This window comes from Erwinia sp. L03-1, from assembly GCF_058686115.1.
Genome location: NZ_CM178762.1, coordinates 2,012,423 through 2,067,249, shown reverse-complemented (window position 1 = coordinate 2,067,249; position 54,827 = coordinate 2,012,423). Strand labels below are relative to the sequence as shown.

Annotated in this window: 59 protein-coding genes and 10 pseudogenes (2 of these 69 running past the window's edge); 31 read left to right on the top strand and 38 right to left on the bottom strand. The window is 51.9% G+C overall.

The features are described 5' to 3' along the window. From rlmA to AC4PCC_RS09585, 5 genes are all read right to left on the bottom strand, one after another. Positions 1 to 585, bottom strand: partial view of a 23S rRNA (guanine(745)-N(1))-methyltransferase gene (gene rlmA, locus AC4PCC_RS09605; RefSeq protein ID WP_492127223.1) — the 5' portion only. It extends 249 nt beyond the left edge of the window; the window shows 585 of its 834 coding nt (coding positions 1–585); it begins with the start codon at positions 583 to 585; its stop codon lies off the left edge, out of view. Between the two features lie 169 nt (positions 586 to 754). Next, entirely contained in the window at positions 755 to 964 is a 210-nt protein-coding gene (cspE, locus tag AC4PCC_RS09600) for a transcription antiterminator/RNA stability regulator CspE (RefSeq protein WP_001062678.1), read from the bottom strand. 81 nt (positions 965 to 1,045) lie between these two features. Then, positions 1,046 to 1,114 (bottom strand): DUF2627 domain-containing protein, encoded by a 69-nt coding sequence (locus tag AC4PCC_RS09595; protein WP_231877563.1) that lies wholly within the window; start codon positions 1,112 to 1,114, stop codon positions 1,046 to 1,048. A 553-nt stretch (positions 1,115 to 1,667) separates the two neighbouring features. Next, on the bottom strand, positions 1,668 to 2,678 hold the full coding sequence (locus tag AC4PCC_RS09590; RefSeq protein WP_492127222.1) for an MBL fold metallo-hydrolase: 1,011 nt from the start codon (positions 2,676 to 2,678) through the stop codon (positions 1,668 to 1,670). An 18-nt stretch (positions 2,679 to 2,696) separates the two neighbouring features. After that, complete coding sequence (locus tag AC4PCC_RS09585; RefSeq protein ID WP_067701243.1) at positions 2,697 to 2,969, bottom strand: YebO family protein; 273 nt, start codon at positions 2,967 to 2,969, stop codon at positions 2,697 to 2,699. 245 nt (positions 2,970 to 3,214) lie between these two features. Here AC4PCC_RS09585 and AC4PCC_RS09580 point away from each other — a divergent pair, with 245 nt between their 5' ends. Then, entirely contained in the window at positions 3,215 to 3,451 is a 237-nt protein-coding gene (locus tag AC4PCC_RS09580) for a YobH family protein (protein ID WP_067701240.1), read from the top strand. 103 nt (positions 3,452 to 3,554) lie between these two features. Beyond that, on the top strand, positions 3,555 to 4,931 hold the full coding sequence (locus AC4PCC_RS09575) for an MFS transporter (RefSeq protein WP_492127221.1): 1,377 nt from the start codon (positions 3,555 to 3,557) through the stop codon (positions 4,929 to 4,931). Between the two features lie 97 nt (positions 4,932 to 5,028). Here the strand turns inward: AC4PCC_RS09575 and htpX are convergent, their stop codons facing one another. The 4 genes from htpX to AC4PCC_RS09555 all read right to left on the bottom strand — a co-directional run bounded on the left by htpX (position 5,029) and on the right by AC4PCC_RS09555 (position 9,482). Continuing rightward, positions 5,029 to 5,910: a protease HtpX gene (htpX, locus tag AC4PCC_RS09570; protein WP_067701234.1), complete on the bottom strand. Its 882-nt coding sequence runs from the start codon at positions 5,908 to 5,910 to the stop codon at positions 5,029 to 5,031. A 241-nt stretch (positions 5,911 to 6,151) separates the two neighbouring features. Further along, entirely contained in the window at positions 6,152 to 8,191 is a 2,040-nt protein-coding gene (gene prc, locus AC4PCC_RS09565) for a carboxy terminal-processing peptidase (protein WP_492127220.1), read from the bottom strand. 19 nt (positions 8,192 to 8,210) lie between these two features. Continuing rightward, the gene (gene proQ / locus AC4PCC_RS09560; protein ID WP_067701228.1) at positions 8,211 to 8,885 is read right to left on the bottom strand and encodes an RNA chaperone ProQ; all 675 of its coding nucleotides are present in this window, start codon (positions 8,883 to 8,885) and stop codon (positions 8,211 to 8,213) included. Between the two features lie 96 nt (positions 8,886 to 8,981). Then, positions 8,982 to 9,482, bottom strand: coding sequence for a GAF domain-containing protein (locus AC4PCC_RS09555; RefSeq protein WP_492127219.1), 501 nt, complete (start codon positions 9,480 to 9,482; stop codon positions 8,982 to 8,984). A gap of 227 nt (positions 9,483 to 9,709) precedes the next feature. On the opposite strand from AC4PCC_RS09555, the gene yebS reads away from it, so the two are divergent. From yebS to rsmF, 3 genes are all read left to right on the top strand, one after another. Next, positions 9,710 to 10,954, top strand: a complete 1,245-nt coding sequence (yebS, locus tag AC4PCC_RS09550) for a membrane integrity lipid transport subunit YebS (protein WP_492127218.1) — start codon at positions 9,710 to 9,712, stop codon at positions 10,952 to 10,954. Beyond that, the gene (locus AC4PCC_RS09545; protein ID WP_492127217.1) at positions 10,923 to 13,559 is read left to right on the top strand and encodes a PqiB family protein; all 2,637 of its coding nucleotides are present in this window, start codon (positions 10,923 to 10,925) and stop codon (positions 13,557 to 13,559) included. Before yebS ends, AC4PCC_RS09545 begins: the two co-directional genes overlap by 32 nt. Positions 13,560 to 13,694: 135 nt before the next feature. Beyond that, positions 13,695 to 15,086, top strand: coding sequence for a 16S rRNA (cytosine(1407)-C(5))-methyltransferase RsmF (rsmF, locus tag AC4PCC_RS09540; RefSeq protein WP_492127484.1), 1,392 nt, complete (start codon positions 13,695 to 13,697; stop codon positions 15,084 to 15,086). A gap of 4 nt (positions 15,087 to 15,090) precedes the next feature. On the opposite strand, the gene AC4PCC_RS09535 is transcribed toward rsmF, so the two are convergent. The 3 genes and pseudogenes from AC4PCC_RS09535 to AC4PCC_RS09525 form a co-directional block, all read right to left on the bottom strand. Continuing rightward, positions 15,091 to 15,738: a metallophosphoesterase gene (locus AC4PCC_RS09535; protein WP_492127216.1), complete on the bottom strand. Its 648-nt coding sequence runs from the start codon at positions 15,736 to 15,738 to the stop codon at positions 15,091 to 15,093. A 267-nt stretch (positions 15,739 to 16,005) separates the two neighbouring features. Beyond that, positions 16,006 to 16,305 (bottom strand): DUF3811 domain-containing protein, encoded by a 300-nt coding sequence (gene yjbD, locus AC4PCC_RS09530; RefSeq protein ID WP_067701214.1) that lies wholly within the window; start codon positions 16,303 to 16,305, stop codon positions 16,006 to 16,008. 270 nt (positions 16,306 to 16,575) lie between these two features. Beyond that, a pseudogene (locus AC4PCC_RS09525) lies at positions 16,576 to 17,122 on the bottom strand (IS6 family transposase). Between the two features lie 505 nt (positions 17,123 to 17,627). Between AC4PCC_RS09525 and mchS3 the strand changes: the two are divergent. After that, entirely contained in the window at positions 17,628 to 18,035 is a 408-nt protein-coding gene (gene mchS3, locus AC4PCC_RS09520) for an MchS3 family protein (protein ID WP_492127215.1), read from the top strand. Positions 18,036 to 18,048: 13 nt separating this feature from the next. Beyond that, positions 18,049 to 18,252 carry a hypothetical protein gene (locus AC4PCC_RS09515; protein ID WP_492127214.1) on the top strand — a complete coding sequence of 68 codons (204 nt, stop codon included), beginning with the start codon at positions 18,049 to 18,051 and terminating at the stop codon, positions 18,250 to 18,252. Positions 18,253 to 18,468: 216 nt separating this feature from the next. Here the strand turns inward: AC4PCC_RS09515 and AC4PCC_RS09510 are convergent. Continuing rightward, positions 18,469 to 18,669: pseudogene (locus AC4PCC_RS09510) on the bottom strand (integrase core domain-containing protein); the annotation flags it as partial. 110 nt (positions 18,670 to 18,779) lie between these two features. Continuing rightward, positions 18,780 to 18,863: pseudogene (locus AC4PCC_RS09505) on the bottom strand (IS6 family transposase); the annotation flags it as partial. 235 nt (positions 18,864 to 19,098) lie between these two features. Here AC4PCC_RS09505 and AC4PCC_RS09500 point away from each other — a divergent pair. Then, a complete protein-coding gene (locus tag AC4PCC_RS09500; RefSeq protein ID WP_492127213.1) occupies positions 19,099 to 19,617 on the top strand; it encodes a DUF2778 domain-containing protein in 519 nt (172 codons plus the stop codon). 247 nt (positions 19,618 to 19,864) lie between these two features. Here AC4PCC_RS09500 and AC4PCC_RS09495 read toward each other — a convergent pair whose 3' ends face one another. Then, positions 19,865 to 20,353: an Hcp family type VI secretion system effector gene (locus tag AC4PCC_RS09495; protein WP_492127212.1), complete on the bottom strand. Its 489-nt coding sequence runs from the start codon at positions 20,351 to 20,353 to the stop codon at positions 19,865 to 19,867. 161 nt (positions 20,354 to 20,514) lie between these two features. On the opposite strand from AC4PCC_RS09495, the pseudogene AC4PCC_RS09490 reads away from it, so the two are divergent. The 8 genes and pseudogenes from AC4PCC_RS09490 to AC4PCC_RS09455 form a co-directional block, all read left to right on the top strand. Then, positions 20,515 to 20,733 (top strand): annotated as a pseudogene (locus tag AC4PCC_RS09490) (DUF2931 family protein); the annotation flags it as partial. Positions 20,734 to 20,807: 74 nt separating this feature from the next. Beyond that, the gene (locus AC4PCC_RS09485; RefSeq protein WP_492127211.1) at positions 20,808 to 21,299 is read left to right on the top strand and encodes a DDE-type integrase/transposase/recombinase; all 492 of its coding nucleotides are present in this window, start codon (positions 20,808 to 20,810) and stop codon (positions 21,297 to 21,299) included. A gap of 32 nt (positions 21,300 to 21,331) precedes the next feature. Continuing rightward, on the top strand, positions 21,332 to 23,212 hold the full coding sequence (locus AC4PCC_RS09480; RefSeq protein ID WP_492127210.1) for a replication endonuclease: 1,881 nt from the start codon (positions 21,332 to 21,334) through the stop codon (positions 23,210 to 23,212). Positions 23,213 to 23,400: 188 nt separating this feature from the next. Then, entirely contained in the window at positions 23,401 to 23,586 is a 186-nt protein-coding gene (locus AC4PCC_RS09475) for a hypothetical protein (protein ID WP_416250440.1), read from the top strand. Positions 23,587 to 23,603: 17 nt separating this feature from the next. After that, positions 23,604 to 23,834: a DinI-like family protein gene (locus AC4PCC_RS09470; RefSeq protein ID WP_492127209.1), complete on the top strand. Its 231-nt coding sequence runs from the start codon at positions 23,604 to 23,606 to the stop codon at positions 23,832 to 23,834. A 1-nt stretch (position 23,835) separates the two neighbouring features. Then, positions 23,836 to 24,060, top strand: a complete 225-nt coding sequence (locus AC4PCC_RS09465; protein WP_492127208.1) for a hypothetical protein — start codon at positions 23,836 to 23,838, stop codon at positions 24,058 to 24,060. A 392-nt stretch (positions 24,061 to 24,452) separates the two neighbouring features. After that, positions 24,453 to 25,754 (top strand): AAA family ATPase, encoded by a 1,302-nt coding sequence (locus tag AC4PCC_RS09460; protein ID WP_492127207.1) that lies wholly within the window; start codon positions 24,453 to 24,455, stop codon positions 25,752 to 25,754. Between the two features lie 8 nt (positions 25,755 to 25,762). After that, a complete protein-coding gene (locus AC4PCC_RS09455) occupies positions 25,763 to 26,200 on the top strand; it encodes a hypothetical protein (RefSeq protein WP_492127206.1) in 438 nt (145 codons plus the stop codon). 38 nt (positions 26,201 to 26,238) lie between these two features. On the opposite strand, the gene AC4PCC_RS09450 is transcribed toward AC4PCC_RS09455, so the two are convergent. Both AC4PCC_RS09450 and AC4PCC_RS09445 read right to left on the bottom strand, forming a co-directional pair. Continuing rightward, positions 26,239 to 27,258 carry a phage portal protein gene (locus AC4PCC_RS09450; protein ID WP_492127205.1) on the bottom strand — a complete coding sequence of 340 codons (1,020 nt, stop codon included), beginning with the start codon at positions 27,256 to 27,258 and terminating at the stop codon, positions 26,239 to 26,241. Then, positions 27,258 to 29,015: pseudogene (locus AC4PCC_RS09445) on the bottom strand (terminase ATPase subunit family protein). The gene AC4PCC_RS09450 and the pseudogene AC4PCC_RS09445 overlap by 1 nt, the downstream one beginning before the upstream one ends. 144 nt (positions 29,016 to 29,159) lie before the next feature. Here AC4PCC_RS09445 and AC4PCC_RS09440 point away from each other — a divergent pair. Continuing rightward, positions 29,160 to 29,615: pseudogene (locus AC4PCC_RS09440) on the top strand (GPO family capsid scaffolding protein); the annotation flags it as partial. A gap of 125 nt (positions 29,616 to 29,740) precedes the next feature. Next, positions 29,741 to 30,187, top strand: coding sequence for a phage virion morphogenesis protein (locus AC4PCC_RS09435; RefSeq protein ID WP_492127204.1), 447 nt, complete (start codon positions 29,741 to 29,743; stop codon positions 30,185 to 30,187). A 24-nt stretch (positions 30,188 to 30,211) separates the two neighbouring features. On the opposite strand, the gene AC4PCC_RS09430 is transcribed toward AC4PCC_RS09435, so the two are convergent. Together AC4PCC_RS09430 and AC4PCC_RS09425 are read right to left on the bottom strand one after the other, a co-directional pair. Then, positions 30,212 to 31,228 (bottom strand): DUF4917 family protein, encoded by a 1,017-nt coding sequence (locus tag AC4PCC_RS09430; protein ID WP_492127203.1) that lies wholly within the window; start codon positions 31,226 to 31,228, stop codon positions 30,212 to 30,214. A 63-nt stretch (positions 31,229 to 31,291) separates the two neighbouring features. Next, the gene (locus AC4PCC_RS09425) at positions 31,292 to 31,666 is read right to left on the bottom strand and encodes a DUF6232 family protein (RefSeq protein ID WP_492127202.1); all 375 of its coding nucleotides are present in this window, start codon (positions 31,664 to 31,666) and stop codon (positions 31,292 to 31,294) included. Positions 31,667 to 31,825: 159 nt separating this feature from the next. Between AC4PCC_RS09425 and AC4PCC_RS09420 the strand changes: the two are divergent. From AC4PCC_RS09420 to AC4PCC_RS09395, 6 genes and pseudogenes are all read left to right on the top strand, one after another. Continuing rightward, positions 31,826 to 32,417 (top strand): annotated as a pseudogene (locus AC4PCC_RS09420) (phage baseplate assembly protein V). A gap of 257 nt (positions 32,418 to 32,674) precedes the next feature. Further along, on the top strand, positions 32,675 to 32,956 hold the full coding sequence (locus AC4PCC_RS09415) for a hypothetical protein (protein ID WP_492127201.1): 282 nt from the start codon (positions 32,675 to 32,677) through the stop codon (positions 32,954 to 32,956). Continuing rightward, positions 32,895 to 33,056 carry a tail fiber assembly protein gene (locus AC4PCC_RS09410; RefSeq protein WP_492127483.1) on the top strand — a complete coding sequence of 54 codons (162 nt, stop codon included), beginning with the start codon at positions 32,895 to 32,897 and terminating at the stop codon, positions 33,054 to 33,056. The genes AC4PCC_RS09415 and AC4PCC_RS09410 overlap by 62 nt, the downstream gene beginning before the upstream one ends. Positions 33,057 to 33,224: 168 nt before the next feature. Next, positions 33,225 to 33,623, top strand: a complete 399-nt coding sequence (locus AC4PCC_RS09405; protein WP_492127200.1) for an STM2901 family protein — start codon at positions 33,225 to 33,227, stop codon at positions 33,621 to 33,623. 7 nt (positions 33,624 to 33,630) lie between these two features. Beyond that, the gene (locus AC4PCC_RS09400; protein WP_067701203.1) at positions 33,631 to 33,945 is read left to right on the top strand and encodes a DUF1493 family protein; all 315 of its coding nucleotides are present in this window, start codon (positions 33,631 to 33,633) and stop codon (positions 33,943 to 33,945) included. Between the two features lie 223 nt (positions 33,946 to 34,168). Beyond that, positions 34,169 to 35,377: an IS256 family transposase gene (locus AC4PCC_RS09395; protein ID WP_492126739.1), complete on the top strand. Its 1,209-nt coding sequence runs from the start codon at positions 34,169 to 34,171 to the stop codon at positions 35,375 to 35,377. A gap of 152 nt (positions 35,378 to 35,529) precedes the next feature. Here the strand turns inward: AC4PCC_RS09395 and AC4PCC_RS09390 are convergent, their stop codons facing one another. From AC4PCC_RS09390 to AC4PCC_RS09380, 3 genes and pseudogenes are all read right to left on the bottom strand, one after another. After that, positions 35,530 to 35,958: a hypothetical protein gene (locus tag AC4PCC_RS09390; RefSeq protein ID WP_492127199.1), complete on the bottom strand. Its 429-nt coding sequence runs from the start codon at positions 35,956 to 35,958 to the stop codon at positions 35,530 to 35,532. Further along, a complete protein-coding gene (locus AC4PCC_RS09385) occupies positions 35,955 to 36,656 on the bottom strand; it encodes a hypothetical protein (protein ID WP_492127198.1) in 702 nt (233 codons plus the stop codon). Before AC4PCC_RS09385 ends, AC4PCC_RS09390 begins: the two co-directional genes overlap by 4 nt. A 134-nt stretch (positions 36,657 to 36,790) precedes the next feature. Then, positions 36,791 to 37,114, bottom strand: a pseudogene (locus tag AC4PCC_RS09380) (recombinase family protein); the annotation flags it as partial. 100 nt (positions 37,115 to 37,214) lie between these two features. On the opposite strand from AC4PCC_RS09380, the pseudogene AC4PCC_RS09375 reads away from it, so the two are divergent. Beyond that, positions 37,215 to 37,334, top strand: a pseudogene (locus AC4PCC_RS09375) (IS6 family transposase); the annotation flags it as partial. 597 nt (positions 37,335 to 37,931) lie between these two features. On the opposite strand, the gene AC4PCC_RS09370 reads toward AC4PCC_RS09375, so the two are convergent. Genes AC4PCC_RS09370 through yobA form a run of 3 tightly spaced genes read right to left on the bottom strand, consistent with a single transcriptional unit; the run spans position 37,932 to position 39,566 of the window. After that, positions 37,932 to 38,270: a YebY family protein gene (locus tag AC4PCC_RS09370; RefSeq protein ID WP_492127197.1), complete on the bottom strand. Its 339-nt coding sequence runs from the start codon at positions 38,268 to 38,270 to the stop codon at positions 37,932 to 37,934. Positions 38,271 to 38,326: 56 nt separating this feature from the next. Continuing rightward, positions 38,327 to 39,202 (bottom strand): copper homeostasis membrane protein CopD, encoded by an 876-nt coding sequence (gene copD / locus AC4PCC_RS09365; protein WP_492127196.1) that lies wholly within the window; start codon positions 39,200 to 39,202, stop codon positions 38,327 to 38,329. Position 39,203: 1 nt separating this feature from the next. Further along, positions 39,204 to 39,566 (bottom strand): CopC domain-containing protein YobA, encoded by a 363-nt coding sequence (yobA, locus tag AC4PCC_RS09360; protein ID WP_345827802.1) that lies wholly within the window; start codon positions 39,564 to 39,566, stop codon positions 39,204 to 39,206. Positions 39,567 to 39,729: 163 nt separating this feature from the next. On the opposite strand from yobA, the gene AC4PCC_RS09355 reads away from it, so the two are divergent. The 3 genes from AC4PCC_RS09355 to exoX all read left to right on the top strand — a co-directional run bounded on the left by AC4PCC_RS09355 (position 39,730) and on the right by exoX (position 41,478). Further along, on the top strand, positions 39,730 to 39,960 hold the full coding sequence (locus tag AC4PCC_RS09355; protein ID WP_067701181.1) for a DNA polymerase III subunit theta: 231 nt from the start codon (positions 39,730 to 39,732) through the stop codon (positions 39,958 to 39,960). A gap of 84 nt (positions 39,961 to 40,044) precedes the next feature. Next, positions 40,045 to 40,788 carry a carbon-nitrogen hydrolase family protein gene (locus AC4PCC_RS09350; protein WP_492127195.1) on the top strand — a complete coding sequence of 248 codons (744 nt, stop codon included), beginning with the start codon at positions 40,045 to 40,047 and terminating at the stop codon, positions 40,786 to 40,788. A 27-nt stretch (positions 40,789 to 40,815) separates the two neighbouring features. Further along, the gene (exoX, locus tag AC4PCC_RS09345) at positions 40,816 to 41,478 is read left to right on the top strand and encodes an exodeoxyribonuclease X (RefSeq protein WP_492127194.1); all 663 of its coding nucleotides are present in this window, start codon (positions 40,816 to 40,818) and stop codon (positions 41,476 to 41,478) included. Here the strand turns inward: exoX and AC4PCC_RS09340 are convergent. Next, complete coding sequence (locus AC4PCC_RS09340) at positions 41,475 to 43,541, bottom strand: prolyl oligopeptidase family serine peptidase (RefSeq protein ID WP_492127193.1); 2,067 nt, start codon at positions 43,539 to 43,541, stop codon at positions 41,475 to 41,477. The genes exoX and AC4PCC_RS09340 overlap by 4 nt on opposite strands. A 219-nt stretch (positions 43,542 to 43,760) precedes the next feature. Between AC4PCC_RS09340 and AC4PCC_RS09335 the strand changes: the two genes are divergently transcribed. Next, entirely contained in the window at positions 43,761 to 44,588 is an 828-nt protein-coding gene (locus tag AC4PCC_RS09335) for a sugar phosphate isomerase/epimerase family protein (RefSeq protein WP_492127192.1), read from the top strand. Positions 44,589 to 44,722: 134 nt separating this feature from the next. On the opposite strand, the gene AC4PCC_RS09330 is transcribed toward AC4PCC_RS09335, so the two are convergent. Beyond that, complete coding sequence (locus AC4PCC_RS09330; protein WP_492127191.1) at positions 44,723 to 45,148, bottom strand: YebG family protein; 426 nt, start codon at positions 45,146 to 45,148, stop codon at positions 44,723 to 44,725. A 138-nt stretch (positions 45,149 to 45,286) separates the two neighbouring features. Here AC4PCC_RS09330 and purT point away from each other — a divergent pair, with 138 nt between their 5' ends. Then, complete coding sequence (gene purT / locus AC4PCC_RS09325) at positions 45,287 to 46,465, top strand: formate-dependent phosphoribosylglycinamide formyltransferase (RefSeq protein ID WP_492127190.1); 1,179 nt, start codon at positions 45,287 to 45,289, stop codon at positions 46,463 to 46,465. Positions 46,466 to 46,594: 129 nt separating this feature from the next. Here purT and AC4PCC_RS09320 read toward each other — a convergent pair whose 3' ends face one another. The 10 genes from AC4PCC_RS09320 to AC4PCC_RS09275 form a co-directional block, all read right to left on the bottom strand. Next, positions 46,595 to 46,819: a hypothetical protein gene (locus AC4PCC_RS09320; RefSeq protein ID WP_492127189.1), complete on the bottom strand. Its 225-nt coding sequence runs from the start codon at positions 46,817 to 46,819 to the stop codon at positions 46,595 to 46,597. Positions 46,820 to 47,025: 206 nt separating this feature from the next. Then, the gene (gene galE / locus AC4PCC_RS09315; RefSeq protein ID WP_492127188.1) at positions 47,026 to 48,045 is read right to left on the bottom strand and encodes a UDP-glucose 4-epimerase GalE; all 1,020 of its coding nucleotides are present in this window, start codon (positions 48,043 to 48,045) and stop codon (positions 47,026 to 47,028) included. A 10-nt stretch (positions 48,046 to 48,055) separates the two neighbouring features. Then, entirely contained in the window at positions 48,056 to 49,240 is a 1,185-nt protein-coding gene (locus AC4PCC_RS09310) for an MFS transporter (protein WP_492127187.1), read from the bottom strand. A 23-nt stretch (positions 49,241 to 49,263) separates the two neighbouring features. Then, entirely contained in the window at positions 49,264 to 49,869 is a 606-nt protein-coding gene (locus AC4PCC_RS09305; RefSeq protein WP_492127186.1) for an NUDIX domain-containing protein, read from the bottom strand. Next, positions 49,866 to 50,771, bottom strand: coding sequence for an ABC transporter substrate-binding protein (locus AC4PCC_RS09300; protein WP_492127185.1), 906 nt, complete (start codon positions 50,769 to 50,771; stop codon positions 49,866 to 49,868). The genes AC4PCC_RS09305 and AC4PCC_RS09300 overlap by 4 nt, the downstream gene beginning before the upstream one ends. A gap of 13 nt (positions 50,772 to 50,784) precedes the next feature. Continuing rightward, complete coding sequence (locus AC4PCC_RS09295) at positions 50,785 to 51,450, bottom strand: HAD family hydrolase (protein ID WP_492127184.1); 666 nt, start codon at positions 51,448 to 51,450, stop codon at positions 50,785 to 50,787. Between the two features lie 33 nt (positions 51,451 to 51,483). Further along, positions 51,484 to 52,368, bottom strand: a complete 885-nt coding sequence (locus AC4PCC_RS09290) for an MTAP family purine nucleoside phosphorylase (protein ID WP_492127183.1) — start codon at positions 52,366 to 52,368, stop codon at positions 51,484 to 51,486. After that, the gene (locus tag AC4PCC_RS09285; protein ID WP_492127182.1) at positions 52,361 to 52,783 is read right to left on the bottom strand and encodes a fatty acid desaturase; all 423 of its coding nucleotides are present in this window, start codon (positions 52,781 to 52,783) and stop codon (positions 52,361 to 52,363) included. Before AC4PCC_RS09285 ends, AC4PCC_RS09290 begins: the two co-directional genes overlap by 8 nt. Next, positions 52,759 to 53,493 carry a hypothetical protein gene (locus tag AC4PCC_RS09280; protein ID WP_492127181.1) on the bottom strand — a complete coding sequence of 245 codons (735 nt, stop codon included), beginning with the start codon at positions 53,491 to 53,493 and terminating at the stop codon, positions 52,759 to 52,761. The genes AC4PCC_RS09285 and AC4PCC_RS09280 overlap by 25 nt, the downstream gene beginning before the upstream one ends. After that, complete coding sequence (locus AC4PCC_RS09275; protein WP_492127180.1) at positions 53,487 to 53,876, bottom strand: HAD family hydrolase; 390 nt, start codon at positions 53,874 to 53,876, stop codon at positions 53,487 to 53,489. The genes AC4PCC_RS09280 and AC4PCC_RS09275 overlap by 7 nt, the downstream gene beginning before the upstream one ends. A 101-nt stretch (positions 53,877 to 53,977) precedes the next feature. On the opposite strand from AC4PCC_RS09275, the pseudogene AC4PCC_RS09270 reads away from it, so the two are divergent. Beyond that, positions 53,978 to 54,327, top strand: a pseudogene (locus AC4PCC_RS09270) (transposase); the annotation flags it as partial. Positions 54,328 to 54,552: 225 nt separating this feature from the next. On the opposite strand, the gene zwf reads toward AC4PCC_RS09270, so the two are convergent. Further along, positions 54,553 to 54,827 carry the 3' end of a glucose-6-phosphate dehydrogenase gene (zwf, locus tag AC4PCC_RS09265; RefSeq protein ID WP_492127179.1) on the bottom strand. 1,201 nt of this gene lie beyond the right edge of the window, so only the last 275 of its 1,476 coding nucleotides appear in the window; its start codon lies off the right edge, out of view; its stop codon occupies positions 54,553 to 54,555.

Sequence of the window (54,827 nt, the reverse complement as noted above, 5' to 3'; positions counted from 1 at the left end):
GTAGATCAGCGCCTTAAACTGAATTAAGTGACGCGGACCGGGCGTGACCGTCAACACGTATCCCTGCTCTTTCACCACCCGGGCCAGCTCCTGGGCTTTACAGGGCGCATAGATGCGTAATACGGCATCAAAGGTGGCTTCGGCAAAGGGCAGACGATGGCTTGATGCCACGCAGAATGAGACGTCACGGTAGCGCTTAGCGCCGATCCTTACCGCCACCCGGGAAACATCAAGGCCGTGTATGTCCGCCTCGCCCTGGGCCGCCATACGAAGCGCCACGGCGTGGGTGTAATACCCCTCTCCGCAGCCGATATCCAGAACCCTGACCGGCCCTCCAGGCAGAACACGCGCAATCATGTCACAGACCTTGTGCTGGAGCGGGTGATAATGTCCGGCATCAAGGAATTCGCGTCTTGCCTGCATCATCTCTGCGCTGTCACCGGGCTGCTTCGAGCGCTTATGCTGCACGGGCAGCAGGTTAACGTAGCCCTCTTTTGCCCGATCAAACTGGTGCCTGTTCTCGCAGCGCCAGCCAGACGCATCAGGCAGCAGAAGCTGGTGGCAAAGTGGGCATTGGTAGGACATAACGACTCTCCGGATAGTATTGACGGCGGCAGTTTACCGGAAACGGGAAGCGAGGGCAGAATTTATTGGCATGCATGAAAAAGCCCTGCCGGTGCTGGCAGGGCTTTAGCATTAAGATTTTGGCCTGAAAGACTCACCGCGCACGGCGAGTCAGAGGCTAAGATCGAAATTAGATAGCGGTGACGTTCACAGCAGCAGGGCCTTTCTGGCCGTCCTGAATTTCGAACTCAACGTTCTGGCCTTCAGCCAGAGTTTTGAAGCCATTGCCCTGGATTGCAGAGAAGTGAACGAACACATCTTTGCTGCCGTCTGCAGGGGTGATGAAACCAAAACCTTTAGACTCGTTGAACCACTTAACCTGACCTTTAATCTTTGCCATTTTGCAAATTCCTTAGAGTGTTTATTCGCCCGAGGGCTTAACGTACAGAAAAACCAGAGACATTACTGCATGAGGCACGGATTAAGGCTCGGCAAGGAAGCGGTATTCAACGTCTTTACTCGAAACTTCTTTACTGAAGATGCCATACATAAACAGAACTGTACCTCGTTTTAACTAAAAGCGTTATCACATATTCGTTTATTAATGGCAAGTCATTTTTAAACGGTATATGAGATATCGCTCAGGATTGAAACAGAACAAGGAGCGAGTGCACATTTCTGCGAAGTGCGCACGCTATGTCAGACAGGTTTTACGCCGGACGAGGGATTAACACTTGTACAGACAGCCTGTTACTGATTTCCGTATCCTGAAACCAAGCTTATCCTGCCGTCGTGCTTAAGTCTATTACCTGTTAAAACATTAAGTGAATACTAATCATTGATATTGCACTTTTATGGCAAAGCTTACTCAAAAAAATTCATTTAAACCTGGGTGAGTAAGTGATTACCCTGCTGTCCGTCTGGTACAAAAAAAAGTCAGATTTAAAAGAAGCAATTTAAATTGCACCAAAATCAGGAGACTATATTTCTCACTGCCCCATTAGCAGGCAGTGAGAGACAACAATTAATAATGGTCGTACCATCAGTGATTTTGTTTTATTTGGAATATCAGGCTTTCCCTGCCTGTTCGGCCACACGGCGTTTTAGGAATTTTCCTGGCTGATATTATTCAGCGAGCATTTTCCGCCTATTTTCCACGCCTGAAAGCGCGCAGCATCCAGGCCAGCAGCCTGCATAGCCGCTGCCAGCACGGCTGGCGGCTCGTCCAGCGATTCATCTGCCAGTTCAAATACGCCCCAGTGAATAGGAATGCTTAGCGGCTGTCCCAGCGCAGCATGCAGTGAAACTGCCTGTTCGGGATCCATATGCTGCCCGCGCATGAACCACGTTGGTGCATAGGCGCCCACCGGCAGCGCCGCCAGATTAAAAGGTCCCAGCCGACGATTAATCTCCAGCAGGTTATCGCTGTACCCGCTGTCGCCGGTAAACCAAAAATTCACTGCCGATGATTTAACGGTCCAGCCGCACCAGAGCGCACGATTCCGGTCAAAGGGCGTGCGCATGCTCCAGTGGCGTGCAGGAACCGCATGCACCGTGATACCCATGGTCTCGGTGCTTTCCCACCAGTCAAGCTGGGTTACCTTCACCGCCCCGCGCTTGCGGAACCAGGGTTCGAGCCCAAGCGGAACAACAAACTCTGCGTCAGGGAAACGCCGCAGGATCTGTCTGATGGTCTTGCGGTCAAGATGATCATAGTGGCTGTGAGAGATCAGCACACAGTCCAGCGCGGGTAAGTCCTCGATGCTCAACGCGGCCGGGGTCTTTCGCTTCGGCCCATAAAAGCTGAGGGGCGACGCGCGCGGCGAGAGAACGGGATCTATGAGGATGTATTTCCCCTCCAGCCGCAGCAGCAGACAGGCATGGCCCAGCCACCAGACGGCATCTTCACTGCCACCCAGCTCCGCCCGGCGCCACCACTGCCCAATAAATCCGTCGTAACCCTGCGCGGGCGGAAAGGGTAGTCCGGCGGCTTTGCGCTCTTTTCGCCAGCGCCTGAGATCGCCATTCTGGCGCAGGTCAGGTTCGGGATTGCGAAAGCCTTCAGGCGTATGATGCGCCTTGGCAGGATCGTACCAGGGATTTTTCCAGGCCATGCGTTTCCTTTGGAATAATTAACGTTCAGGAATGAGGCGAATAAATTCTTTGTTCTGGCTGTCGGAGGCGGGATCGCCCTTCTCATTACCGGCCAATGCGTCATTCAGGCGGCGAAGCAGCAGGGTTTGCCGTTTTTGCTCCTCCAGCAGCGACTCAAGCAGGCGGATATGCTGACTGGCCTTCACGCTGGCCCGATTGACAAAAAACCAGACTATCAGCCCGAGGATAACCAGCGCGAGCATAAAGCCTGTGGAAGCGAGCCCTGCCGCGCCATTTGCTAATTCATTCATAAAGGCCTCTGAAAGCTAATGTAATACATTATCTGCCAATGCAGACTTAGCCGAATTCTACCCGCTCCGCCTGGAAATGATAGCGTCATCACAGTTATTTAAGAACCTTCGCGAAGGCGTGTGGCGACCCTTTGTGTATGCTTCATTACGAAATGCGGGCCGCGCCGCAGTATGCTGCTATGATGAGTGCCAGCAGCGAGGCGGTAACGTCAGGATTGCTGTTATAACAATCTTAAGGAGAAAACATGAGATTTTTAGTTCGACTCGTTGCGCTGTTAATCATCATTTGGCTGGCCCTGCTGGTGACCGGCTATGGCGTACTGGCTGGCAGCACGAAAAATGTTGCGGGCATGGGCCTTCAGTGTCAGTACCTCACCGCAAGGGGGATGATAACGGCTCAGTACCTCCACACCGATAGCGGTATTGTGGGCGTAACCGACTGTCCGTTGCTGAAAAAAAGCGCCGAAGTAGTCGATAACTGATACAAAGCGGGTCTGCGCCATGCAGATCCGCGCGGTTAAGATGGATAGATCGCCAAAAAATCATTAGCATGGTGATATTCACCCCTCCTGCACAGTAAGGTCGATGCCGAAAACTTCCCCAATGGACGGACTGCCCGTTCCCCAGCGCTATGGCGCTATCCTGGCCATTGCGCTCGGCCTTACCGTTGCGGTGATGGACGGGGCTATCGCCAACGTCGCCCTGCCGACCATCGCCCGCGATTTGCTGGCCAGTCCGGCTGAATCTATCTGGATTGTTAACGCCTATCAGATGGCGATAATAGTCTCGCTACTCTCCCTCTCCTTCCTCGGCGATATTATCGGCTACCGGCGCATTTATCAGGCAGGACTGGTCATTTTCACCTGTACATCGCTGTTTTGCGCCTTCTCCAGTACGCTGGGCATGCTTACCCTGGCGCGCGTGCTACAGGGCTTCGGCGGCGCGGCGCTGATGAGCGTGAATACGGCGCTGATCAGGATTATCTATCCGCAGCGGTTTCTCGGGCGCGGGATGGGCATCAATTCGCTTATCGTCGCCGTGTCCACCGCCGCCGGTCCAACCGTCGCGGCGGCTGTGCTTTCGGTCGCCTCATGGAAATGGCTGTTTCTGATTAATGTACCAATAGGAATCGCGGCGCTGGGCCTGGCTCTACGTTTTTTGCCGGATAATGCGCAGAAAGCCCAGGGGCAGCGCTTTGACGTTATCAGTGCGATGATGAATGCGCTGACCTTCGGCCTGTTAATCTCAGCCCTCAGCGGCTTTGCGCAGGGGCAGAACACCCGGCTGATTCTGGCTGAAGTGGCTGCGCTGGTGGTTATCGGCTTTTTCTTTATCCGTCGCCAGCTGCGTTTACCCTTCCCACTGCTGCCGGTTGATCTCTTCCGTATACCGATTTTTTCCCTCTCCATTGGGACATCGGTCTGCTCTTTCTGTGCCCAGATGCTGGCCATGGTTTCACTGCCGTTCTTTCTGCAATCGGTACTGATGCGGGGTGAGGTCGCCACCGGCCTGCTGCTGACGCCGTGGCCGCTGGCAACAATGATCGTGGCACCCATCGCGGGCAGACTGATTGAGCGCTACCACGCCGGTCTGCTGGGCGCTATTGGGCTTGCCCTGTTTGCCTCCGGCCTGTTTGCGCTGGCGCTGCTGCCCGCCTCACCGGGTGATATGGATATTATCTGGCGCATGGCGCTGTGCGGCGCGGGTTTCGGGCTGTTTCAGTCGCCAAATAACCATACAATCATCTCGTCGGCTCCGCGTCAGCGAAGCGGCGGGGCCAGCGGTATGCTGGGAACCGCGCGTCTGCTGGGCCAGACCAGCGGTGCGGCGCTGGTGGCGCTGATGTTCAATCTGTTTGGCGATCGCGGCACGCACGCTTCGCTGGTGCTGGCAGGCAGTTTCGCCGTCGCGGCGGCGGTGGTTAGCGCGATGCGCATCCGCCAGCCCGACCCCGGCGCCTGATACCTTCTGCGGCATAAAAAAACGGGCCTGCGCTGATGTCTGTCACTCAAAGGTGCTCAGCATCAGGCACAGGCCCGGTTTTGACGCAAAGCGACCGCTATTTCAGATATTGCCCGCTGCGCAGCGCCTCGATGCGCTTATCCAGCGGTGGGTGGGACATAAACAGCTCGCTGAGCGATTTCGACTTACCGTTGATGCAGAACGCCTGCATGGTGCTGGCCTCCTGCGGCTCATAGCTGGTCTTCAGACGCTGTAGCGCGGCAATCATCTTCTCACGCCCCACCAGCTTAGCCGATCCGGCGTCGGCGTGAAATTCGCGGTGACGCGAAAACCACATGGTAATAATACTGGCAGCAATACCAAAGACCAGTTCCAGCACCATCGAAACGACGAAGTAGACCATCGGGTTGCCGTTATTGCTCTCCCCTTCATCCCGATCGCCGGAGAGGAAACCTGCGGCCAGCTGGGCCAGTATGCGTGAAATAAAGATAACAAAGGTGTTCACGATACCCTGGATAAGCGTCATGGTGACCATGTCACCGTTAGCAATATGGCTGATTTCATGTGCCAGCACCGCTTCAGCTTCATCCCGGCTCATATTCTGGAGCAGCCCGGTGGATACCGCGACCAGTGACGCGTCACGACGCGCGCCGGTGGCGAACGCGTTAATATCCGGTGCGTGATAAATGGCCACCTGCGGCATGGCGATGCCCGCACGCTGAGCCTGTTGCGATATGGTCTGCATCAGCCAGCGCTCAGTTTCATTACGCGGCTGCTCAATCACTTCGCCACCAACGGATTTCAGGGCCATCCATTTAGACATCAGCAGTGAAACGAACGCACCGCCGAAGCCAAACAGACCCGCCATAATCATCAGGCCATAAACACTGCTCGACTGGATCCCCGTCAGGCTGAGTATCAGCCCGAAAACCAACATTACACCCAGGTTGGTCAGCAGGAAAAGCGCAATACGCATCATATAATTTCATCTTCCTCAGTTAACGGATTCGCACAACGCGGATAGCTATCGTATGGGTTCCGGAAAACATTTCAAGCGCTCTTAATCGTTAAGTACCTAAAAAAACATAACTTTACACTGTGAATAAACCCGATAGCCGATCGGTAAGAGACGCACTTTGGTGGTACTGAGGAGGGTTGGAATACGCTGGAGGGGGCTGGCAGTAAAAACAAGGGCACAGACTGTGCTGTGCCCTGGGACGTTATTTTGCTGAGGAATCTGACGGTTGAGCTTTCTCAAGCTGCGCCATGTCATTCGCAATATTCACCGTCTCATCCAGATAAGGATCGGGTTCCTTATAGTCCTTCGGCAGATCGTCGAGCTTAGCCAGCGGCTTCTTACCCTCCTGCTTCAGACGCGCGTTGATGCGCTCCAGACGCAGTGCATCATCTTCATGATTCTCTTTCTCGCGCTCGGCCAGATTGAGAGAGATAATGTTGCGCTTCTCCTTCATCGCGTTGAAGCGTGCGATATCCTTGAGGATGTACTGGAACTCCTGATCCTTCGCGATACGTTCCTGATGATCCTTCAGCAGCTGCGGTACCAGCGCTTTAACGTCGCCGGTTTTGGTATAGTTCGCGGCCGTCACGCTATCCCATGGCAGCGCGTTATCCTCAAACTTCTCACCGGTTTCAATCGCTTCCACCCCGGTAGGCATCATTAGATCCGGCGTTACGCCTTTACGCTGCGTACTGCCGCCGTTGATGCGGTAGAACTTCTGAATGGTGTACTGGACGGAGCCCAGTGCAGGCCATTCAGGGCGCAGCATCTGATCGTAAATGCGGTTCAGCGAGCGATACTGCTGCACCGTCCCTTTCCCGAAGGTCGGCTCACCCACAATCAGTGCCCGGCCATAATCCTGCATGGCAGCGGCAAAGATTTCCGAGGCTGAGGCGCTGAAGCGATCGACCAGTACCACCAGCGGACCTTTATAATAAACGATCCCGTCGTTGTCGCTGTCCTGACGCACCTTGCCGATGTTGTCACGCACCTGAACTACGGGACCGCCTGGAATAAACAGGCCAGAGAGCGAAACCGCCTCGGTCAGTGCCCCGCCGCCGTTGGTGCGCAGATCGATGACAATACTGTCAACGTTTTGCTTTTGCAGCTTCTGCAACTGAACCTTAACATCGTCGGTCAACCCAACGTAAAAGCCGGGAATATCCAGTACGCCGACTTTCTGCTTGCCCACGTTATGCACGGTCATTTTCACCGCGCGATCCTCAAGACGGATCTTTTCACGCGTCAGCGTAACCAGGCGGGTTTTGGTGCCCTTACCTGCCGGCAGCACTTCAAGGCGCACCTTGCTACCTTTAGGGCCTTTGATCTGCGCAACCACGTCATCAAGTCGCCAGCCAATCACATCCACGATTGGCTTGCCCGGCTGGCCTACGCCGACAATTCTGTCGCCGACAGTGATTGATTTACTTTTCGCCGCCGGTCCGCCTGCCACCATAGAGTTGATGACGGTGTAATCGTCATCCATTTGCAGCACCGCACCAATCCCTTCAAGCGACAGGCTCATTTCGGTATTGAACTGCTCGGTGTTGCGTGGTGAAAGGTAGTTGGTATGGGGGTCGATCTCGTGAGCAAACGCGGTCATTGCCAGCTGGAACACATCTTCGCTGTTGCTCTGGGCCAGACGACGAATGGCAAACTGGTAGCGTTTGGTCAGGACATCGCGGATCTCTTTATCCGTTTTACCGGCCAGCTTGAGGCTGAGCTCGTCATATTTGACTTTCGCATCCCACAGCGGGTTCAGTTCATCCGTCGTTTTCGGCCACGGCGCTTTGCTGCGGTCGATATCAACGGTGTCATGACCATTAAAATTCATCGGCTTATTGAGTACCGACAGCGCATATTGATAGCGCTCAAAACGACGCTTCTGCGCCAGATTGTATAAATCGTAAAACACGTCCAGCTGACCGGATTTTAGCTCGTCACCCAGGGTGCTCTTCTTGCTGTCATACTGCTGGATATCAGAGGTCAGCAGCACGTTATGGCTGTAGTCGAGCAGATTAAGATAGCGTTCAAAAATCTTAACCGAAAAATCTTTATTAAGATCAAACTGGCGATAATGAGATCGCGTAAAGCGAGAAGCTACGCGCTCACTCACTGTGGCATGCTGCGGCTCCTGATGAAGCTGAGGGATCTGGTCTGCGCGCACGATGGTATCGGCGGCAAAAACCTGCCCTGCCAGAAGCAGTCCCGCAAGTGCGGTCGTTTTAAAAAAGTTGTTCATGCCCTGATTGGCCTCCGTATCAGAACTGCAAGTGTTCTGCGCGTACTATCATTGCCATGCCGGAAGCTAACTGTACACGGACGCCATCTTTGGTAATTTCAAGAATGGTGGCATCCATCGCACTTTTGCCTGCGGTGACTTTGATGTTCTGGCCGACTTGCAGTGCTGTGGTATCGGTAACGGGTTTGCTGCGCGGTGGTTGACGCTCTGCGGAAGGTGCGCGCTCGGCGGCAGGTTTGCTGCGGACTTTACGCGGCTGCTCACCTTCAGCGCCAGGTTTACGCACCGGCTTACGGGGACGGCGTGGAGCACCTTCTTCACCCGCTTCGCGTTTTTTTGCCTGCTGCTGTTCGCGCTGGGCCTGTACGCGGGCTTTCGCCTCTTCGAGCTGCTTACGGGCATGCTCAACATGCTGCTCTTCAAGGACGCCACACGCATTGCCGTCAAGATCAACGCGCGTTGCGCCTGCCTTGATGCCGTACAAATAACGCCAGCTTGACGTGTAAAGACGCAAAGCAGAACGAAGCTGAGTTTTACTCAGGTTCATTTCGCCCTGAACACGATCAACTAAATCCTGAAAGATGCCGATCTTAAGGGGTTTTGCTTCACCTTCAGCGCTAAAGCATTCGGGAAAACGCTCTGCCAGAAAGGCGATAACTTCTTTACTGCTATTCAACTTAGGTTGATTTTCCATGAAATTTCCTGATTACAACGGGTTTGCCAATCAGCGCAGGCATGAACAGGCGTCATTATAATGACACCGTCAGCAAATGCTACGTGATCCAGCGCTTTAGCTGCGTTTGATGTGAATAAATTTTTCCACATCCGATCCGGCCAGCACTTCACACAGCCCGTCGGTCAATGTTTTCAGTCCGACTTCATCATCATTGTCGAAGCGGTTATATTCCACGCTGTCGATATCCAGAACGCCGATTGTCTGGCCATTCACCACCAGCGGCAGGACGATTTCAGCATTGCTGGTCGCATCACAGGCTATATGGCCCGGGAAGGCGTGAACGTCCGCAACGCGCTGGATCGTGCATTCGGCTACCGCCGTACCGCACACCCCTTTACCCACAGGAATACGTACGCAGGCAATTTTGCCCTGAAACGGCCCCAATACCAGCGTGTCTGGCTCGGTCAGAAGATAAAACCCTGCCCAGTTGACGCCTTCAAGACGCTCGAATAAAAGCGCGCTACAATTACCCATTGCGGCCAGGAAGCTGGTTTCACCGGCGATAAGCGCGCGCAAATCGCGGTTGAGGTCCGAATAAAATTCTTTTTTTGTCATTTTTTAACCATTGAGGAAACTTGTCGCGCGGTGGATGATGACCGCACCTGAAAAAATAAGCATGATATGTTCAGATCGATAAGGTGAATCATCCCGGAAGTTAATATACCCTTAGTACCGTCTGGACCTTAAGCATGACCCGATGTGTTATCTGACATCATGGTGTACGACCAGGCCTAACCCTGCCCTGCATACGCACTGCCGGGTCAATCAGCATAGTCAGGATTATGAAAATACTCACCATTAGTCATGCTCTGCCTCAGGCACGTTATCAGCGTTGTCCACAATGCGATACCCTTTTTTCCTTGCCGGATGTGAAATCAAACGAGTCTGCGCACTGCCCGCGCTGCAATGCGCGCATCCTGAACGGTCGCGACTGGTCAATGACCCGTCTGACCGCCATGGCCGTCACCATGCTCCTGCTTATGCCGTTCGCCTTTAGTGAGTCGCTGGTTTCAATTCGCCTGCTCGGCACCAATATCAGTGCAACCCTGATAGGGGGCATTTATCAGATGGCCCAGCAGGGCAACGTGATCACCGCCTCTATGGTGGCGTTCTGCACCATTGGTGCGCCGGCGACGCTGGTGGCGTCAATTGCTTACCTCTATTTCGGCAAAAAGCTGGGGATGAATCTTCGCCCGGTACTCTTAATGCTCGAACGGCTGAAAGAGTGGGTCATGCTGGATATCTACCTGGTGGGTATCGCCGTCGCCTCGATTAAAGTGCAGGACTACGCCAGCATCACACCCGGCCCCGGACTGGTGGCCTTTATCTCGCTGGCGGTGCTCAGCCTGGTAACCCTGATTCATATGAACATTGAGCAGCTGTGGCACCGTTTTTATCCACAGCCGCAGCCGCAGGTATCATCCGATAAGCTCAGGGTGTGCCTGAGCTGCCACCATACCGGGCTACCTGACGAACGCGGACGCTGTCCCCGCTGTCATACTCCGCTGCGCCACCGTCGCCGCTTTAGCCTGCAAAAATCCTGGGCGGCGCTAATAGCGGCGATAGTTCTGCTCATTCCGGCCAACCTGCTGCCCATTTCTGTTATCTATCTGAATGGTGCCCGTAAAGAGGACACCATACTGTCAGGGATACTCTCGCTGGGATCGGGGAATGTGCCCGTCGCGGCAGTGGTTTTTATTGCCAGTATTTTAGTCCCCTTTACTAAAGTGATTGTCCTGCTGACGTTGTTGATCAGCATACATTTTAACTGTGAACAGGGTCTTAAAACCCGTATCCGGCTCCTGCGCGTGGTTACCTGGGTTGGACGCTGGTCTATGCTGGACCTGTTTGTCATCTCGTTAACCATGTCTCTGGTCAATCGCGATCAGCTTCTGGCTTTTACTATGGGACCGGCGGCCTTCTATTTTGGCTCATCGGTCATACTTACTATCCTTGCCGTTGAGTGGCTGGATAGCCGTTTACTTTGGGATGCTCATGCAACAGGAAACGCCGACTACACCGACTGACGCACGCATAAAGAGACGGCGCAGAATTTCACCGTTCTGGCTGCTGCCTTTTATTGCGCTGCTTATTGCGGGCTGGCTCGTCTGGACGAATTACCAGGAGCGCGGCACCACGGTCACTATTGATTTTGCCACGGCTGACGGCATCGTCCCGGGCCGTACGCCGGTGCGCTATCAGGGCGTAGAGGTCGGGCTTGTGCAGGGCATCAGCATGACTGACGATCTGCGCACCATCAAAATCAAGGCCAGTATCAAAAGCGATATGCGCGATGCGCTGCGCGACGAGACGCAGTTCTGGCTGGTGACGCCCAAAGCGTCACTGGCAGGCGTATCGGGTCTGGACGCGCTGGTGGGCGGCAACTACATCGGTATGATGCCGGGCAAGGGCAAACCGCGTGAGAATTTCGTCGCGCTGGATACGCAGCCTAAATACCGCGTTAACACCGGCGAAATGCTTATTCATCTGCATACGGCCGACCTGGGATCGCTGAACAGCGGCTCGCTGGTCTATTTCCGTAAAATTCCCGTTGGCCGCGTTTACGACTACAGCATTAATGCGGGTAATCGGGGCGTTACTGTCGATGTGCTGATTGAGCGACGCTTCACTAATCTGGTGAAAAAGGACAGCCGCTTCTGGAATGTCTCCGGGCTTAAGGCAGATGTTGGGTTAAGCGGGGCGAAAGTGCAGCTGGAGAGTCTGGCGGCGCTGGTGAATGGTGCCATCGCCTTTGACTCGCCGGATGCCTCACCCCAGGCAAAAACGGATGATAACTACGATCTCTATCCCGACCTGGCGCACAGCCATCGTGGGGTGGTGATTGCGCTCGATCTGCCTGACGGTAAAAATCTGCGCGCCAACAGTACGCCGCTGATGTATCAGGGGTTGGAAGTAGGCACCCTGACTGCACTCAATTTGCAGCCGGGCGGCAAGGTAACCGGGGAACTGACGCTGGATCCATCCGTTACCGGACTGATGCGTACGGGTACGCGTATTGAAATGCGCAGCCCTAAAATCAGCCTGACCGACAGCAGCCTCAGCAGCCTGCTGACCGGCAACACGCTGGAGCTGATCCCCGGCGACGGTGAGCCGCAGGACCACTTTACCGTTTTGCAAAGCAACGCTGCGCTACTCCAGCAGCCGGACGCCATTGCGGTGAAGCTGACCGCCCCCGAAAGCTACGGCATTGATGCAGGTCAACCCCTGATGCTGCACGGTATGCAGATTGGCCAGGTTGTCAGCCGCGATCTTACCGACAAAGGGGTTAATTTCAGCGTGGCCATCGCGGCTAAATACCGCCATCTGGTGCACGGCGACAGTAAGTTTATCATCAACAGCCGGCTGGACGTGAAGCTGGGACTGGACGGGATGGAAGTGCTGGGTGCCAGCGCCAGTGAATGGGTCAACGGCGGCATACGGCTGGAGCCTGGTAACAAGGGTGAAGTGAAATCCAGCTACCCGCTCTATGCCAATGCGGAGAAGGCGGCGGAGGGTATTACCACCAATCAGCTGCCCACCACCCTCACCCTGACGGCCAACAGCCTGCCCGATATTCAGGCCGGTTCCGTGGTGCTCTACCGCAAGTTCCAGGTGGGCGAGATCGTAGATGTCATTCCGAAAGCCAGCCAGTTTGACGTGCGCGTGCATATCAAGCCGGAGTATCGCAATCTGCTCACGGCAAACAGCGTATTCTGGGCTGAGGGCGGCGCGCGCGTGCAGCTTAACGGCGGCGGACTGACGGTGCAGGCTTCACCGCTTAACCGTGCGATAAAAGGAGCGATCAGCTTTGATAACCTGACCGGCGCGGGCATCGGCCTGACCAGTAAAGACAAACGCGTGCTCTACGCCTCTGAGACGATGGCGCGTGCGGTAGGCAGCCAGATTATGCTGCACACCTTTGATGCCAGTAAGCTTTCACCCGGTATGCCGATTCGCTACCTTGGCATAACCATTGGGCAGCTTGAATCGCTGGCGCTGAATCAGGATAAAAATCAGGTGATCGCAAAAGCCGTGCTTTACCCTGAATACGTGAATGATTTTGCGCGCTATGGCAGCCGCTTCTCGGTGGTCTCGCCGGTTATCTCCGCGGCCGGGGTTAATCATCTTGATACGCTGCTGCAGCCCTATATCAATGTCGATCCGGGTAAAGGCCAGGCGCAGCGCACCTTTGAACTGCAGGAGTCCACCATCACCGACGCGCGCTATCTTGATGGCCTGAACGTGGTAATGGATGCGCCTGAGGGCGGTTCGCTTTCCGTGGGTACACCGGTGCTGTTCCGCGGAATTGAAGTGGGTACCGTGACCGGCACCTCTCTGGGCGCAATGGCTGACCGGGTGCAGATAACCCTGCGGATCAGTAAAAAGTACCAGCATTTGGTGCGTAATAACTCGGTCTTCTGGCTGGCCTCGGGCTATAACCTGAAATTCGGTCTGATCGGCGGGGTGGTGAAAACCGGCACCTTCCAGCAGTTCATTCAGGGCGGCATTGCGTTTGCCACGCCGCCAACGATCCCGCTGGCGCCGCAGGCCACCTCTGGCAAGCACTATCTGCTGGAGGACGAAGAGCCGAAAGACTGGCGTAAATGGGGGACTGCGGTTCCCGCTAAATAAGTCATAACGGGCAGCCTGGCTGCTCGTTTTTTTTACGTCCTCCGCCTGTGGTAAACTCCCTGCACTTTATCCCAGCGGAATTTTTCAGTGTCCCAATCCTCCCGAGTCTATTTCCCCGAGTCATTTCTCGACCAGATGCGCACCCTGCTGCCCGATGCAGCGGATTATGAGCGCTTTATCGCTATCAGCCAGCAGCCGCTGCGTCGTAGCATTCGCGTCAATACGTTAAAAATCACCGTCGAGGCATTTCTGCTGCTGGTTGAACCGTACCGCTGGGCACTGACGCCCATTCCCTGGTGTAAAGAAGGTTTTTGGATCGCACGGGAAGACGCCGATGCCCTGCCGCTGGGCAGCACGGCGGAACATCTCGCTGGCCTGTTCTACATTCAGGAAGCCAGCTCAATGTTGCCGGTCACCGCGCTGTTTGACGGCATGCCGGAGCCCGAGCGGGTGATGGACGTTGCCGCTGCGCCCGGCTCCAAAACCACGCAGATTGCCGCCCGCATGGGTAACCGGGGTGCCGTGCTGGCCAACGAGTACTCTGCCAGCCGGGTGAAGGTGCTGCATGCCAACCTCAGCCGCTGCGGCGTCAGCAATACCGCGATTGCCCATTTTGACGGTCGCGTATACGGCCCGGCCCTGCCTGAAAGCTTCGACGCGGTACTGCTGGACGCGCCCTGCTCGGGTGAAGGTGTTATCCGTAAGGATGCAGATGCGCTGCGCAACTGGTCGCCCGAAAGCACGGCTGACATTGCTGCCACCCAGTACGATTTAATCGACAGCGCTTTCCATACGCTGCGTCCGGGCGGCACGCTGGTCTATTCCACCTGCACATTGAACCAGAGTGAAAACCAGCAGGTCATCGCCTGGCTGATGGCCAGATATCCTGACGCGGTGGCGATTGAGCCGCTCAACGGGCTGTTCGCGGGCGCAGAGCGCGCCGCTACGCCGGAGGGTTTTCTGCACGTCTTCCCACAGCTTTTCGACAGTGAAGGCTTTTTTGTGGCGCGCCTGCGCAAGCTGCAAAGCGTTCCGCCAATGCCCGCGCCGGGCTATAAAGTTGGCAAACTCCCCTTCTCCCCGGTCAAAAACCGGGAGCAGCAGGAGATCAGCGCGGCAGCAGCAAAAGCGGGACTGGTATGGAACAGTGCGACACACAGCCTGTGGCAGCGCGATAAGGAGCTGTGGCTCTTTCCGCAGGCAATAGAATCTCTGCTGGGCAAAGTGCGGTTTTCACGTATCGGCATCAGGCTGGCAGAAACCTTCCCTAAAGGCTGGCGCTGGCAGCATGAAGCCGTGATTGCGCTGGCGGACCCGCAGGCTACCAACCGCTTCGAACTGACGCTTGCCGAGGCCGAAGAGTGGTACAGAGGACGGGATATCTACCCGGAACGGGACCTGCCGGGAAGTGAAATTCTGGTCACCTGCCAGCATCAGCCTGTCGGCATAGCTAAAAAGGTGGGAAGCCGGATAAAAAATAATTATCCGCGCGATCTGGTGCGCGACGGAAAACTTTTCTCATCCTGATGGCTTACTGTATCTGCGCCAGCGTCAGCGAGTGACCAAAAACAGCACCGGTATCTATATAGTGCTGATTGAAAGCGTGAAGCGGCGTATCAAGGGGCGTATGACCAAAATAAAAGGCATCCGCCCCACGGATCTCCGCACCCGTTCCGTTTTGCAGGCGTTCAAGACGGGTCCTGCTCCAGACCACGTCGGTGGTATCCACCGCGGCCCCCCAGGCGTAAACGGCGGCGGGGTAATCGGCATGAGCGACCACGACAATGCGGCTGCCCTGCACGATATGCAGGATCAGCGGCAGCAGGCGGCACTGGCTCAGCGCATGCTTTGCCTCGATCATGCCCGGCCCGCTCAGCTCATAAAACCAGTCGCCACCGTTTCGAATCCACGAACTGTGCTGTCCGACGGTCAGCGCAGCGATCGCCATTTCTTCATGATTACCCCTTACGCTGCGAAACCACGGCTCAGTCAACAGCGTCAGGCAGCCGAGACTGTCCGGCCCCCGGTCGATCAGATCGCCGACGGCGACCAGCAGGTCCTGAGAATAATCAAAATTCACCTCACGCAACCTTTGATCCAGCAGTTGCCGACAGCCGTGCAGGTCGCCGACGATATAGATATGTCGCCAGCTTTCACCGTTAAGAGACTGATAGATCATAATGAGACCGCCCAAACATTTCCGGAAATTATTGACTGTATGTTTAAGATTAACCTCCTACAGTGTAGGCAGTTTACCGACGAGGGTAGTATGAGCTTATGAGCAGCCGTAAACAGTTTTATTGCCTGCTGGCGGTCATTACCGTGGGGAGCGTGCTGGTGATTGAGGGGCTGGCGAGACTGGTGCACCTGATTATTGTGGGATAAAGCCAGGGGCAGCGTCAGCGGTGAATCAATATGATTCACGCCTGACGCAACGATAACGGGATTACCTGGCTTTCAGGGCCCGCGGGTTTTTGCGCAGCGACGCCGACCAGTTATACTCTTTAATCTCACTCTCTTTCGCAGAGGCAGGCTTGCGAGGCTTGCTGGCGATAACCGCTTTGGTTGTCTCCTTCACTACGCGATCTTTCATCACCAAACGCTTAGCTTCCTTCAGGATCTCTTTTTCCTCTTTCTTGCTGGCGATATGCGCCAGTTTAAGCGTCAGATGCTTCACTTTGGCTTGAACCAGCTCTTTCTCGGCATCGGTAAACTGGTCAATCGAAATTTCTTTGTCACTTTTCATCAGGTTGGCTCCAGGCCATTACGTACGGACGCAATTGTCGTGTATCGGTCTTGCCTCCTGAGGGTAGAGCCTTGACGCACGATTAACAAGAGAAAGCGCATATTTCGTGCGGAATAATCGGAAATTCGTTGACTATAGTCTTAAATCTGAGGTAAATGCGGCGGATTGTGCTGACATGTTAGCTGGGTGGGTAAATGATCATCGCCTGCAAAAGCAGGGGCACTGTTGCAAAGTTCACGATGAGGTGGCCTATTGTATTATTGAAAGACCCTACGTTTCAAAGACCCGGCTCACCAGACGCATCTCACCCAGGGGAGCACCATAATAAAATGTTGAGGCCTGACCTTTACGCAGTGCACGCATAACCTCGATACCTTTGATTGTGGCGTAAGCCGTCTTCATGGATTTAAATCCCAGCGTGGCGCTGATTATTCTTTTCAGCTTCCCGCGATCGCATTCAATGACGTTATTCCGGTACTTAATCCGTCGGTGTTCAACGTCAGGCGGACACCGCCCTTCACGTTTAAACAGAGCGAGGGCCCGGTAAAGATAAGCCCAGCGACCATTGAGCTTCACGTACGTTTAATCAATGTGCCACGGGTTGACATCGGAAGGGTACGCCAGTACCAGCGCAGTCGTTTTTCCATTTCAGGCGCATAACGCTGAACCCAGCGGTAAATAGTGCAGTGATCGGCATTCACACCACGCTCAGCCAGCATCTCCTGCAGCTCAGGGTGGCTGATGCCGTATTTGCAGTACCAGCGTACCCCCACAGAATGATGTCACGCTGAAAATGCCGGCCTTTGAATGGGTTCATGCGCTGCTCCGTCAGCAAAAGGTGGCCATAATTTTATCACCTCCAGATTTTTGCAACAGTGCCGTTCGCTGCAAGCTGGACTGTATGCACGCCCCCCCGTTCAGTTCGACTACCGCGCCATTTAAGGTAACTATCGTCTTGAGTCCAACCCTTACAGGCACATCAAATCGCCATTGGCTGTAGCCATTGGTAACTGAGGTATACGAGAGAGATATTTAGAAGGTCTTGAAGTAGAGCCTGACTGCGGCGACACTGGCAGAAGAGTTTTGGTATCTGCGGTCTCGTATACCCAGTTACCTTCGGAACTAAGAGTTGGTAGCTCTGAATTCCGGCAAACAGACCACCGTTGGTAGCGGTGGTTTTTTTGTTTGCAGCCCAAGAGACTAGTGTTACCTTTCCGCCATATCAAGAAAAAACTCATTGAAGTTAAAAAAATTATTGTGACCAATTTCACAAATGGCGACCATTAAAGCTGTTATATTCAACGTAAAAGTTGGAGTATTAAATGAAATGGAAAACACTATTTTTATTTTTTCTTGGGATCGCTTGGTCAACAAAAGCATCAGTTCAAAACGATACAGAAATAGAAAAGGAATTATCAACCGTTAATTTTTTTTCTATTGGACTTAATGGATTTGTGGCAAAAAAAATGCCACAACAAATAATATACGAAAAAGTACTGAAAAATACCAATTCAGTATCAATTTTTAAAAACGTCATGGAAAGCCCTGAATCCACACCAGAAGGTAAGGCATATTCCGCATGTGGCCTTTGGGAAAATAAAGAACCAGAAAAAATAAAATTAAAAGATGAATACGGTGACCTAAATGTAACAATATTAAGTGGTGACATCCTTAGGCAAGAATCCTTAGGGAAGTTTATTGGTAACATCAAGAAGCATGGTTGTAAATAAAGGAGATTAATAAATGGAACTGTTAGAAAAGAAAGAAGCTGAATGCGTTTCTGGTGCAATGAATCTAAATGGATTTGGGGGATCAACAAATATCATAGACCTTCGCGGAAAGGATATGGGTTCGTGGATAGATGCAGCAAATACCTGCTGGAAGCCAGGGACACCATCAAATATTATGTATCCTGGTGGATTTTTCATACCTAACATCCGCTTTTAATGTTGATCAAAAGCCCATCCCATGTGGGCTTTTACTTACAAATCGAAAGATAGTCCCGGACATTTCCTCTCTTTGAGCAGTTCCTTCTGGCACTGCTCCTGCACCACCCGGACACGCGCTGTCGTCACCTCTTACTCTTGCTGCTGCACTACCGGCTCAAGCGACTTAATTGCTCGCTCAAACTCTGTACCTGCCTGCTTGTAGTCCCTCCGGTTTTTAGTACCACCGACAATGAGGATCTCCGGCCAGTTTTTCCCTCGCATAGATAACAGGTGGTATATCACCCAGTGAGCTATGCGGGCGTTCTTCGTTATATTCTGTACGCCATTCTTCTGTTAGCACGCGGACTTCTGACAGCGTTCTGAACAGATACATATCAAGTATTTCTGTTCGTAGTGTTTTATTAAATTGCTCAATTGAACAGCGTGATCCGTCTGGCAATAAAGAAACGCAAGGTGTTCCCGACGGATGACTCGGTGCGGAAAGTCATTTATCTGGCGATCGGGGATGCTTCAAAAAAATGGAAGGTAGCTGATGCCGTATTTGCAGTACCAGCGTACCGCCCACAAAATGATGTCACGCTGAAAATGCCGGCCTTTGAATAGGTTCATGCCCTGCTCCGTCAGCAAAAGGTGGCCATAATTTTATCACCTCCAGATTTTTGCAACAGTGCCGAAAACGGGTATATTCCGCGCCACGTATTTTCGGCTGAAAAAAAGGTATGTTCTTCTGCCATAAGGCTCTTTCGAGCAAGCAGAATAATGAAAAATTCCTTGCTGTAGTTCAATCTATTGTTTCGTAGTTGGCGCTACCATAGGCGAATATAAAAAATATCAAGGAACTTCAGTGGCTTTAAATGGAAAGTTTTTACTCAACGGAGCAGATATAGCGCCATTATCTTTTCCCGGCGTAGGTACATTCATGGCATTCTCCGGCAATGGTGCTTATAAAAACCGGGGCGGTTGTGGGAAACATCCGGGAGATGGTCCAATCCCCGAGGGGCGATATTGGATCGTAGGACGAGGCAGCGGTGGCCCCGTTTCGAAAATAATTGCTTTTTTTAAAGACACTTACAACAAATACCATAGCGGCGCGGAGTTCGCCCGTTCAGAATGGTTCGCGCTTTACCCTAATGACTGGAGTATTGATGATTCTACATGGATAGAAGGAGTCAAACGCGAGCATTTCAGGCTACATCCGGGCGTTTTATCAGACGGCTGTATAACACTTGTTAGTAACGCTGATTTCCGCACACTCCGCAATGCCCTGATCAATACCCCGCAGATTCATGTCCCGTGCATAAAAGACCTTATGGCCTACGGCATGATCGAGGTTTTCTGTAATGGCTATAACATTTGCTCGTAGAATTGCCCATCTGGTTTGGTTTGTGCTGTTGTGCTACATCGGGGCGAGATTAATAGATCCTGCTAAGTTTATCAGCCTCGAAACTACACAACATTTTGCAGAGTGGCTGGATGGGAATGTAAGCCAGGAAAACTTTGATGATTTATGGGTGCTGGCTTGGGTTATTTGCTCGCTAGCATTCGCCATGGTCGGCTACATAGCCACAATTCGAATAATCGGAAAAATACGCCGATAGCTGCATGTTTTTTCATACAGTTTTTCGCTCGTTCCACGCATCGGCAAATTTCACGTTACCGTCTACGTAGTGCCAAGTGATTTTTTCGTAATTGAGGCTGATGTGTTCTACATGGTTTAGCTGTGAACTGGATAGCTTCGTGTTAGGAATAGAGGTGTTTACACTCGTTACCTTAACGTTTTCCAGAAGTATAATGTAATAGCAAACCTCTTGCCCCGCATCATTGATTTTATAAAAACGGATTTCAGCGCTTTGCAGCGCCTGCCCTGTAGCAGCTGCACGATTGATATATGGAGAAGAACTATCAATTTCTTTTTCCAGCATCATAGATGAATGCTGGCGGGTACCGGTGATTTTACCGCTCGCAGCATCAACTGGCTGCGTTAAGCCGTGGGATAAACCGATAATTTCAATGCTGCCTTCACGATCCTGAACATCAACAGACCCTTTAATGTCTGCACCTCCGTCGTCCTTGAGCCACATGTTAGCAGGGATTGGCATCTATATATCCTTTTGTTTGATAAAGATCGTATTTTATTCTGATTAAGTGAACCTGACGTTGGCTTAGATCATTCAAACCGTCAAAACAAAAGGAAATTTTTATATATCAGTAATTTAATTCACTAGCGTGGTTTTTTACATGATTGGACCTCAAGCCCTGAGTGCAAATTAGTCTGGCCCCGGAGGGGAAAGTGGCCGTCTGGTCACAGGGAAGTGGTTCTGAGCCTAATTACCGCGTAACCCCGTCAGTCCTGAAAACCGTATCAGGGGATAAATTAGATACTTGCAAAGGAATAATGCGGTTTTCTAACGGCTATGAGTACGGAAAAGATACCGAGGATTTTATCAAAGGGAAAAAATATCCTTACGGTAGTTGGTAAGCAACCTATTGGGCACTGTTGCAAAAATCTGGAGGTGATGAAATTATGGCCACCTTTTGCTGGCGGAGCAGCGCATGAACCTATTCAAAGGCCGGCATTTTCAGCGTGACATCATTCTGTGGGGGGCTTATCTTTACCGAGCCGTCGACAGCAGGGGACGCACCATCGATTTTTATCTTTCACCACGGCGTAACAGCAAAGCCGCCTGTCGGTTCCTGGGGAAAATCCTCAACAACGTGAAGAAGTGGCAGATCCCGCGATTCATCAACACGGATAAAGCGCCCACCTATGGCCGGGCCCTCGCTCTGCTTAAACGTGAAGGCCGGTGTCCGCCTGACGTTGAACACCGACAGATTAAGTACCGGAATGACGTGATTGAATGCGATCGCGGGAAGCTGAAAAGAATAATCGGCGCCACGCTGGGGTTTAAATCCATGAAGACGGCTTACGCCACAATCAAAGGTATTGAGGTTATACGTGCACTGCGTAAAGGTCAGGCCCCAACATTTTATTATGGTGCTCCCCTGGGCGAGATGCGTCTGGTGAGCCGGGTCTTTGAAATGTAAGGTCTTTTAATAATACAAAAGGCCACATCATCGTGAACTTTGCAACAGTGCCTAACCGCCTGCCTGAAATGGCCCGCGCGGACGTCGATTTGCTGGCCGGTGATATCGCCAGCTTTATCCTGGCTGAAATGGTGCAGGCGCACGCCCAGGCCAGCGATGAATCAGATTACCGGTACACGCACCGCATCTATATGACAGCGGCCACCATCACCCGTGAACTGAACCAGACCCCGCCCCTGTGGGAGAAAGTCACCTCACGCCTGTTCTGCCCGGAGGATGTTACTCCGGCGATTATGCGTATGCAGACTGAGAAATGGTGGAAAGGCCGTTTGCGCCGCGTGGCTGCATCATGGCGCGAACATCTTCAGATCGCTCTCGCCAACGTCAGCAAAAAACACTCTCCCTATGCCAGCAAAATGACGGTGATCGAATGGCGCGAGCAGAAGCGCCGTACACGTGAGTTTCTCAAAAGCATGGAGCTGGAAGACGAGGAAGGTAACCGCATCAGCCTGATTGAAAAGTATGACAGCAGCGTGGCTAATCCGGCGATCCGTCGCTGTGAGCTGATGGCCCGCATCCGTGGCTTTGAAAATATCTGTAATGAACTGGGCTATGTCGGGGATTTTCTGACGCTGACCGCCCCGTCCCGCTACCACGCCACCATTAAAACTGGCTATCGCAACCGCAAATGGTCAGGGGCCAGCCCGGCAGAGACGCAGCGCTATCTCTGTAATGTCTGGCAGAAAGTCCGGGCCAAACTGCACCGGGAAGATATCCGCATTTTTGGTATTCGCGTTGCCGAGCCTCATCATGACGGGACGCCTCACTGGCATATGCTGATGTTCATGCGCCCGGAGGACGTGCAGCGCGTACGCCAGATTATGCGGGATTACGCTTACCAGCAGGACAGCCATGAGCTGACCACCGATAAAGCCAGAAAGGCAAGGTTTCATGCCGAGGCGATTGATCCAGACAAGGGAAGTGCCACCGGCTATGTGGCCAAGTACATTTCTAAAAACATCGACGGCTACGCGCTCGACGGTGAGCTGGACGATGAAAGCGGCAAAGAGCTGAAAGAAACCGCGCCCGCCGTTTCAGCCTGGGCGGCGCGGTGGCATATCCGCCAGTTCCAGTTTGTCGGCGGTGCGCCGGTGACGGTCTATCGCGAGCTGCGCCGTATGGCGGACAGTGAAACGGCTCACGGGCTTAGCGTGGAGTTTGCCGCTGCGCACGATGCAGCAGACGCGGGCAACTGGGCTGAATATGTCAACGCCCAGGGTGGCCCGTTCGTACGTCGTGACGAGCTGGCCGTACGCACCTGGTACCAGCCGGGCGAAGACTACAACGAATACGGCGAGGAAACGCTACGCATCAAAGGCGTTTACGCCACGACCGTGGGTGAAGACACCCCAATTTTGACACGTCTCGCACAGTGGAAGATTGTGCCGAAGCGCGCCGTTGACCTGGCCATTGATTTTCAGGACGCGTCTGCGTCCTCTCGGAGTTCTGTCAATAACTGTACGGGGAGATCGGGATCTGAGGATCCGCTGGTGCCGGAAAGTTTCCCTGATTATGCTTCTGGCGGCATGACCCGGAAGGAACGGCGACGGCAGCTGGCGAAAATCCGGGCAGAGCAGCCGGTTAAAGCGTCCCAAGTCTTCAGACGCGCTGACAAAGTAGAGGCAGCGTGCACCAGAGTGATAACAGAAATACAGGAGATGACTGGCGAAACTATCAGCCGGGGCCTGGCCGTGCGTCTGATCCGTGGTGTTAATACGCAAATCAATGGTGACTGGTGCAGAAGCGCCGCTAATGGCGAGCTGTTCAGAGCGCCTGCCCGCCCCACTGCCGACGATTTATTAGCAAGATTTAAGCTCGCTGCTTCTAAATCCTGCTTATTAAACAGTCAATAACGAGTGTACGGGTTAATCCCTGACCCCCTCGTAACGATATTATTTACCGCCAGAATAATTCAGCGGTTGCCTATTTACTCTATTTAAATCAGCCGGATGAAGTTACTGAATGCGTATAGCAAATATCATTTTAAATACGGAAACACTATGTTACTGTATAAATACACAGTAGTTAACAAGGGGGGAATATGCAACGGAGTGAAATTAGTGCCATGCACAAAAAAATCGCGGGCATGAGGTTTATCGCTGAGCTGTCTTTGATAGCCAACTGCAAACCGTCTGATCTGGAACTGGCGCTAACTTTGATTGCCGATTTGGCAAATACCGGGCCTCAAATTGAGGCAGAAGATGAAATTTTCTATGCAGCAGAATAACGGGTGCGGAGGTTAAAATGCGTTTAGATGTCACTATCAGCAGGGAACAGAACCTGAGCCAGGAGGCCATTCAGGCGTTTGAGGCAGAGCTGCACCGGCAGGTTATCGCCGTTTTTCCTGCAACAAAAATCAGCGTACATGTAGCTGGTTCGTCGGGCTTTGAAATGGCGGGCTTTACGTTAGAGTCCGATCGGCAGACGCTGACCAACATCCTTCAGGATATCTGGCAGCAGGATATCGGAGGCTGATATGACTAAAAAAGATGCTGCCCTCTATTCTGCTTATCGTGGAGCAACAAAAATTGTGGGCCGTCACCGTCATATTGTAACGGCTGATATGGCGCGCCTGGCGAATGAAGCGGGCTATCCCATTACTCCCGCCGAAGCAAACGAGTATATTCTCGCACAGCCCCAGCGCGTGATAATCCTCACTGAGGGTCTACACGGGATGCATACATACGGGTTTTCGCACTGACCGCCCTGCCCGGTTTATCACGCTTAAATCGCACTGAGGGGCCATGCATGCACAGAGTGCATGGATCTGCATTCAAAAACTCACGCGCAAAACTCCTGAGGGTGCCAGCACTGGCGCCCTTTTCGTGGGTGCCTGCACCTGCATTAAAAGCGGTCACTAAAGCGGGCAGGCGTGGCGGGGATAGCATTGCGCGTGAAGTGTTATCATGTATATTTACAGTGAGCAAAGACGTAGTTGATTGTCACGATCTCAACTAAATCTTAAAAAAAATTAAAGTATTCGTACTGTCTGCCGATAAATAATTCATGTTTTTTTACTTTTATTAACACTTAGTAAGTGAATGGTTTTCTGATAAGAAAACCTTTATTAAAGACAGTGTGCAAAGAGGTCCTATGGAAAACATTAAGATAGAAAAGTTTCTTAGCATTAATAAAATTGACATCCCCCTAAAAAAGATAAATATTTTTATTGGCCCTCAGGCTCAAGGCAAAAGTGTCATTGCGAAGTTAATTAAATATTTTAAAGATTACCCCATGGAGGTTTTACGAGCTTCCGCAGATGGAAAAACCAAAAGGGATATTGTCAAAGAACAAAAAATTAAGTTCATAAAAATATTCCCTCAACAATATTGGATAAATGACGATTTTTACATCGAGTATAGTAATAAGCATTACTCTGTGGAAGTGAGCCATACTCAAAGCAGCAAAGGTGCTTTGAAAATAACTTTTTCGGAAGAGCTAACCAAAACCATAACAAAACTTCGCTCTATTACACGTAAGGATTTAGATGAGAACTTTGAGAGTTCATTAGCTGAAACAGGCATTAGAAAACGAAAAAGAGGTCTTGAACAAGAGCTTCGTGCATGCATGTCTTCAGAGTTGTTTTCTGAAAGAGATACTAAGTTAGAAATTGTTTATTACATTCCTGCTGGCCGATCCTTTTTCTCTAACTTACAGAAAAATGTATTCTCGTTTCTATCTAGTAGCATAGAGATTGATTATTTTTTAACAGAATTCGGCTCCATCTATGAACAAACTAAAAAGCTACTCGGCCAAGATTATTTTACTCGGGTTATGCGAGATACTGTTCCTTCTAATGTAAATAAGTTAGTCGAAGAACTTATTTGCGGGAAATATATGGCAGAGAAGGGTGAGGATTTTATTCGTCACGCCAATAGAAGAATAAATTTGAATAACTCCAGTTCTGGGCAGCAAGAGTCATTACCAATGGCTCTTATGTTGTCTACTTGGCCCTATATGCAATCTCAGATTGGTAAAAGCTTCATCATTGAGGAACCAGAGGCTCATCTTTTTCCATCGGCTCAGGCGAAAGTTGTTTCTCTAATCGCTAATGCTTATAACCAAGCTGAGAGTTATTGCAGCTATACAATTACTACTCACAGTCCATATATACTCAGTGCCTTTAACAATTTAATTCAGGCAGGCAATACACTTAAACACCTTAAAGATAACAACAACGGGGCACTTAAAGAGCTTTTCAAGATTATTCCGCATTCCCAGGTTATCGATTTCGATGAGGTAACTGCATATATGGTTAATGGCGGTAAAACTACCGAAATATTGGATTCTGAGCTAAAGATATTAGACGCCAATGAAATTGATAGAATATCATCTCTATTTTCTGAAACTTTCGACAAATTAATCGAGATGGAATGCTCGACTGATATGGAGTAGGAGGAAGCATGTGTAATAAATGCAAAGGTGAAATAAAAAATAAAATCATCGTTTTGTCAGACATGGGCACCTCTACCCAATTGTCGTTAGACAACAAAGATGAATGGGATACACTACATAAACTAATTGACGGATGCGTTATTAATCATGGTGAAAGATGTGATCACTATCTTAAAATAATCCATGAGTTAAAAACATCGCATTTATTTGTTGAATTAAAAGGAAGTGACGTTGAAAAAGCAGTGAGTCAAATTATCTCAACTATCAAGTCTGGTTCCGTCACAATAAATAGTGGTGAAAAAAAACATGGTGCAATCGTCAGCACTCGCAACCCATTAAATTCAACTCAAACCAGTAAACTTAAAAAAAGAATGTTAATGTCTGAAAAATTGAATCTGCACTTCTATAAAATGAAAGCAGTCGATAAAATAACATCTTTTACATAATGAAAGTGAGCGTAGGCATGCTATCGGCATGCCTTTTTTTATATTAATGTATATGGAGAGAATCTTATTACATTTTCTCCCATCCATTGATTAATCTCCTTCAGCCTTTCCTGCAACGGCGTCAGCTCATTCCTCACAAACACCTGCGACGCCTTCACCGCATCCCCGAACCCGCCGGAGTTATCCGGGATGATCCCCATCATCTGCGGCGGCACGCGGTGCGCACTTAACAGGTCGTCGCGGCTCGCCTTCTTGATGTTAAAGAAATCATCCTTTGTCGCTACCTCACTAAGCGGCAGGATCTTAATGCCGTCCGGCTTGCCGTTGGGCGCGTACATAAACAGGTTACGGAAGTTGCCCAGGCCTTTGGTGTCGCGCATCGCCTGACGCATCCGGTCAACGTCGCTGCTGCTCTGAGCCGCGTCGGTCATATACAGGATGTAACCGGCGTGCGCGCCGTTCTGATAATACTTGCGGCGAAACAGCGTGGCCGCTTCATTCAGCCAGGCAGAGTTCAGGGCGCTGAGGTATTCCGGCAGGCCGTACAGCTCCTGATTAATGTCCGGCTCTATCAGGTGGAACACGCTGCCGGGCGTAAACTGGTGCGGTTCCTTCCAGTCATTCACAAACCAGTACTCCCCTTCTTTCACGCCCTTACGGGTAAATTTCGCCGGGGTGGTTTCCAGCCGCCAGGGCTCGCCCAAGCCATTGCGGCGCAGCTCGGCAAACGCATTCCCGAATACCAGATAATCCAGTGCAAACTTGCTGAACTCCTGCTGGCTCATCATCGGGTGCGGGATAAAGGTTGAGGCCAGAATATTGCGTTTCACGTAAATCGGCGAGCTGTGATGCACCGCCGAGCGCAGGCTCTTAGCCAGTCCGTGAAAGCTTACCGGCGGCTCATACCAGCGCCCGTTACCGATACACTCGGCATAATCCAGAATATCGCGCTTATCCATTACCGGCGTCGGCTCGCCAAAGGTAAATGCCTCAACCTGCTGCGGCGCTGCCGGTGCTGTTGGTGCTGCTTTGAATGCCTTACGGCTGCGTTTGCTCATCAGTAGAATTCCAGAATTGAAGGGTTAGCGTTGCCGCTGGCAGCGGTAAGCGGTTCGTTTAACAGGGCGTGCATGATTGCCCAGGCAACGTCCGCGTGGCTGGCGTCTTCGCTGCGGCTCGCCTCGTAGGTGGAGCGGTTGCCGCTGGCGGTCATGGTTTTGCGAATAGCCATAAAGGATTGGGTTATGTCGGTGCTCCCGGCGTCGTACTCCAGCCGCCCGCTGCCGATGGTGTCTTTTGCCTTCAGCACCATTCCGGTTTTCACTTCCGGCGAGTAGCGGATCTCCCGTGCCGCCGGGTAAAACTGCCTGACCAGCTGAAAAACGCCCTGGCCGATGCCGGTCGCATCCACGCCGATATACTCCACGCAATACTTTTTGGTTAAGTCCTCAATGGATTTCGCCTGCGCGGCAAAGTCCATCCCCCGCCACTGGTGATGTTCCAGCACGCGGAACTTACCGCCCGCCACCACCGGCGGGGCCAGCACCGCACAGCCCGCGCTGTCGCCGGTGTGCGAGGGGTCATAGCCTATCCATACCGGGCGGTAATCAAACGGGCGCAGCGCGTAGGGGTTAAAGTCGGTCCACTCTTCCAGGCTGTCGATCATGCAGGTCTGCAACTCGGCGAACGGGAACACGCTCGCCTCATCATCGACAAACTCACACATTAAGAGGTTCTGGTATTCCGGCGGGCTGTACTCCAGTGACAGCTGGTCCAGGTCAAACAGGTTACAGCCGCCGGTCAGCGCGTCCTCAACGGTGACAATCTGCCGCCACTGACCATCCCCGCACAGCGCACCCTTAGCCAGATGCGAATGCGACAAATCCAGCTCAATGCGATCATTTTTGCTGCGGCGTCCCTTATTGAACAGCTCGCCCGATCAGAACGGATAAGCGCTGTGCGACAGGCTCGACGGCGTGGAGAAATAGGTGGTGCGCCATTTCTTGTGCAGGGACATGCCGCTGGCAACCTTGCGCAGCTCCTGGAATTTCGGGATCCAGAAATACTCGTCCAGATACAGGTTGCCGGTGTAGCTCTGCGCGGTGCGCACGTTCGTCCCCAGGAAAATCAGCCGGGCGCCGTTCGGCAGCACAATCGGATCGCCTTTCAGGTCAACGTCAACCTGCCGGGCAAAGTCGATGATGTAGTTTTTAAAGACGTGCGCCTGAGCTTTACTGGCGGATAAAAATATCTGGTTGCGCCCGGTGGTCAGCGCATCAATCAGCGCCTCGCGGGCAAAGTAGAAGGTGGCGCCAATCTGGCGGGACTTCAGGATATTGCGGATGCGGTGCGCCAGCCCGGCCTTATGCCAGTTAAGCTGGTACTCAAAGCAGTTATCCATAAACAGGCCGGTGAGCTTTTCGGTCTGCTCATCGCTGAAGACGTTCTTAATCACCGGCTGGCGCTCGCCCTTATTGCGGTTGCGCACGCTGGGATTTAAATCCGCCTCGTTGCCCGAGCTGCGGTAGCGCTCCACGCGGGCCAGCCGCTCAATCTGACGGCCCAGCGCGTCTATCTCCTTGTAATCCCCGTTGCCCTTGACCTCTTTCATGATGAGCTGAATTAACCGCGCCTCCATGCTGGCTTCAACGCGACTGATGGGCGCTATATCTTCCCACGCGTCGCGCAGCTTCCAGCTCTGCACGGTCGGTGTTTTCTGGCCGAGCGTCTCCGCAATCTGGCGCACGGAATAACCCTGCCAGTAAAGCAGTGCGGCCTGACGGCGCGGATCGCTGATGGTGGTTGGTATGTTCATGCCGACAAGGCTACCGGGGCGCATAGTGCCGCGCCCGCTGTCCCTGTTTGCTCACGGCTGAGCGGGCGGGCTTTCGTTGAGCGGATACGTCATGGCGGGGAAACTGGCCCCGACCTGAACCCACCCACTGACCGGAGCCTGTTAATGGCAGCACTCAAAGCAAAGCGTTTTCGTATCGCCACCGAAGGCGCAACCACCGATGGCCGCGTGATTTCCCGCGACTGGATTTCCCAGATGGCGGCGAACTACGACCCGTCCATGTACGGCGCGCGCATCAATATGGAGCACATCAAGGGTTACACCCCCGACAGTCCGTTTCGCCGCTATGGCGACGTGACCGCCCTGAGCGCGGAAGAAATCGAAGACGGCCCGCTGAAGGGCAAACTGGCGCTGTACGGCGAAATCAGCCCGACGGCGGAGCTGGCCGAACTGACCCGGGCGCGGCAGAAAATCTACACCTCCATTGAGGTGAACCCGAAGTTTGCCGACACCGGCGAGGCGTACCTGATTGGCCTCGCCGTCACCGACGACCCGGCGAGCCTCGGCACGGAAATCCTGAGCTTCAGCGCCACGGCGTCAGCGAATCCGCTGACCGAGCGCGTGATTGTGAAACAGGAGGGCTGCGCGCTGCACCTCACCCACGCGGGCGAAAACCCGCAGCCGGATAATGTAACGCGGCCAGTGCAGCTCTATGCAGGCGGTGAGCTTATCAGAGGGTTGGAGCTGTGAACGGGCTTGAAGCGTTCGACAAACGGCTGGGCGCGCTGATTGGCAACCTGTCACCGGCTGCGCGAAAAGAGATGGCGCGCACCATTGCCAGGCGCCTGCGCGCCGGACAGCAGCAGAATATTAAGCGCCAGCAGGCACCGAACGGTACGCCGTTTAAGCCGCGCAAAGCGCCACCGGTACGCAAAAAGAAAGGCCGGGTTAAGCGGGAGATGTTCGCCAGATTGCGCACGGCCAAATACCTGAAGGCGAAAGGCACCGCTAACGATGCCGTGTTGGAGTTTACCGGCAACGTGCAGCGCATGGCCCGCGTGCATCACTACGGGCTGCGCGACCGGCCAGCCCGTGGGGGAAAAGTTGTAAGGTATGAGGAAAGGCCTTTACTTGGATTAGGAAAGGACGACATCGGAAGTATCGAAAAAATTATTTATGATTTTTTATATTAAATATATTAGTCATAAGAGTGATTTTTATCCCCAGACTTTAGCTGTACCTGCATCATAGAAGAATACTTCAAGAGTGCCCCTTTTTCTAACTGACTCCATTCTCCTCGCTCTGCGAATTATTTTTTTGTTGGCACTACTATCAGGATCTCCATATATACCAATATATAGTTGTTTGATCTTACCTTTTTCAATACTAGTAAGGAAGTGCTCATCGTTTTCAGCCAAGGAATGGCCATATATAAAAAGAGCACCTGATATTTCAACGAAGCTGCGGTAGGATTTTGCGAGGTAGTCATTATGTCTTATTTTTTCAATTTTTTCTTTGCTTGTTCCTTCTGAAACAAAAACAGGAAATAAATTTTCATCCATTGCTTTCCTGACTTGATCAATCAATCGTACATTTGTATTCACCCAGGTGAATTTTCTTAATTCATATCCAGCATCGAAAAGATGTAGTGCACCATGTAAAAAGAACATGCTTTGTTGATGCGAATTCTGTGGTTCCCAGGTAACATAAGGTGCATCATAATTCTCATACGGCTTCCTGAAACCATCATCGCAAGAAGGCTCTTCACCTTCTTCACAGTGCATGCACACCCAATAAAGTAATAAATCATAATTCAGCGTATATATTCTTGAGAAGTTCCCTAAAAATATCTTACAATGTTGATACTGTTCTTTGCTTAATTCATTAGGGTTAGAAGGATGGCTTGCAGCTAAAGTTTGAACTAAGACCTCTTTTAAAGCAACAGCATCACCCGTAATTAAATCAATTTTTTCTTTAGTGGTACCGTTATATATATTTAGTACTTGGCTTGAGTTGTTTAATACATTAATTATCTTCTCAAAATCTTCTGTCTCTAAAGCATCAAAAACCTTCCTCGCTGACGTCGATAATTCTGAAAAGTCGGCTTGTTCAAAAAGTCGTCCATACATAAAAGTGTCAGGTTTACATGCAATACTAAATCCATTACCCAGTAATACATGCCTTCTGTGTTTGGATGAGCCAATGATGGCTTGTTGAAAGGTGAGTAACTCCATGTTTTCTCCATTTAAATTAGTTATTTTATTATTTCTAAAAAGGGCAATGAATGCCCTTAAAATCTATCCTCGATGGATAATAGATTGATTTAAAGCTTCGATTACTTTATCAATGTATGAGCGGTCTTTGCTTTGTAAGGCCTGACTTTCACCTGATGAGCTATTGAGGTAAACACTATATTCAGGCTTTAATTTCTTAAATATAAAAATTGAAAGTATAACAAGCAAAACCCCAATCAACTTTGCTCCGCTTGCATCAGCTCCGAACGCCATAAAAAGACCTACAATACCTACTAAAAAAGCAGGAAGCTTGTTTGCGTCTTTTTGGCCTCGTTTTACAGAGGTTACTCCTTGCATAGCATAGGTACTAGCTCCAACACGAAAGCGAGCGCTGGTGACACTTACTTCACCGTTGTTAAAAAATTCAACCTCTTCCATCTTTTTCCCTCGATATTCTCTATCTGCTGTGTAGAACAATACATTAACAAATTTTAACCTTTGGTAAAGATCTGAAAGCAATTTTTTTTGCTTGTACTATGAGCTATAGGCAAACCTTAGAAATTTGTTCAGTACCGCCTATTAATACATCCTCACTTCATGAACACACAAATCCCAGAAATCCTGCGCCTGCTGCGCAACCTGATCCGCATCGGCACCGTGTCCGCCGTTAACCTTGACGATGAGCTGTGCCAAGTGGAGGAAGGCAATAACACAATCCGCTAGCTGCACTGGCTGACCGCCCGTGCCGCTCGCTCCCGTTCATGGAATAAGCCTTTGGTCGGCAAGCAGGTGCTTGTTTTATGCCTGGGCGGCGAGCTGGATCCCGGCTTTTTGCTGCCGGGCGTGTTCTCTGACGACAACCCCGCCCCGTCGGCGTCTGCTGATGCGCTGCGCTGGTCGTTTCCTGACGGCGCGGCGATTGAGTACGAGCCTGCCAGCGGTGCGCTGAAAGCCACCGGGATCCAGACCGCAACCATTCGGGCGACGGTAAAAATCCTTCTGGACTCGCCCGAGGTCGAATGCTCTGCCCTGCTGAAAACCGCCACGCTGAAAAGTAAATCAGGGCGGGACAATGCAGAGCAATATTTAGCACAGCGGCGGCAGCTTTACCTCTAACGGCGTGGTCGTGCATACGCATAAATACGGCGGCGTGAAGTTAGGCGGCGATTCGTCCGGCGGGCCGCAGTAATGACCGTGAAACATACCGCTATGAACCGCGACACCGGCGGGCCGGTGAATAATACCGATCATATCCGCTAGTCGGTGCGCGACATTTTGTTTACGCCGGTCGGCAACCGGGTAATGCGCCGCCGCTATGGGCGGTTTGAGTTACGGGGATGGTTTCACTTACGGAGATAAGGCATCAATCACGCGACGGGTAATCCGATCTGCCGCAGAAACCCGGCCGCGTAACATCGCCTCTGACTACATCGTGAGAACAGCATAATGACAAAAATCACCCTGGATAAAAACGGACTGGCAAAGGTGGCCGGTACACTGACGGCTTATAATTTTGACGGTCTGACTGGTGAATTTACCGGTGCAGGCGATGAATATTTACCGCAGGGCGTCGGCCTGCCTGCGAATGCCTGCACTATCGCCCCCCGTCGGTTAAGGGTGGCAGGCCGCAGCGTTCAAAGCGGCAGAAAGCGAAAAGGCAGCGCGTATCGCAGAGGCCAACAGTATTACCCAGGCACGGCAGACGCAGCTCAGCCTCAACATGATTAACGATGCGGATAAGATTTCGCTAAAGGTATGGATGAAGTATGTGCAGGCCGCTGGTACCGCCGCACCGGATATTGTATGGCCGACAAGTCCTGGTGATTAAGCCCGTTTGTGTTTGTCATTCTGGTGAAGTATTCTGGAAGATATATAAATTTTTGCTTTAGTATAGACTGAGTAATAAGTAGGCGTTAGGATACCTTGTTTATTGAGAATAGCGAGGAAAGGTATGGATACGGTAGAGCAGTTGAATGGAAAATATTTCTTCGATTGAATGAGCGTTGATGGCGATGAGCTTTTGCTCTGGTTAATACTTGATGAATTCAGAAAAAGATTTAGTGAAATCACGGATATTGTGGCTGTTGCCTCAATATTAGCAAGTTTTCCTGTTATCCCTGTCAGGGGGAAATTGGACGCCGAAAAAGCGACCAAGGGAACAAGTCCGCTTTCAATGATGAGCCGGATGTATATTCGTCAGAGATTTAAGAAGCCACGGCGAACAATTACCTGGAAGAAAATGTTACGTGGCGAGTGGGCATATACGACCAGCGTCGGAGCTTACGTTGGGCGCTGGGTTCCGTGGATTGGAGCTGCGATAACAGCTTACGATCTCTCTGTCATTACCCGGAATGTTATTCACCGATATAAATTAATCACAGGGGTAAGAGGATAACGACGGTATGAATAAAGCTGAAGTTGTACGCAACCTGATTGCTAAATATTTTTGGGTGATGTCCGATGATGCATCCCTGAGTACAGGTAAGAAAAGCGTATTGCCTGAAGAGGCCAGTGATTTCATTGAAGAGTATGCTTCCTCACTTCAGATTGATATGAAAAATTTCGACTTCAGCAAGTATTTTCCTAATGAGGGCGTACGTTTTTTACCTAATGCTATTTTGCCAAAATTTATGCGCAGTGATGATAATCAGCCCGAGCCATTAACAGTTCATATGCTGATTGAATCTGCTGAGGCGGGGCGTTGGCTTTACTCATAGCTGTAATATAGGCCATTTGTAAGAGACGTTAAAAGCTTTAGCAAAACAGATATCAACTGGCTGGAGTCGTTTTTTTCCCGCTGATCCTTCAGCAAAGGGGGGTTGAGGTCCAATCATGTAAAAAACTACGATAAGAGCTCAACAGATTTTTTGAGCCTGTAATTTAAATTGTGTATCTGCCTGTTTTTGATATCTTCACTCCAACAACGGAGACAGGCAATTTATGGACGAAAAGAAACTCAGGGCCCTTGCGGCTGAACTGGCTAAAGGCCTTAAAACCGAAGCCGATCTCAATGCGTTTTCCCGCATGCTGACGAAGCTTACCGTGGAAACGGCACTCAATGCCGAACTGACTGACCATCTCGGGCATGAGAAAAATGCCCCCAAATCAGGCTCAAATACCCGCAACGGCTACTCTTCAAAAACGGTGCTGTGTGACGACGGCGAAATCGAGCTGAGCACGCCGCGTGACCGTGAAAACTCCTTCGAACCGCAACTGATAAAGAAAAATCAGACACGTATTACCCAGATGGACAGCCAGATTTTGTCCCTGTACGCCAAAGGCATGACCACGCGAGAAATCGTCGCCACCTTCAAAGAGATGTACGACGCGGATGTTTCACCCACGCTGATTTCTAAAGTCACCGATGCGGTTAAAGAGCAGGTCACAGAGTGGCAGAATCGCCCCCTGGATGCACTTTATCCCATTGTTTATCTTGACTGTATTGTTGTAAAAGTTCGCCACGGTGGTAGCGTGATTAATAAAGCCGTCTTCCTCGCACTGGGCATTAATACCGAAGGCCAGAAAGAGCTGCTGGGTATGTGGCTGGCAGAAAATGAAGGCGCGAAGTTCTGGCTCAGCGTGCTGACGGAGCTTAAAAACCGGGGCCTTCAGGATATCCTGATTGCCTGCGTGGACGGTCTGAAGGGCTTCCCGGATGCGATAAACAGCGTTTATCCCCAAACGCATATCCAGCTGTGCATCATCCATATGGTGCGCAACAGCCTGAAATACGTGTCGTGGAAAGACTACAAGGCAGTCACCGGCGGGCTGAAAACGGTGTATCAGGCTGCGACCGAAGAGGCGGCGCTGATGGCGCTGGATAAGTTTGCAGACGTCTGGGACGAGAAGTACCCGCAAATCAGCAAAAGCTGGCGCACGCACTGGGAAAATCTTAATACGTTCTTCGGCTATCCCCCCGATATCCGCAAAGCCATCTATACCACCAATGCGATCGAGTCGCTAAACAGCGTGATCCGTCAGGCGATAAAGAAACGCAAAGTGTTCCCGACAGACGACTCGGTACGGAAGGTTATTTATCTGGCGATCAGGGATGCGTCAAAAAAATGGAATATGCCGATCCGAAACTGGCGGCTGGCAATGAGTCGTTTTATTATCGAGTTCGGTGACCGCCTGAGCGGTCACCTTTAATATGGTGGCAGTTACACAGAATTATTTACAGGGTCATTTTTTTATTGGAAAAGTTCTTATTTTGTTCTGTGGGAGTGATTTGTTTTTTAGCTTTCTTTAAGAAACCCGGTATCAACCGGGCTTGCACTATTCCCTGCCAAATCTCGTCAATTTTATCCTGCCTTATCTACCATCTCGACACGAATGGCGTTTGGGTTTTCATCAACACCCACCGATACTGTGATATTCGAATCTTTGCCGATCCAGCAATCCTCATTCCTATTACATGTTCCTGTTTTTTTATACCCGTTTTTCTCAAGGTAGGAGTCAATTTGGGTTGGATCCGTTGTGCCGGAAAATATCGCCTGATAAATCAATGCCGGATTAGGTCCGGACACATTGCTGTAATGGAAGCGGTAGGCGTTACTGACGCGAGGCATATTTTTTAGCAATTCCGGAGTATAAAAATTATATTCCCGCTTATCTTGCTCCGTATAATCAGCACCATCAGAAAATTCCATTCTGAGATATTGTAAGCCATACAAAAGACTAATTACGCATACCACCAGAACGGCCAGCATAATCTTCACTGACTTCTTCATGCTCGTGGTTCTCCCCTGCCGAAACGAATAAAGCCCCGATTAGGGTCAATAATACCGACATCTTCAGATTTCCATCTGTTATAAGGAGTGATGGTTTTCATGAAGTTTGGTAATTGCCCGAAGTGTGGTCTACTGTTGGGAAAATGGGCAGGGTCAGGGAATAGCAGCGGCTTAAAAGTTTCATTTTTCCATGAGCCTATTTTCCCGTAATGATCCCACCGTTTTGAAGCCTCTTCCTTGCTTACCGGTTTCAGGTAGCTGAACACATTATTCATACACGACATAACTCGGTAGAAGCCGAGCAGGTCCGATACCAGATCTTCACCGCTGAATCCGCTATCAGTAGCCCAGCTGAAAGGGAAAGAACCCTGAAGCCCCTCAAATCTTCGGGCTACTGTCATCATCATGGCCAGAGCAATGCTTTGTTTTTGATGATATGGCAGGCCTTTTTTGAGGCGCCAGGTAATTGATTTACCGACCGTCAGACGACGCTTAAGACCAACCATTGATTGTTTATATGTAACATCATAAGTTTCCCCGCTTTGGGGTTCACCTCGCAGCATTTGAGCCCACAAATTTCGGATATCTGTACCCTGCGCATGTCCGAGATCCACCCAGCCCAATACTTCCGTATATATCAATCCGTATGAACTTCTTTGTGCCAGATTACCATCAATAATTTCGCTTCTTATACTCATCCTTATTCCCCTTCCATTTGGTTTCAGCATCAGATATTGAACCGATACTTTCCGTTTTCTCTATAAATTACAATGCTACTTTAGCATTACTTTTTATGCTGCCAGAAATCCCTACGATAAGAAAAGCTATCAACTTAATCGGTAGGCTTTTTCAGACGAAAATAGGTAGCACGAGAGATACCTGTTTTCTCCGCTACCATTTTCAATGGTTGTCCCCGCCGGATCAAATCAAGCGCCAAAAAAGTAGCGTGATGCGGCTTTCTGTCAAAGCGAACTCCAGAGGCCATTGCAGCAACCCGCCCATCATTAGTTCGCTCCAGAATACGCTCATTCTCAGCTTCTGCCACAGCAGCCAGGATCTGAATGACCATTTTCCCCATCGTGCCTTCCGTACTAAGACCATTTTCCAGAAAACGAATGGCTATTCCCTTCTTATAGCAGGCATCAACAATATGGATGGCACTGTTGCAAAAATCCAGAGGTGATAAACTTATCGCCACCTTTGCTGACGGAGCAGCACATGAACCCATTCAAAGGCCGGCATTTTCAGCGTGACATTATGCCACGATAAAAGGGATTGAAGTGATGCGGGCGCTGCGCAAACGACAGGCTGAGTCATTTTACTATGGACATCCCTTGGGCGAGATGCGTCTGGTAAGCAGAGTCTTTGAAATGTAGACCTTTTAATAAAGTAAAGGCCACCTCATCGTGAACTTTGCAACAGTGCCCTCCGACATCCGCGTAACCATGCGTTATGCGCACTTCGCGCCTGATCATCTGGAAGAGGCCGTAACTAACAATCCGCTGGCAAGAATCTCCAAAAAAAGTGACTACAAATTGTCTACATAGGTTCCGGGAGGGTGCAATAAGGTACAACAGGGTGCGCTATAACTGATTGATTTTAATGTAAGTCACTGTTTTAAAACCCAAATAAAAAAAGACCGAAGACGATTCCTGTCTTCGGTCCAGGGAAATGGCTCTTTTAACGGAGCCTTGCGCTAAAAGTTGGCATTAATGCAGGCTATGTCGCCTTGCACTTTAAAAGGTAGTACAGGCGCGGGGATAATCCAGCCAGTTGTAAACCGAGCATAAAGAAGATGTCCGCTTTGTGATCGTAACGGAACAATTGCAAATGGATCTGAAAAAGGGGCGGGAAAAACAGTTAACGCGCTGGCATAAAGTGAAAACCCGATACCAGCGCCGTCTGAGTGCGTTATATAGATTTCTAAATAGCTGTTACAAAGCGTTATTTCGTCACAAAGCCTTTAATCGTATTTAATCACAGAGCTTCTGGGCGCGATCGATAATCGGCTGCAGGCTTTTCTTCTGGCCCGGATGCTGCGGGTCGTCAATCTGGATAACGCTAATCGGCTGGCCTTTAGCGCTGCCACTTTTTACCAGCGCCTCGGCTTTGTCATTGAGCGGATACTGCATCAGCGTGCTGGGGTTGATGGCGAACAGCGCGTTGCCCCGGGTGCAGGTCAGCATCACTTCTTCACGATCGAACATCCATTTATCTTTGCCCACTTGAAAACGACTGACGGTAATAATCTCTGCCGCCATCGCACTGGAACAAAAACTTAACGCAATCATCAGGCTGGCCAACTTCTTCATGGTGGTTCAATTCCTCTTAAGAAAACGTCTGCCGCGCAGACGGTAGAAAATGATAATCAGGCGGGTTCAAGCGTGGCAAACAGGCTTACCAGCAGAAGCACAATGGCCGCCAGCAGCAGTTCAGCCAGCGTCGCCTGTATAAACCGGCGCTGGCCCTGCTCCCCGCTGCGCTGGAAGCGTGGGACCAGCCAGTAGCGATTAAACAGCGCGATGCCGCACATTAGTCCTACCAGCGCAATTTTTAGCAGCAGCAGCCGGCTGTAGAGTTGAAAATGGCCCGGCGGCCAGCCGAGCAGCAGCCACGCGTTAACCACCCCACTCAGCAGCACCAGCGCCACGGCAAGATGCCCATAGCGTGAGAAGCGCATCAGCGTAGGGATCGCGTCATTGCGGGCGGGCTGTCGCACATCCGCCATCAGCAGCAGAACCGGCAGCAGCCCGCCCGCCCAGAAGGCAGCGGAAATCAAATGCACGGCGTGATTACTGCGCTGTAAAAACCCGAGCGCGCCGTCCAGCATGGCGGCGTGGCCGGTAAATGCCAGACCGGCAAGCTGTCCGAGACCGCTTATCAGCAGCAGGCACTGTTGCCCCCTGCCCTTTAGCCCCAGCGCTGCAACACCGACCACGCCGGCGATAAGCTGCCACTGCCAGGCCACGCCAAAGCGGGTTTGCAGCACCAGGCGCCAGACGTCGACATTGCTCACGTCCTGCCAGCCGTTGCCCATCATGCCGGTTTGAATCACCAGCAGTAGCACCGCCGTTAGCAGCGAGGCGATCGCGCCTGACGTAAGCAGTGGAGAGAGTCGCACCGACATATGCGCCCTGAATTGGGCGGGCGCCAGGAAGACAGTAAAGACGCTGGCGCCGGTTAGCGTGAGCAGCGCCATAAAGTGCAGCCAGCGGCACAGCACCCAGCACAGGCTGACAGACATATTACTTCACGCTAAAGGTGTAGTTCCCATTGGTTTTGTGCCCGTCAACCGACAGCACGTGCCAGTTGACCTGGTACTGGCCGCCTGGCAGTGGCTGCTTCAGGGGGACAATCAGCTGGTTGTGCTGTTTTGGCGCGCGTTCGGCCTTTTCCAGCGGCACGGCCTGCTGGCTGGCATTGAGCACGTCTACGCCGCTAAAGGCGGGTTCGATATCCTCAGAGAAGGTCAGCGTCAGGGCCTGCGGAGAAGCCTCCACGTTAGCGTTCGCTGCCGGATACTGGCTTTTCAGGTGGGCATGAGCAGAAGCCTGCTGCGAGAACGCGGCCGCGAGTGCCAGCGTAAAAACCATTGAGAACTTACGCATAATCATCCTATTATCCTTTGCCTGGCAACCTGTTGGCTGCATTAAGGCCGAAAGAATACTCCGCTTAAAATAAGGTGTCGAGCCGATAAGGGCGATTCCCGCCGTGAGGCTTGCGAAAGTCGCGCAACTGCTTTACTTTTGGCGCGGATATCAGGAGATCCCCATGAAATACAATCTGGCAGAAGTGTCCCAGGAAGAGAAAGATAAGGTTAACGTGGACCTTGCCGCCGCAGGTGTGGCCTTTAAAGAGCGGTATAATATGCCGGTCATTGCTGAAATGGTTGAGCGCGAACAGCCAGAAGCGCTGCGTGACTGGTTTCGTCAGCGGCTGGTGCAGTACCGGCAGGCATCGCTCAGCCTTTCCCGTCTGCCCTATGAACCCAAACTAAAATAGCGTTAAATTTATGGCTTCCCCGCTTGTGTTTCCCGGTCGCTTCGGTTGATATAGCGCTTCATCACAGCCCCAGCAGGAAAGCCTATGTCCGTGTGGAGTATTGCCGCTGCACAGTCAGGATCGCGTCCCGGTCAAACCGAGTGGAACATTTCGCGCCATCTTGAATTTATACATCAGGCCGCCCGACTTAACGTCGACGTCCTGATCTTCCCTGAACTCTCTCTCACTGGCTACGAGTTAGCGCTGGCAGCAACCCTGGCGATGTCGCTGGACGATCCCCGCCTGCAGGTTTTTGCCGATGCGGCCAGCCAATACCACATGACGATTATCGTCGGCCTGCCGCTCAGGGACGAAAACCGTACGCTGCTTGCCGCCATCACTTTTTTACCGGAAGGAACACGCGTCGCCTACGGTAAGCGCAATCTGTTTGGCGATGAGAAGCAGATATTTCAGATCGGTGAGAGCATCCCCCTGTTCGGTTATCCCCGGCATCAGGTGGCGATGGCAATCTGCGCCGACATCAGCGTGGAGGCCTTCGCCCGCGAGGCGGCACAGCGCGGGGCAAATTTATATGCCACCGGGGTGCTGGTCTCTAAGCAGGGCTACCAGAAGGACTGTGACTTTCTTGCCCGCTGGTCGCGCGAATACAAAATGGCGGTCTTAATGGCTAACCACGCCCTGCCCACGGGTGGCTACCAGAGCGCCGGTCAGAGTGCGCTGTGGGATGAAACCGGACAACAGATTGTGCTGGGGGGCAGCGGCGAGCAGCTGGTCATTGCCCGCAGACAGGGTAAAGATTGGCAAGGCGAAGTGCATTCTGTAGGCTAACGGTCAGATTTTCAAAAGGGACGCATTATGCTGCGCGTAATAGATACTGAAACCTGTGGATTGCAGGGCGGGATTGTTGAAATAGCCTCCGTGGATGTGGTGGGTGGAACCATTATCAATCCCATGAGCGATTTGGTGTGTCCGGATCGCCCCATCGGCCACCAGGCGATGGCGATTCATCGCATTACGGAAGCGATGGTTGCCGATAAGCCACCCATTGAGCAGGTTATCAGCCGCTATCACGGCAGCGCGTTTTACGTAGCGCACAACGCCAGCTTTGACCGCAGAATGCTGCCGGAGATGTACGGAGAATGGATTTGCACCATGACGCTGGCACGCGGCCTGTGGCCGGGGCGTAAGTATGGTAATCAGGCACTGCGCGAATCGTTGCAGCTGGAGGTGGAAACGCCGCCGGGCCTGCATGCCCACCGGGCGCTGTATGACTGCTATGTGACGGCGGCACTGCTGATCCGCATCATGGATTTTTCCGGCTGGGATGAGGCGGAACTGATTCGCCGGATGAACGTTCGCGGCTCCAGCAGCACCTTCCCTTTTGGCAAATATCGCGGCAGTAAAATCGACGAGGTAGCAAAGCGCGACCCCGGCTATCTTAAATGGATGCTGAAAAACATCCCCGACCTGAAGCCCGACCTTCGCGGTGCGATGGAACGGGCGTTGTCAGCAGACTAGTGTGCATTACCCGCGCTGAGCGTCTCCTGCGCCAGCGCAATGATAAAGGCATACTCCATTGCCACCCCTTCATAGGATTTGAACCTGCCTGATTTCCCGCCGTGTCCGGCATCCATATCCGTGCACAGCAGCAGCAGGTTGTCATCCGTTTTCAGCTCGCGCAGCTTCGCCACCCATTTAGCAGGCTCCCAGTACTGAACCTGTGAGTCGTGCAGACCGGTGGTCACCAGCATATGCGGATAGGCCTGACGGCTAACGCAGTCGTAGGGGCTGTACTGAGATATGTAGCGATAGTACTGCTCCTCCGCTGGGTTGCCCCACTCGTCATATTCACCGGTGGTGAGCGGAATGGACTCGTCCAGCATGGTGGTGACGACATCGACAAAAGGGACCTGCGCCACAACGCCGTGGAAACGGTCCGGCACCCTATTGATAACGGCCCCCATCAGCAGGCCACCCGCGCTACCGCCCATGGCATAGAGCTTTTGTGGATCGCCATAGCCGCGATCCACCAGCGCGTTGGTGACATCAATAAAGTCGTGGAAGGTATTCAATTTATTCAGTAACCGGCCATCGTCATACCACTGCTGCCCCAGTTCGCCGCCGCCGCGAACATGCGCCAGTACAAACACAAAGCCGCGATCGAGCAGGCTCAGGCGGCTGGCGCTAAAGTCGGCATCCATACTGCTGCCGTAGGAGCCATAGCCATAAACCAGCATCGGGTTTTTACCGGGACGGAAATGCTCCCGGTGGTAGACCAGCGAAACCGGCACCTCCACGCCGTCGCGCCCCTTGATCCACTGGTGCTCGCTTTTATAGTGGCTGGCATCGAACCCTTTCACTTCGGCCTGCTTAAGCACCCGACGCTCGCCGCTGTCCATGTCCATCTCAAACAGGGTGTCTGGCGTGGTCATCGAGGAGTAGCCGTAGCGCAGCCTGTTAGTCTCGGGGTTGGGATTGTAGGCCAGCCAGGTCACATAGGCCGGATCGTCATAGGCGATACCAAAGGACTCGCCGCTTTTCCTGTCGATCTGCCGCAGGCTGGTAAGGCCGCGCTGCCGCTCTTCCACCACCAGCCAGTCGCGAAACAGGCTGAAATCCTCCAGCACAATGTGTTCGCGGGCAGGGATCAGCGTTTCCCAGCTATTTTCCCGGAAGTGATCGGTGCGGTAGAGCCCGAAGTTTTTTCCTTCACGATTCGACCGTACATAGAAGTGATGCTGATAATGGTCGAGGGTATATTCGTGATCTTTGCGGCGCGGGCTGAACACCTGGGGTGCGGTGTCCGCATATTCGGCATCCAGCAGCAGAATTTCACTGGTGGTACTGCTGTTCAGCGCAATAAGGATAAAGTGCTCGGAGGTGGTCTTATGCACGCTGACGTAAAACGTGTCATCCTTCTCTTCATACACCAGCTCATCTTCCTGCTGCGGGGTGCCCAGCCTGTGTCGCCATACCTGCCAGGGCAGCAGCGTTTGCTTGTCCTTCAGGACATAGTAAAGCGTCGTGCTGTCGTTGGCCCAGACAAAGCTTGATGACACATTTTCCAGCACTTCATCGTACCAGTGGCCCGTTTCCAGATTGCAGAAGCGGATGCCGTACTGGCGGCGGGAAAGAAAGTCTTCAGCCAGCGCCATAATGGTATTGTCCGGAGAAATACCCAGCCCGCCCAGCGTGTAAAACTCACTGCGTGCGGCGCGCTGGTTACCGTCTATCAACGTCTGCCATACGTCGGGCGTATCTGTATTTTCAGGCTGGCGGGTATAGATAGCGTACTCATTCCCCTCTTCATAGCGGCGCTGGTAGCGGTAGCCATTTTTGATATAGGGCACCGAGCGATCGCGCTGTGGAATGCGATCGACAATTTCTTTTAACAGCCGGTCCTGAAGCGCCTGCTGCGACTGCATCACCGCCCTGCCGTAATCATTTTCGGCATGAAGATAGTCCAGCACGTCGGGATCTTCACGCTGGTCATCGCGCAGCCAGTAATAATTATCTGTTCGCGTTTCGCCATGCAGCGTCATCTCGAAAGGTTTTTTTCTGGCTATCGGTGGTGTTTTCATCGCATCTGTCCCGCTCACAAAACATATGCACTAAGGGTGGCATGTTGCTGCGATGAATGCCAGGTAACGATAAAGTGTGATCTGAAGCACGTTCTGAAGCGATGACTATACTCATTACTCTGCCAGCAACCTCAGACCCTCGCCAGGGCGGTATCAGGCAGATGCGAGGCCTGACGACGGCCCGCAGATTTTACTGCACATTTTTAAAAGGGAGCAGATATGCGCTTTAGTAATAACCCACTGTTTATCAACACCGTTTTGCTGGGAGGCACGCCTGAAGATAAGCTGATTGCTGCGTCTAAAGCTGGCTTTCAGCAGGTTGAGCTTTGGCGTCAGGACGTGGAAGACGCGAAGGGCAATGCACAGGACGTAGGGACGTTTACCCGGGAACAAAAACTTTCTCTGACGGATTACCAGGTGCTGCTGGATTTTGACGGCGCGCCGGACGACGAGCGCGAGGATAAGCGTAAGCTGGCCCTTGAGATGCTGGATACGGCCGTAAGCCTGGGCGCAACCACGCTACTCACCCCGGCATCTACGCATCATGCCTGCGTGGCCCATCGGGAAGAAGATGACCTGCGCTGGCTGGTGAAGGAGGCAGATAAACGTGGACTGCGCGTGGCGTTTGAAGCGATGGCGTGGAGCACGCATATCAATACCACCGTTCAGGCATGGCAGATGGTGCAGCGAATCAATGCGCCCAACCTCGGGCTGGTCGTCGATGCGTTTCATATCTTTGCCCGCAACCGTACCATTGCCGATCTTGCGGGGATCCCGATGGAAAAGATTTTCCTCGTCCAGCTTTCAGATCTTAGCACCCTACCCGGGCAGGACCAGCTGATAGATACCGCCCGCCACAGCCGACTGCTGCCTGGCCAGGGAAATTTCCCGCTCTACACGCTGCTGGACTACCTGGAAACTCAGGGTTATGCAGGCCCGCTTGGACTGGAGGTCTTTAACGACAGCTACCACCAGCAGGCTCCTGATGACGTTGCGAAAGAGGCGATGCACGCCCTGAAACGCTGTATTGCCCAGCGGGGCCAGTAAAACCCGCTCAGCCCGGCGGGTCGCGTAACCGCTTAGGGTAGCATAACGGCTGCAAACCCCTTCCGATGCCGGTTGGTTCGCCGTACGACCTCGTATGATTATTCGCCCCGGCCTGCCGCTGGGGCGACTGACCGTTATGCCGCTTTTGGCGTACGGGCAGACTTACGTTTGCTCGCGTTAGCGGATGCACCCTCAGCGGTTTCTTCATCCAGTTCATCCGCGGATGCCTGCACGTCTGCAGGCTGCTGCTCACTCACTTCAACAGGGTCAGCGCTATCAGCCTCTGTGCGGGCAGAAGCGTGATTCGCCTCTGCTTTTGCCCCTTCCGGCATTTTGCTGGTCTTCACAATATGCTGTACGGCATCCTTGTTCTCTGCCAGGAACAGGCCAAAGGCTTCACGCTGCTGCTCATCAAGCGCCACCGGCCCTTCACTCAGCCAGTCGCTGAAGACTTCAGCCATATCAAGCATTTTATCGTAGGCGTCCGCGTCTTTTTTACTGGCGAATGTCATCTTTTCCTCACCTTTTCTAACGACAACGTATTTTATCTCAACAGCCATTCCGCTCACCTCATTTAACTGTATTTTTATACAGTATAGCAGCAGGCTATTTTTAGCTCAAGCCCGGAAAAGCAGATGAATACGCAAACGTTTTCGTTTATACTGCGCGCGTTTTTTTCCTCTAATCAGGTAGCAACTATGACCACTCTCGGAACCGCGCTGCGCCCTGCCGCAACCCGCGTAATGCTGTTAGGATCAGGTGAACTGGGTAAGGAAGTCGCGCTGGAATGCCAGCGTCTTGGCGTCGAGGTGATTGCCGTCGATCGCTACGCCGATGCGCCCGCAATGCACGTGGCCCATCGTAGCCATGTGATCAATATGCTGGACGGCGAGGCGCTAAAATCACTCGTTGCGCTGGAGCGCCCTGACTATATCGTGCCGGAAATTGAAGCCATCGCCACGGATATGCTGGTTGAGCTGGAGAAACAGGGTCAGCATGTGGTGCCAACCGCCCGCGCGGCGCGTCTGACGATGAACCGTGAAGGTATTCGTCGCCTGGCTGCGGAGGAGCTCAGCTTACCCACCTCTTCCTATCGTTTTGCCGACAGTGAAGCCGCTTTTTTGCAGGCCGCCGATGAAATTGGCTTCCCGTGCATCATTAAGCCGGTAATGAGCTCATCGGGTAAAGGTCAGAGTTTTATCCGCGATGCCTCACAATTGGGCGCTGCCTGGCAGTATGCGCAACAGGGTGGACGGGCGGGTGCCGGACGCGTCATCGTGGAAGGCGTGGTTAAGTTCGATTTTGAAATCACCCTTTTGACCGTGAGCGCGGTTGACGGCATCCATTTTTGCGCCCCCATTGGCCACCGTCAGGAAGACGGCGACTACCGTGAGTCCTGGCAGCCGCAGCAGATGAGCGATCTGGCCTTGCAGCGCGCGCAGCAGATAGCCGAAAAAGTGGTTAGCGCCCTTGGCGGCCACGGCCTGTTTGGCGTGGAGCTGTTTGTGTGCGGCGATGAGGTGGTATTCAGCGAAGTGTCACCGCGGCCACACGATACCGGCATGGTGACGTTGATTTCTCAGGATCTCTCCGAATTCGCCCTGCACGTTCGCGCCTTCCTCGGCCTGCCGATTGGCGGGATCCGCCAGTATGGCTGCGCGGCCTCTGCAGTGATCCTTCCCGAGCTGGAGAGCGATAATGTGCGGTTTGCAAATCTCGGCGCGGTACTGGGGGCCGGTTTGCAGATCCGCCTGTTCGGTAAGCCTGAGATTCAGGGTAAGCGCAGACTGGGCGTCGCGCTGGCGACGGGTCAGGATAGCGACGATGCCGTTCAGCGCGCTGTCGCCTGTGCGGCAGGCATTAAGGTTAGCGGCTAAGACCTCGATTAGCAGCTATGATGCTGTGGTAAAAAAAAAGGATCCTGCGCGGATGCTTTTTTTATTTTGTCACCAGTTGCCGTAAGGATATATTTCCCCTTAATAAATTCTGGTGTCACCGTAATAAACTTAGCCGTAGGGATGTCGCGTGATCCCCTTGCTGGAATAAAGTTTATCCCCGGATAGCGTGGTGATTTTTTTCGGTTCAGCCGGCAGGTTATCACCACCCGTGATCAGTCCGTTTCTCAAGACCCGTTCTTGCAGGGTAAGCGCCGCGTAACTGCGCTTCTGCACCTGGCTGTATAACACCGTTTCCGGGGCCGGGCGGGCCAGGAACAGATCCTCCTGCGTCACACCCAGATAACCTCCTCCGCCACGACGGGCGCAGGAGGAGCTCTACGTCTTCGGTCTCTGCGCAGTGAGGGTTTAGCCCGTTCAGCGGCGTCCCGATGGCGAAATGCGTCTGGTGAGCAGGTTATTTGAAATATAAGGCTCAGTTGTTTTGAAAGAGCCTTCTCCTGTAACCCTATTTGCAACAGCGCCCTCAATAATACTATGAACTATTCGTTGCCTGATGTTTCATGCTTATAACGTTTCTGCCACTGCCAGGCATGGCGCACCATGTCCTGAAGCGACATTTCTGCTTCCCAGCCTAGTTCTGCCCTGGCTTTCTCGACGTCTGCCCAGAACGCAGGCAGGTCACCCTCCCTGCGCGAGCGGATGACGTAGGGGATCTGCACTTCGTTCTCTTTCTCAAAACATTCCAGAAGCTCCATGACAGATGTTCCCTGCCCCGTACCCAGATTGAATATATGTACGCCCGGCTTGTCCATAATTACCACCACTTTGAGGTGCCCCCGGGCAATATCCATAACATGAAGATAATCACGCTTGCATGTGCCATCCTCAGTCTGATAGTCGTCCCCGTAAATTGACAATTCTTTCAGGTGACCCGTGGCAACCTGACTGATAAACGGCATCAGATTGTTAGGAACACCAGATGGCAGTTCACCTAGCAGCCCGGAAGGATGGGCGCCGATAGGATTAAAAAAACGAAGAAAAGCAACTGACCAACGAGGATCAGAATGGCACATATCTTCGAGCACCTTCTCTACCATGGCCTTTGAGGTACCATAGGGGTTCACCGTAGTTCCGCGAGGCATACTCTCTTTATAAGGGATCTCAGCTTCAGCGCCATAAACCGTCGCAGAAGAACTGAATACAAGCTTAAATATCCCCGCCGCACACATTGTCTGACACAGAGTAACCGTCCCCGCAACATTTGCCTGGTAATATTCCAGTGGAAGCCGCGTGCTCTCCCCTACGGCTTTAAGACCGGCTGTATGAATGACAATATCGATCGCATATTTGGCGAAAAGCGCTTTCAGGCAAGAGGTATCTCTGACATCTCCTTCAATGAAAACGGGTCTGTTTGCTGTCAAAGCTTCAATGCGACTTATAACTGTCGCATCTGAATTAACCAGACTATCCAGGATTACCACTTCATGGCCATTCTCAATCAGTTCAACCACGATGTGAGAACCTATATAGCCGGTACCACCTGTAACCAGAACGTTCATATTGCTTACCTTAATATTTCGACAATTTACGCGAGATTAAATCAACGACCAGCATGACGGGAGGAATGACAATCAATGCCCCCATCGCCTGAACGAGTCCAACTTCTTCGCCAAGTTTGCCTAAAAAAAGCGGGGCCAGCAGCAAGGCAAGCCCGACTGACTGAGTTGCGCCTGCAGAAATCTTTGAGAGCAGCTCAGGCGGCTGCCATGTGGCCACAGAGAGAATAAGGGGGAAAAAATTACCGAGACAGGCTCCGGTTATTACCAGACCAACTACAGCAGCGGTAAGGGTCGGAACAAGCCAGAGCAGCACCATACCGATACTGCTCAGGATAATAGTCCATAACAGTATCGTCTGAATGTTGTAGCGCATAAGAAGCCGGCTTACGATAATCCTCCCTGCAATGGTTCCACCAAAAAAAACGGCCATCAAGGCTACCGCACTGGCAGGGTTAATTGAGAGCTGTTCTTCAAGAAACTGGGCGCCCCAGAAGCCAATCCCCCATTCAGCCGCAATGCCCAGAAAAATCATTCCAAACATCATATAAGCAACGAGAGGCAAACGAGTTGCTTTAGGTTGTAAACCTGTATCCACTACACTGCTTTCTCGTGGAGGTTCCTTTGGAATGTTTTTCGGGATAACACAGAGCAAAGGAAGGAGCGCCAGAAGGGGCAGGAACATGGCAATACGCCATCCGGTGCCCAGTTCTACCGAATAACTGATGACTAACGGTCCAATAAACACACCGATCGCGGAAAAGATGCACCCTTCGGTGATCGCTATGCCACTGTTTTCACCATGGTGTCGGGCCAGCGCTTCCTGGAGAGCGATCTGCATGGCTCCCCCCGCCAAACCCAGCGCCAGTGAGAGAAAAAGATTACCGGTAATACCGAGAGGAAGCGCAAATACTGCTACCGCTACAGCAACCAGCCATGCACTGCTCAGCAGGATCTTTTTAGGCGATACCGTCAAGGCAACACGTGTGATAATGAATCCCGAACAAAACATCCCTATCGCGTAAAGACTGAAATGCCACCCGATCATGACCTTTGACATTCCGAGTTCATCTCTTAAAAAAGGTGTAACGGAACCCAGAATGGCCTGGTGGATACCGCACACAACCGACATGATGTATAAATAAAGCGTGTAGTAGTCGCGCCTGAAGCGCGACTTTTCCAGGCTCTGTTCTGACATACAATTCATCCTTCAGAGCGTAATTAGGGTTTGCAGATGCCTTTAATGATGAGGTGCTGAATCAGTATGATCGTTTTGGCATCAATGATTTCACCGGCATCTATCATTTCAAGTGCGGTACTGATGGGAATTTCCAGCACCTTTATATCCTCCCCTTCTTCTGCGACGCCTCCCCCCTCGTTGATCCGCATATCTTTTGTTAAAGGCGCAATGAAAAAGTGGAGACGTTCTGTAACTGACCCAGGACTCATGAATATTTCACCGATTTTGGTGACTTCACCAAGCTTGTAACCCGTTTCCTCTTCTGCCTCAGTCCTGATCGCCTGCACCGCGTCACGTTCGTCAAGTAACCCTGCACAAGCCTCGATCAACTCAAAATGATGCCCCACAAGAAAGGCTGGCATACGAAACTGGCTGGTCAAAATGACCGTTTTTTCATCAGGGTTGTAAAGCAGGATCGTAGCGCCATGCCCACGGTCATAAGCTTCCCGTGTAAAACATTGCTCTGAGCCGTCAGTTCTGACGTGAGTCATGTCGTATTTCGTTAATTTTCCCCAGTCATTTGCCAGTACCGTTTGCTGGTTGATGGAGGCCGAAGTTGGGGCCGGGGAGAAGTCAGAGCGCGTCATAATGATTTTCCGTTCGTGAGTGATTCAAAATGAGACAACCAGCGTGCACGTTCTGTAATGGCCTGCCCAACGTCAATGGTAAAGTGGGTGTCGTCGCTGTCTGCCAGGATAATTTTATTAAAGGAGGCAAAAAGGGTATTAGCTTCATCACTACCGAGCCATTGCAATATTTCTGAAACAACATCCGGATAAGACGTTGACGAAAATCCGGCATAGACCTCCGGTTCTGCTCCTGTCATACCCGCAGGTTGAATCACATTAAGTTTTGGTAACTGGCTCTGTCGTTTAAATGCGGCAATTTTGACCGTCACGCCAGCCGCGATGGTTCCTTCACCCGTCAGTCGTGCAGGCTCCCAGGCTGAATCAGGGCGCGCAGGGGAATTGCGAAGGATAGCGGCCACCAGCGGCCATCCCTCTTTTTCGCCAAAGGCCTGTAGGATTGTCGTTAGTGCTAAAAAGCCTGCACCTGACTGTGCCGGATTCGGAAAAGCGATCATCCCTTTAAGAGCGGGATGTGCCAAATCCTTCCAGCCTTTTACCTGAACATCATGCTGCTCCAGCAGAAGTGGGTCTGCAACGATTGCGGTAGAAAAGCCTGTAACGCGGAGGTATCCATCAGTATCACCTCCGGGTGAAAACACTTTGTCGCCCAGGTTGACAGTTTTCGCCGCCGTGTCAGCCCACCCCAGGATCATATCAGCCTGAGGCTCATCCCTTTCAGCTTCAAGACGGTTTCTGAGCATCGTCGTTGACATACGCTCGATTTCGATCGCGACGTCAGGAAGAAGTAAAGCGAGTCTGTGCATATACTCCCTCAGCTCATAAGGCTCAAATGAGCTGTAGGCTTTTATGCACGCCCTCGTACCGCTCCCGGTTGGCGCGTCAATCACAATGGAAGTCATGGAGTCGGTATCCTTAACCCACTAATTGTTCAAAACGATAAGCAAGCAGAGGATCGGTAAAATCTGCAATAGCAGCGGAAGCCCCATGCTTATACAATTCTTGTTCTCCCAGAGCACCTTTAAGGCCAAAGGTGAAAACACCCGCAGAAGACGCAGACTGGACACCTGGTCCCGAATCTTCAAAAGCAAGCGCCTGACCAGATGAAACACCCAGAAGACGCATCGCTTCCTGGTAGGGATAGGGGTCAGGTTTACTGTGGGGAAGTTCTGCACCAATCAGCAGGTGATCTACATACTCATGGAGATTGAGGCCGCGGAGCATCATTTCGGCGCTTTCTCTTGGCGCATTAGTCACGATGCAGATCCCAACCCTATGCGCCTGCGCTTTCTGAAAAAATTCTGTGACGCCCGGGCGTCCCTCCAGCGGGCCGTTTAACTGTTCACGAAAAAGGGCTTCTTTACGCTCTCCCAGGGCATGGCGTTCTTCCAGGGATAATTCGGGGAATAAATCACGGGTGATCGTGTCCATTGGCGCCCCCATAATCTTTTCATTGTAATACTCAAGCGTCACGGACTTACCAAAGTCAGCTAGCAGCTGATCAAAGGCATTAATATGCAAAGGGTCCGTATCCAGTAATGTCCCATCCAGATCGAATAACAAGCCTGCGTGATACTTCATATTTTTCTCCTTCCTTAAAATTGCCCCTGGCTTTCACTGTCCCTGCGGGAATACGCGATTCAGTAGCGGGGCATAACGTGTAACAGTAGCTACATCAATCAGGCCAGGACTGGTCATGATTGCGCCATCAAGTGCGTGCTCACATCCTGCCGGACACGCAGCATCAGATCTTTCCAGTGTGGGTACGAGATGAGACAGTAGTGCTTCCGCCTGTCTGATATTTTCTTTCATCTGCTCACTAACCATCGCTGCATTCACGTCATCATGCGCGGTGTGCCAGCAGTCGAAGTCCGTTACCATGGCGATCAAGTTGTAGCAGATTTCCGCTTCCCTACAGAGCTTAGGCTCCGGCATTGCTGTCATTCCAATAACTGTCCCTCCGATCTGTTGATGGAAGACGGACTCCGCGCGGGTCGAAAACTGTGGGCCTTCCATGACGACATAAAGCCCTGTCGGCAAATGTGGGATCCCGTTTTCCCTGAGCGAATGCACCACCAAAGAATGATTAATGCTGCAGACGGGCTCTCCAAAAGGGACATGGGCGACTACGCCAGCGCTGAAAAATGTGCTTACCCGACGGTAAGTACGATCAATAAATTGATCCACTGCAACGAAAGTCCCCGGAGGGGCTGAAGCTGTCAGGCTGCCCACAGCACTAAATGATAGTATCTGTTCAACGCCGAGCATTTTTAGTGCGGCAATATTGGCTCTGACGTTTATTTCTGATGGTAAGCGCGTATGTCCGATCCCGTGGCGATTAATAATGGCCACTGCGACACCGCCAATCTTGCCCAAGGTAATATAACCAGAGGGATCGCCGAATGCAGTTTTGACTTCTATATGTTCAGGAGACTCAATGATGGATAACTTATCCATTCCACTGCCACAGATGATGCCAATGCGGGCTTTTTTATTCATGGGATATTCCTCTTTCGTGTTCACTGACGGGTAACCGGACCGGGCTGACAAGACGGTAATACAGCTCAGAAAGTGCAGCAGGCTGGCCGGCTGAACCAAAAATCACCCCCCGCGAAATATACTGGGTATAACGGGGCTCATTGATTTTCAAAGCCCGGTCTACTGAGGGGAGATACTGATAGCGGACATTAGGGTAAACGTGGTGTGCAAGATGATAAGCATCGGACATCGGAAAAATCAGGTACCGCTGAACGATACCTGCCAGCCCTGAAAAGTCCGTTGCTCGTCCGTGCTCATAATCATGAGCCAGGCGATTTCGTTGAGGAATATAGGGCGTGTGCCAGCGGTGTTTTGAAAGAAGAGACCACCAGGCAAAGAGGGGATAAAGTGTCATAACAGGCAGCAGCCAGCCCACCAACAGCGCCGCCCCCCCCCGAGCCACCAGTAGATGGTCAGGAGAATCACTGTGGACACAGCTCTCAGTAGAGCGGTACCCAAATTGGCATTTTCATACAACGTGTCATGAATGTTGCCACGAAAATTGGCTACAACGCCTCTGGGGCTCACTGGATAAAGTAACGCCCGTAAAAACTGTAGCCGTGTGATTCCGGGTTTCATGCCAGCTGCAATGACCCTTCGCAAATTGGGATCTTTCCCCGGTATGTCCGCATTGGGATGATGGTCTCGTACATGCGTGTTAAACCGGGAATCCATGTCTCGCTTTAGCGTCGGAAACTGAAAGAAAACGTTCGAAAGAAACCACTGCAGCTTCTTTGACCGGCAAAGCGCAACGTGAAGGGCGTTATGCCCAATCTCCTGCAAGGCGCGAAACCGTCCCGCAGCAACCACGGCAAGCATCGCGCCCGCCAGAGGATTGTAATCAGTCCAGCGCAAAAACAGCACGGCTGCAAAAATCTCCAGCCAGCAATAGATAAAGGGTAAAGGTGCCAGGAGGGTGTCAAAACGTTTGTAATAACTGATATGACCTTGCTCCGCTGGCGCAAGTTTGAGTTTCGAAAGTATCCGTTTACCATCCCGGTAGTAGAACTTCAAAAGCAGACGGATAGAAACGCTGAGCAGGAGCATGCTCAGCATAGCGTGTTGCACAATCTCAGGATTCAGCATGAGAGTTCTCCCTTGGATGGCGCAAACCAGGCACGTTGCACGGAAGGGAGGTCTGCAAAAACGTGCTCATGAATGGACCGCAGTCGTTCACCTGTCTGATGTCCGTGAGACACCGACGCCACCTGCCAGCCACACTGAATGGCAACCTCAATATCGTGATCAGTATCACCTATCATCAGGGCGGAGCCACCCGGATGACCCAGTGCCAAATCAAGCTGGTGAGCAATATCCCCTTTCCCCATTGCCTGGGTGTTAGTCAGCCCGTAAACATGATCTATCAGGTGACTTATTCCGGCACATTCAAGATTGTTCTGCAGGGTAAACTGCTGGCTTGCAGACAAGACAGATATGGTTATGTTCTTCGCCCTGAGATCGCTGATCATGCCAAGTGCCCCAGGATGCAATGTACATGAGCCAACATTGAATCGCCACCGGTTTAACCGACACCTCAGAGTAATTTAAGATGGCTTAAAGAGAGGTGCCTATGAGCGGTAAGCGGTTTCCTGAAGAGTTTAAAATTGAAGCAGTCAAACAGGTTGTTGATGGTGGTTATTCTGTTTCCAGCGTTGCAACACGTCTCGATATCACCACCCACAGCCTTTACGCCATAAAAAGAGCCGCGGCTTACTTCGCAAAGCTGTCCAACTGAGGTACGCCATTATTCGTGACAACAAGCGTTGCTGGCCTGTCCGCCTACTCTTTCGGGTGCTGGATGTGCATTCAGGTGGGTTTTACGCCTGGCTTCAGCAACCGAATTCACAATGCCATCAGGCAGATCTGAGACTGATAGAATAGATCAAACAGTAATGGCTGGAATCGGGATGCGTTTATGGCTAACGCAAGATCCACCTGGACCTGCGAGCTAGCGGGTAGCAGTGTGGATTAAACCGGGGCTGGCTAATGCAGCAAAACAAATTAAGCTAAGGCCATAACAGTCCACATCAAAGGGCGATAATAGTTTAACGTAATCTCCATGCCTTGATCAGCCCTTTGAAAAGGGCTTACCTCTCCGCTGACGTAAAACTCGCGCAGCGTGCCATGACGCTGCGCGAAGAGGCGCTACTCGAACTCGTTCCAGGAGCGTCCGTCGCGGGTGATCATCGCGACAGAAGCAACGGGACCCCAGGTCCCTGCCTGATAAGGCTTAGGTGCTTCTTTATCGGCTGCCCATGCGTCCATGATGGAGTCAACCCACTTCCAGGCCTCCTCGACCTCATCACGGCGCACGAACAGCGCCTGAATACCTCGCATGGTTTCCAGTAACAGCCGCTCATAGGCATCTGCCAGGTGCGACTGGTTAAAGGTTTCCGAGAAGCTCAGGTCCAGCTTGGTGG

Bases quoted from the DNA above. Each gene is read 5' to 3' on its own strand.
- cspE (WP_001062678.1), bottom strand. From the start codon at position 964: ATGGCAAAGATTAAAGGTCAGGTTAAGTGGTTCAACGAGTCTAAAGGT.
- AC4PCC_RS09590 (WP_492127222.1), bottom strand. From the start codon at position 2,678: ATGGCCTGGAAAAATCCCTGGTACGATCCTGCCAAGGCGCATCATACG.
- AC4PCC_RS09585 (WP_067701243.1), bottom strand. From the start codon at position 2,969: ATGAATGAATTAGCAAATGGCGCGGCAGGGCTCGCTTCCACAGGCTTT.
- AC4PCC_RS09580 (WP_067701240.1), top strand. From the start codon at position 3,215: ATGAGATTTTTAGTTCGACTCGTTGCGCTGTTAATCATCATTTGGCTG.
- AC4PCC_RS09575 (WP_492127221.1), top strand. From the start codon at position 3,555: ATGCCGAAAACTTCCCCAATGGACGGACTGCCCGTTCCCCAGCGCTAT.
- htpX (WP_067701234.1), bottom strand. From the start codon at position 5,910: ATGATGCGTATTGCGCTTTTCCTGCTGACCAACCTGGGTGTAATGTTG.
- prc (WP_492127220.1), bottom strand. From the start codon at position 8,191: ATGAACAACTTTTTTAAAACGACCGCACTTGCGGGACTGCTTCTGGCA.
- proQ (WP_067701228.1), bottom strand. From the start codon at position 8,885: ATGGAAAATCAACCTAAGTTGAATAGCAGTAAAGAAGTTATCGCCTTT.
- AC4PCC_RS09555 (WP_492127219.1), bottom strand. From the start codon at position 9,482: ATGACAAAAAAAGAATTTTATTCGGACCTCAACCGCGATTTGCGCGCG.
- yebS (WP_492127218.1), top strand. From the start codon at position 9,710: ATGAAAATACTCACCATTAGTCATGCTCTGCCTCAGGCACGTTATCAG.
- AC4PCC_RS09545 (WP_492127217.1), top strand. From the start codon at position 10,923: ATGCAACAGGAAACGCCGACTACACCGACTGACGCACGCATAAAGAGA.
- rsmF (WP_492127484.1), top strand. From the start codon at position 13,695: ATGCGCACCCTGCTGCCCGATGCAGCGGATTATGAGCGCTTTATCGCT.
- AC4PCC_RS09535 (WP_492127216.1), bottom strand. From the start codon at position 15,738: ATGATCTATCAGTCTCTTAACGGTGAAAGCTGGCGACATATCTATATC.
- yjbD (WP_067701214.1), bottom strand. From the start codon at position 16,305: ATGAAAAGTGACAAAGAAATTTCGATTGACCAGTTTACCGATGCCGAG.
- mchS3 (WP_492127215.1), top strand. From the start codon at position 17,628: ATGAAATGGAAAACACTATTTTTATTTTTTCTTGGGATCGCTTGGTCA.
- AC4PCC_RS09515 (WP_492127214.1), top strand. From the start codon at position 18,049: ATGGAACTGTTAGAAAAGAAAGAAGCTGAATGCGTTTCTGGTGCAATG.
- AC4PCC_RS09495 (WP_492127212.1), bottom strand. From the start codon at position 20,353: ATGCCAATCCCTGCTAACATGTGGCTCAAGGACGACGGAGGTGCAGAC.
- AC4PCC_RS09485 (WP_492127211.1), top strand. From the start codon at position 20,808: ATGAACCTATTCAAAGGCCGGCATTTTCAGCGTGACATCATTCTGTGG.
- AC4PCC_RS09475 (WP_416250440.1), top strand. From the start codon at position 23,401: ATGCAACGGAGTGAAATTAGTGCCATGCACAAAAAAATCGCGGGCATG.
- AC4PCC_RS09470 (WP_492127209.1), top strand. From the start codon at position 23,604: ATGCGTTTAGATGTCACTATCAGCAGGGAACAGAACCTGAGCCAGGAG.
- AC4PCC_RS09465 (WP_492127208.1), top strand. From the start codon at position 23,836: ATGACTAAAAAAGATGCTGCCCTCTATTCTGCTTATCGTGGAGCAACA.
- AC4PCC_RS09460 (WP_492127207.1), top strand. From the start codon at position 24,453: ATGGAAAACATTAAGATAGAAAAGTTTCTTAGCATTAATAAAATTGAC.
- AC4PCC_RS09455 (WP_492127206.1), top strand. From the start codon at position 25,763: ATGTGTAATAAATGCAAAGGTGAAATAAAAAATAAAATCATCGTTTTG.
- AC4PCC_RS09450 (WP_492127205.1), bottom strand. From the start codon at position 27,258: ATGAGCAAACGCAGCCGTAAGGCATTCAAAGCAGCACCAACAGCACCG.
- AC4PCC_RS09430 (WP_492127203.1), bottom strand. From the start codon at position 31,228: ATGGAGTTACTCACCTTTCAACAAGCCATCATTGGCTCATCCAAACAC.
- AC4PCC_RS09425 (WP_492127202.1), bottom strand. From the start codon at position 31,666: ATGGAAGAGGTTGAATTTTTTAACAACGGTGAAGTAAGTGTCACCAGC.
- AC4PCC_RS09415 (WP_492127201.1), top strand. From the start codon at position 32,675: ATGACAAAAATCACCCTGGATAAAAACGGACTGGCAAAGGTGGCCGGT.
- AC4PCC_RS09405 (WP_492127200.1), top strand. From the start codon at position 33,225: ATGAGCGTTGATGGCGATGAGCTTTTGCTCTGGTTAATACTTGATGAA.
- AC4PCC_RS09400 (WP_067701203.1), top strand. From the start codon at position 33,631: ATGAATAAAGCTGAAGTTGTACGCAACCTGATTGCTAAATATTTTTGG.
- AC4PCC_RS09395 (WP_492126739.1), top strand. From the start codon at position 34,169: ATGGACGAAAAGAAACTCAGGGCCCTTGCGGCTGAACTGGCTAAAGGC.
- AC4PCC_RS09390 (WP_492127199.1), bottom strand. From the start codon at position 35,958: ATGAAGAAGTCAGTGAAGATTATGCTGGCCGTTCTGGTGGTATGCGTA.
- AC4PCC_RS09385 (WP_492127198.1), bottom strand. From the start codon at position 36,656: ATGAGTATAAGAAGCGAAATTATTGATGGTAATCTGGCACAAAGAAGT.
- AC4PCC_RS09370 (WP_492127197.1), bottom strand. From the start codon at position 38,270: ATGAAGAAGTTGGCCAGCCTGATGATTGCGTTAAGTTTTTGTTCCAGT.
- copD (WP_492127196.1), bottom strand. From the start codon at position 39,202: ATGTCTGTCAGCCTGTGCTGGGTGCTGTGCCGCTGGCTGCACTTTATG.
- yobA (WP_345827802.1), bottom strand. From the start codon at position 39,566: ATGCGTAAGTTCTCAATGGTTTTTACGCTGGCACTCGCGGCCGCGTTC.
- AC4PCC_RS09355 (WP_067701181.1), top strand. From the start codon at position 39,730: ATGAAATACAATCTGGCAGAAGTGTCCCAGGAAGAGAAAGATAAGGTT.
- AC4PCC_RS09350 (WP_492127195.1), top strand. From the start codon at position 40,045: ATGTCCGTGTGGAGTATTGCCGCTGCACAGTCAGGATCGCGTCCCGGT.
- exoX (WP_492127194.1), top strand. From the start codon at position 40,816: ATGCTGCGCGTAATAGATACTGAAACCTGTGGATTGCAGGGCGGGATT.
- AC4PCC_RS09340 (WP_492127193.1), bottom strand. From the start codon at position 43,541: ATGAAAACACCACCGATAGCCAGAAAAAAACCTTTCGAGATGACGCTG.
- AC4PCC_RS09335 (WP_492127192.1), top strand. From the start codon at position 43,761: ATGCGCTTTAGTAATAACCCACTGTTTATCAACACCGTTTTGCTGGGA.
- AC4PCC_RS09330 (WP_492127191.1), bottom strand. From the start codon at position 45,148: ATGGCTGTTGAGATAAAATACGTTGTCGTTAGAAAAGGTGAGGAAAAG.
- purT (WP_492127190.1), top strand. From the start codon at position 45,287: ATGACCACTCTCGGAACCGCGCTGCGCCCTGCCGCAACCCGCGTAATG.
- galE (WP_492127188.1), bottom strand. From the start codon at position 48,045: ATGAACGTTCTGGTTACAGGTGGTACCGGCTATATAGGTTCTCACATC.
- AC4PCC_RS09310 (WP_492127187.1), bottom strand. From the start codon at position 49,240: ATGTCAGAACAGAGCCTGGAAAAGTCGCGCTTCAGGCGCGACTACTAC.
- AC4PCC_RS09305 (WP_492127186.1), bottom strand. From the start codon at position 49,869: ATGACGCGCTCTGACTTCTCCCCGGCCCCAACTTCGGCCTCCATCAAC.
- AC4PCC_RS09300 (WP_492127185.1), bottom strand. From the start codon at position 50,771: ATGACTTCCATTGTGATTGACGCGCCAACCGGGAGCGGTACGAGGGCG.
- AC4PCC_RS09295 (WP_492127184.1), bottom strand. From the start codon at position 51,450: ATGAAGTATCACGCAGGCTTGTTATTCGATCTGGATGGGACATTACTG.
- AC4PCC_RS09290 (WP_492127183.1), bottom strand. From the start codon at position 52,368: ATGAATAAAAAAGCCCGCATTGGCATCATCTGTGGCAGTGGAATGGAT.
- AC4PCC_RS09280 (WP_492127181.1), bottom strand. From the start codon at position 53,493: ATGCTGAATCCTGAGATTGTGCAACACGCTATGCTGAGCATGCTCCTG.
- AC4PCC_RS09275 (WP_492127180.1), bottom strand. From the start codon at position 53,876: ATGATCAGCGATCTCAGGGCGAAGAACATAACCATATCTGTCTTGTCT.